The sequence below is a fragment of the Micrococcus sp. Mcc89 genome (assembly GCF_024519795.1).
Taxonomy (GTDB): Bacteria; Actinomycetota; Actinomycetes; order Actinomycetales; family Micrococcaceae; genus Micrococcus; species Micrococcus luteus.
This window is the reverse complement of the sequence record NZ_JALJRI010000029.1, coordinates 1-54,737: the sequence shown is the minus strand read 5'-3', so window position 1 is coordinate 54,737 and position 54,737 is coordinate 1. Positions and strand designations below refer to the sequence as shown.

Here is a 54,737-nt window from a genome sequence, read left to right as displayed (position 1 = left end):
GCGCGGTGTGGATCAGGCCGGGAGGATCAGGCCGGAGGCGCCGGCGCGGGCGGCCTCGAAGCGGGCCTGCACGTCGGCCCAGTTCACGATGTTCCAGATCGCCTTGACGTAGTCCGCCTTGACGTTCTGGTAGTCGAGGTAGAAGGCGTGCTCCCACATGTCCAGCTGGAACAGCGGGATGGTGGCGACCGGCACGCCGTTCTGCTGGTCGTAGAACTGCTCGATCACCAGGTTGCCGCCGATGGGCTCGTAGGCCAGCACGGCCCAGCCGGAGCCCTGGATGCCGAGGGCGGCGGCGGTGAAGTGGGCCTGGAACTGGTCGAACGAGCCGAAGTACTCGTCGATGGCGGCGGCCAGCTCGCCGGTCGGCTTGTCGCCGCCCTCCGGCGAGAGGTTCTTCCAGAAGATCGAGTGGTTCGTGTGCCCGCCCAGGTTGAAGGCGAGGTCCTTCGACAGCTGGTTCACGGAGCCGAAGTCGCCGGCCTCACGCGCGGCGGCCAGCTTCTCCAGGGCGGTGTTCGCGCCCTTGACGTACGTGGCGTGGTGCTTGGAGTGGTGCAGCTCCATGATGCGGGCCGAGATGTGCGGCTCCAGCGCGGCGTAGTCGTAGTCCAGCTCCGGAAGGGTGTATTCGGTCATGCTTCCTCCTTGGTCAGGCGAGGCTGCGGGCAGGACGCCCTCGGCCTCCACCTCGGGCAACCTCGCGTCTCGGCGGCGTATTCCGTCCGTCTCCATTGTGATCGGGGGCGGAGCGCCGGGGCCAGATCCCGTCGACGGTGATCCCGCGCTCAGCCTTCGGAGGCCGCGTCCGTCCCGGGGATGCCCCGCTCGGCGGCCCGCTTGTCCGCCATGGCCAGTAGCCGGCGGATGCGCCCGGCGACGGCGTCCTTGGTCATCGGCGGGTCCGCGAGGCGGCCGAGCTCGTCGAGGGAGGCCTGCTTGTGCTCGAGGCGCAGCCGTCCCGCGTAGCGAAGGTGGTCGGGCACCTCGTCCCCGAGGATCTCGAGGGCCCGCTCCACCTTCGCCCCGGCCGTGACAGCGGCCTGGGCGGAACGGCGCAGGTTGGCGTCGTCGAAGTTCGCCAGGCGGTTGGCGGTGGCCCGGACCTCTTTGCGCTCGCGCCGCTCGCGCCAGAGGGTCGCGGTCTGCTCCGCGCCGACGGCGGCGAGCAGCGTGGCGATCGCCTCGCCGTCGCGGACCACGACGCGGTCCGACTGACGCACCTCGCGCGCCTTCGCCGCCACGCGGAGCCGACGCGCGGCCCCCACCAGCGCGAGCGCGGCCTCCGGGCCCGGCGTGGTCACCTCGAGGGCCGCCGAGCGGCCGGGCTCGGTGAGGGAGCCGTGGGCCAGCAGGGCCCCGCGCCACACGGCGGCGGTGGCCGCCGTCGTCCCGCTGACGAGGACCGGCGCGAGGCCACGCACGGGCCGTCCCCGCTGGTCGATGAGCCCGGTCTGCCGGGCGAGGTCTTCTCCCCCGCGCACGACCCGGAGCACGTACCGCTGACCACGGCGCAGGTTGCCGCCGGAGACCACCACGATCTCCGGGGCCAGGCCGTACAGCTCGGTGATGGCGGCGCGCAGGCGGCGCGCACTGGCGCCGTGGTCCAGTTCAACCTCCACGACGACGCGGCCGGCCACGAGGTGCAACCCCCCGGCGAACCGCAGCATCGCCGCGGTCTCCGCCCGCCGCTCCGGGGTCGCGGCGACCGGCACACGGGCCAGCTCCTCCTTGAGGGTCATGGTCAGCGCCATGCTCGTGCTCCTTCTCGGCGAGGTGCGCGCGTCAGTGGGTCATCGCCTCGTCGATCGCGACGGCCAGGCGCAGCGGGTCGTGGACCTGGGGATCCTGGGCACTGCTCACTCTACTGAACGCCACGCGCGCGCCCATCCGGGCCGCCTCGGCCTCCACCGCCGCCCGGTCGGTGACCGCGTCCACGTCGGCGATCACCACGTCCAGCCGGAGGTCCGGCGCATAGGAGCGCAGCACCTTGAGGTGGTCGGCGTGGGTGAGGCCGGTGGTCTCCTGGTCTCCCGTGCGCAGGTTCAGCACCATGAGGCGCCGGGCGGTGGTGGCGGCGAGGGCCGCGCGCACGTCCGGCATCAGCAGGTGCGGCAGCACCGACGTGTACAGCGAGCCGGGTCCGAGCACCACCCAGTCGGCCAGCTCGATCGCCGAGAGCGCCTCCGGGGTGGCGGGGGCGTCGGACGGGCTCAGGCGGACGTCGGTGACGCGCCCCTCGAACGCGGCGACCGCGAGGGCCACCTGGCCCTCCACGCATCGGGTGCGCAGGCGGCCGTCCGGGCCGGCGCTGAGCACGTCCCCGCCGATGGTCAGCGGCACCCGCGAGACCGGCAGGACCTCACCGTGCGCCCGCAGCAGGGCGCCGGCCCAGCGCAGCCCGTCCACCGGGTCGCCCAGCAGCTCCCAGAGGGCGACGATCAGGAGGTTCCCGAGCGCGTGGTTGTCCAGGGTGGCCTGGTCGGCGGGCACCTCGGTGGAGCGGAAGCGGTGCTGCATGACGTGGGCCCAGGTCCGACCCCAGTCGGTGTCGTCGCACAGGGCGGCCAGCGCCATGCGGAGGTCGCCGGGCGGCAGCACCGCCATCTCCCGGCGGATGGTGCCGGAGGAGCCACCGTCGTCCGCCACCGTGACGATGGCCGTGAGGTGCCCGGCCACGTGCCGCAGGGCCGCGAGGGACGCGGAGAGGCCGTGGCCGCCGCCGAGGGCGGTGACGCGGGCCGTGGGGCGGGACATGCCCGCACCCACCCCGCGCCCTTCCGAACCCATCCCGGGCGGCAGGGGCAGTTGGCCGGTGAGCGGGGACGTCATTCGCGCCCCATGTCCCGGTGCTGGACGTGCACCGTGACGTGGGGCACCTGGGCCAGGCGCCGGGCCAGCTCCTCGGCGACGGCCACGGAGCGGTGCTTGCCGCCCGTGCAGCCGATGGCGAGCGTAGCGTAGTGCTTGTTCTCCCGCCGGTAGCCCTCGAACACCGGCCCCAGCATGGCGACGTACGTGCGCAGGAAGTCCTCGACACCGGGGCGGGAGAGCACGTAGTCCGCGACCGCGGCCTCCGTGCCCGTGTGCGGACGCAGCGCCGGCACCCAGTGGGGGTTGGGGATGAAGCGCATGTCCGCCACGAAGTTCGCGTCCGCCGGGACGCCGTACTTGAACCCGAAGCTCATGATGGTCAGGCGCAGCGTGACGGGGCCGGACTCCGAGAACAGCTCGGTGATCTCCGTGGCCAGGCCGTGCACGTTCAGCTCGGTGGTGTCCACCACGACGTCGGCACGCGCCTTGAGCGGCTCGACGACGTCCCGCTCCGCGCGGATGCCGTCCAGCAGCCGGGCGTTGCCCTGCATCGGGTGGGGGCGGCGGCCGGCCTCGAAGCGTTGCAGGAGGACGTGGTCCTCCGCATCGAGGAACACGGTGCGATACTCCACTCCGCTGTTGGCCAGGTGCTGCAGGGCGGCGTACAGCTCCTCGAAGTAGGAGCGCGAGCGCACGTCCACCACGATCGCCAGGCGCGGGAACGCCTCCGGCGAGCGGGCGATGAGCTCGGCCAGCGTGCCGAACAGGGCCGGCGGCATGTTCTCCACCACGTCCCAGCCGTGGTCCTCGAGCGCGTGCGCGGCGGTGGTCCGTCCGGCGCCGGACATCCCGGCGATCACGAGCACCTCGGATGTCGGCGGCTTCTCCGGCTGGAGGGTCTCCTCGGTCATGACTCCACTGTATCCGCGGGCGTGTCGGCCGTGAGCGCCGTGTGGACGGCCTCGGCCAGCCGCGGCCCGATGCCGGCGACCTCGGTCAGCCGGTCCACGCCGGCGGCCCGGATCTCGGCGACGGAGCCGAAGTGGTTCAGCAGCGCGGTGCGCTTGGCCGGGCCCAGGCCCGGGATCCCGTCCAGGGCGGAGACGGTCATCGCCTTGGACCGCCGGCTGCGGTGGCCCGCGATCGCGAACCGGTGCGACTCGTCACGGATGCGCTGGAGCAGGTACAGGCCCTCCGAGGTGCGCGGCAGGACCACCGGGAACTCGTCGCCCGGCAGCCACACCTCCTCGAGCCGCTTGGCCAGCCCGACCACGGGCAGGTCGTCCAGGCCCAGCTCCTCGAGGACCGCCGCGGCCGCGGCCACCTGGGGCGGGCCGCCGTCGACCACCACGAGCGAGGGCGGGTACGCGAAGCGGCGCCCCGCCTCCTGATCGTCCCCCTCGACCTGACCGGAGAGCGGGGCGCCCTCCGCGCGCTCCTTGGCCAGGCGGGCGAAACGACGCCGCAGGACGTCGCGCAGGGACGCCGTGTCGTCCCGGGCGGCCTCCCCCGTGACGTTGAAGCGGCGGTAGTCCTTCTTCTTCGGCAGCCCGTCCTCCATGACGACCATCGAGCCGACCACGTTGGTGCCCTGGGAGTGGGAGATGTCGTAGCACTCGATGCGCAGCAGGGGCTCGGTGATCTCCAGGGCCTCCTGCAGCTCCCGCAGGGCGGCGGAGCGGGTGGTGAGGTCCCCGGACCGCCGCGACTTGTGCAGCTTGAGGGCCATCTCCGCGTTCTCCCGGACGGTCTCCATGAGGTCCGCCTTCGAGCCCCGCCGGGGCACGCGCACGGCGACCCGGGACCCGCGCAGGCCCGAGAGCCACTCGGTGAGCTGTGCGGCGTCGTCGGGCTCGACCGGGACGAGGATCTCGTGCGGGATGCGCTCCGGCCCCTCGAGGTCGCCGTAGACCTGCTGGAGCAGGTGCGCGACCATCTCCGGCTCGGCGACGTCCTCCACGCGCTCCATGACCCAGCCGCGCTGGCCGCGGATGCGTCCCTGCCGGACGTGGAACACCTGCACCGCGACCTCCAGCTCGTCCGCGTGCAGGGCGAAGATGTCCGCCTCCGTGTTCTCCGGCAGCACCACGGCGTTGCGCTCGAACACGCGGCGCAGCGCGGCGATGTCGTCCCGCAGCCGGGCCGCGTCCTCGTAGCGCAGCTCCTCGACGGCACGGGCCATGGCCTTCTCCAGCTCGCGGATGAACCGGTTCGCGTCCCCGGCCATGAAGTCGCAGAAGTCCTGGGCCAGCGCGCGATGGTCCGCCGGGCTGATCCGGCCCACGCAGGGCGCCGAGCACTTGCCGATGTAGCCGAGCAGGCACGGCCGGTCCTGGGCGCGGGCCCGCTTGAACACGCCGGCCGAGCACGTGCGGACCGGGAAGACGCGCAGCATCAGGTCCACGGTCTCGCGGATCGCCTTGGCCGGGTGGAACGGGCCGAAGTACTTCACGCCGGGCTTCCGGTCGCCGCGCATCACCTGGACGCGCGGGAACTGCTCGTTCATGGTCACGGCCAGGTACGGGTACGACTTGTCGTCCCGGTACATGATGTTGAACCGGGGGCGGTACTCCTTGATCCACGTGTACTCGAGCTGGAGCGCCTCCAGCTCGGAGCCGACGACGGTCCACTCGACCGCGGCCGCCGTGAACACCATGGTCCGGGTCTTGGTGGCCAGCCGGGCGGGGTCCTGGAAATAGGAGCTCAGGCGGGCGCGCAGGTTCTTCGCCTTGCCGACGTAGACGACGCGTCCGTCCGCGTCGCGGAAGCGGTAGACGCCGGGCGACGTGGAGATCTCGCCCGGAGCCGGGCGGTAGGAGGCCGGATCAGCCACGGGCACCCGGGGCGGCGTTGTAGGCGTCCACCCGCTCCTGCCCCGAGAGCGCGCCGATGGCGTCCATGATCGCCGCCGTCGCGTCGCGGCGCTGCGGCAGGGTGTGTCGACGCCCGGGGTGGCCGAAGTCCAGGGGCGCGCCCACGCGCACGGAGAACCGGTGGGGACGGAAGCCGTTCGTGTCCGGCGGCTGGAGGTGCTGCGTGCCGACGAGGCCCACGGGCACCACGGGTGCGCCGGTGGCCAGGGCCAGCCAGGCCGCACCGGTGCGGCCGCGGTAGAGGCGGCCGTCGCGGCTGCGGGTGCCCTCCGGGTAGATGCCGACGCCCTGGCCGGACTCGAGCAGGCCCACGAGGGACTCGAGCGCGGCCACGGAGGCGGCCTGCTCGCCCCGGCGGACGGGGACGGAGCCCACGGACTCGAAGAACCGCCGCCGGACGCGGCCCCGCAGGCCCGTGCCCGTGAAGTACTCCTCCTTGGCGAAGAAGTGGACCGGGCGGGGGGCGAGGGCCTGGAGGATCACCGAGTCGACGAAGGACAGGTGGTTGGAGGCCATGACGAAGGGGCCCCGCGCAGGGACGTGCTCCATGCCGACGACCTCGGGGCGGCAGGTGAGCCGCAGGAGCGCGGCGGCGCTCCTGCGCACGGGCTCCGACGTCGCCATGGCTCTCCTTCGTCCGCGTCCTGCGTGGGCGGGGTCCATGCTACGCGAGCAGTTCCGCGAGGAACCGGCCCGTGTGGCTCTCCGCGACGTGTGCGACCTCCTCCGGCGTGCCCGCGGCCACGATCGTGCCGCCCCCGGAGCCGCCCTCGGGGCCGAGGTCGATCACGTGGTCGGCACTCTTGATCACGTCGAGGTTGTGCTCGATGGTGAGCACCGTGTTGCCCTTGTCCACGAGGGACTGGAGCACGTGCAGGAGCTTGCGGATGTCGTCGAAGTGCAGCCCCGTGGTCGGCTCGTCCAGCACGTAGATGGTGCGGCCGTTGGAGCGCTTCTGGAGCTCGGCCGCCAGCTTCACGCGCTGGGCCTCGCCGCCCGAGAGCGTGGTGGCGGGCTGGCCCAGGCGGACGTAGCCCAGACCGACGTCGACGAGCGTGTCCAGGTACCGCGAGATGCGGGTGTACGCGCTGAAGAAGTCCGCGGCCTCCTCGATCGGCATGTCGAGGACCTCGGCGATGTTCTTGCCCTTGTAGGTGACCTCGAGCGTCTCCCGGTTGTACCGGGCCCCGTGGCACACCTCGCACGGCACGTAGACGTCCGGCAGGAAGTTCATCTCGATCTTCAGCGTGCCGTCCCCCGCGCACGCCTCGCAGCGCCCGCCCTTGATGTTGAAGGAGAACCGGCCCTGCTGGTAGCCCCGGACCTTCGCCTCGGGGGTCTCTGCGAAGAGCTTGCGGATCGCGTCGAACACGCCGGTGTAGGTGGCGGGGTTGGAGCGCGGCGTGCGCCCGATGGGGCTCTGGTCCACGTGGACCACCTTGTCCAGGTGCTCGAGCCCCTCCACGGACCGGTGCCGGCCGGGCACGAGCTTGGCGCCGTTGAGCCGGTTGGCCAGGACCTTGTAGAGGATCTCGTTGATCAGCGTGGACTTGCCCGAGCCGGACACACCCGTCACGGCCGTGAGGACCCCGAGCGGGACCTCCACCGAGACGTCCTTCAGGTTGTTCTCCTGGGCGCCGCGGACCGTCAGCACGCGCCCCTTCTCCGGGACGCGACGCCGCTCCGGCACCGTGATGGAGCGGCGCCCGGAGAGGTAGTCGCCGGTGACGGACCGCGTGTTCGCCTTGAGATCCGCCAGGGAGCCCGAGTGCACGACCTCGCCCCCGTGCTCGCCCGCGCGAGGACCGATGTCCACGATCCAGTCCGCCTCGGCGATCGTGTCCTCGTCGTGCTCGACGACGATGAGGGTGTTGCCGAGGTCCCGCAGGCGCAGGAGGGTCTCGATGAGGCGGCGGTTGTCCCGCTGGTGCAGGCCGATGGACGGCTCGTCGAGCACGTAGAGGACGCCGACCAGCCCGGAGCCGATCTGCGTGGCCAGGCGGATGCGCTGGGCCTCGCCTCCAGAGAGGGTGCCGGCCGGCCGCTCCAGGTTGAGGTACTCCAGGCCGACGTCCAGCAGGAACGCCAGCCGGGCCAGGATCTCCTTGAGCACCTGGTCCGCGATCTGCCGCTCCCGGTCCGTCAGCCGCAGCCCCGAGAAGAACTCCATGGCCTCCCGCATGGGCAGGCGGGTGGCGTCCGCGATGGACAGGCCGCCCACGAGCACGTTCAGGACCGTGGGGTTGAGGCGGGCCCCGTGGCACGCCGGGCACGGGATCTCCCGCATGAACGACTCGTAGCGCTCGCGGGCGCCGTCCGACTCGGTCTCCCCGTGCTTGCGCATCACGTAGGGGATGACGCCCTCGAAGCCCGTGGTGTAGCGGCGCTCGCGGCCGAACCGGTTGCGGAACGTCACCTCCACCTTGAAGTCCTTGCCGTGCAGGACGGCGTCGCGCTCCGCCTCCGTCAGGTCCTTCCACGGGGTGTCCAGGGAGAAGCCCATCTCCTTGCCCAGCCCGCCGAGCACGCGCAGCCAGTAGTCCGAGGTGGACTTGCCGAGCGACCACGGCACGACGGCGCCCTCGCGCAGGGACAGCTCGTCGTTGGCGACGACGAGGTCCGGGTCCACCTGCAGACGGGAGCCGATGCCGGTGCACTCGGGGCACGCGCCGAACGGGTTGTTGAAGGAGAACGAGCGCGGCTCGATCTCGTCCACGGTCTGCTCGTGCCCGTTGGGGCAGGAGAGCTTCTCGGAGAACGAGCGGTACCGGGGGTTGCCCTCGGCGTCCCGCCCGCCGAACTCCGCGGTGTTCTTCCTGCCCTTCTCGGCGACCGGCTCCACGTCCACGAACTCGGCCACGACGAGGCCGTCCGCCAGCTTCAGGGCGGTCTCCACCGAGTCGGTGAGGCGCTGGCGGATGCCCTCCTTCATGGCGAGGCGGTCCACGACGACGGCGATGGTGTGCTTGACCTGCTTCTTCAGCACGGGCGGGTCCGAGAGCTGGACGGTCTCCCCGTCCACGACGGCGCGGGCGAAGCCCTGCGTGGACAGGTCCTTGAACAGGTCCACGAACTCGCCCTTGCGGCCGCGGACCACGGGCGCGAGCACCTGGAAGCGGGTGCGCTCGGGCAGCTCCTCGAGCTGGTCCACGATCTGCTGCGGGGTCTGCCGGCTCACCGGCTCGCCGCACTGCGGGCAGTGCGGCACCCCGACACGCGCCCAGAGCAGGCGCATGTAGTCGTAGATCTCGGTGATGGTCCCCACCGTGGAGCGCGGGTTGCGGTTGGTCGACTTCTGGTCGATGGACACGGCCGGGGACAGGCCCTCGATGAAGTCCACGTCCGGCTTGTCCACCCGGCCCAGGAACATGCGGGCGTAGGAGGAGAGCGACTCGACGTAGCGTCGCTGGCCCTCGGCGAAGATCGTGTCGAAGGCCAGGGAGGACTTGCCCGAGCCGGACAGACCCGTGAACACGACCATGGCGTCCCGCGGGAAGCTGACGTCCACGTCCTTCAGGTTGTGCTCGCGGGCGCCCTGGACGACGATGCGGTCCCGCTCGCCCGAGCGCGCGCCGCCGGGGCCGGAGGCGAGGCCGCCGGGGTGGGCCTCGACGGCGGAGGAGACGGTGGTGGAGGAGTTCTTGGGCACGCGGCCAGCATAGGGGCGGGTACGGACACGACACCGGGGTCTCGCCTGTGGGCGAACCCACCGCGGGCCGGGCCCGCCCTGGCGCCTCACCGCCCCGTCCGTACACTGTTGCGCATGCCCGAGACCGCCCGGAACCGCCTCCTGCACGATCTGCCCGCCGTCACGGTGCGCACCTGCTCCGTGTCGGAGATGGACAACAACGTGTACCTGCTCACCTCCAAGACCACGGGGGCGCAGGTGCTGATCGACGCCGCCGCCGAGGCCGAGGCCATCCGCGACCTCATCGCCTCGGCCGCGGACGACACCCCGTGCGAGCCGCGCCTCGAGATGATCGTCACCACGCATCGACACTGGGACCACGTGCGCGCGTTGCCGGCGCTGGCCTCCCTGACCGGGGCCCGCACGGCGGCCGGCGAGGACGACGCCGACGCGATCGCCGAGGCCACGGGGGTCGCCCCCGACGTGCGCCTGCGCCACGGGGACACCGTGGGGGCGGACGGGCTCCGGCTCGAGGTGGTGGCCCTGCGCGGCCACACGCCCGGGTCCATCGCGCTGGTGTGCCGCCCCGAGGCGGACGAGCCGGCCGTGCTCTTCACCGGCGACTCCCTCTTCCCGGGCGGGGTGGGCAACACCGAGGGCGACGACGGCCGGTTCCGTCAGCTGTTCACGGACGTGAGCGATCGGATCTTCGACGCGTTCGACGACGACGTGGTGGTCCACCCCGGCCACGGCGCCTCCACGACCCTGGGCGCCGAGCGCCCCCACCTGCCGGAGTGGGCCGAGCGCGGCTGGTGACGGTGCGCCCGGGCGGTCCCGGGCCCAGCGTCAGGCCGGCTTCTGCCCCGCCATGAACAGGCGCCGGGCCGGGAAGATCGTGACCGGGCCGGCGTCGTCGGCCGTGACACCGGGCACCGGCGGGTACGCCTCGCGCATGGCGGCGCGGTACCGGTCCACGAACGCCTCGAGCAGCCCGGCGCCCTCGGCGGCGCCCTCCTCGGCGTCCCAGCGGGCCAGGGCCTGCAGGCTCGGTCGCAGGGCCGCGCCGGAGGTCCACCGGAACACCGGGTCCTCGCCCGTCAGCACCTGCTGGTACTCCGTCTCCCAGACGACCGGGGACCACCCCGCCTCGAGGAATAGCCGCGTGTACTCCTCGGGCGGCGCCACGGTGCGGGTCGTCGCCACCCCGTGCAGCGGCTCGGAGAAGGCCGGGTCCTCCGCCAGCGCCACGATCGCCGCGTGGGAGGGCTGCTCGTAGGGCCGCGGGATCTGCGCCGCGAACCACGCCCCCGGCGTGAGGTCCCCGAGCCAGCGCCGGATCAGGCGACGGTGCGTCGGGATCCACTGGAGCATCGCGTTGGACACCACGACGTCCGTCGCCCCCGACGGGCGCCACTGCGAGGCGTCGACCGCCTCGAAGCGCAGGTTGGCGGGGGCGCCCGTGCGGGCCGCCTGCTCCCGGGCCCGCTCCAGCATGGCGGGCGAGTCGTCCAGACCGATCACCTCGGCGTCCGGCCAGCGCTCGGCCAGCGTCCGGGTCAGGGTCCCCGGGCCGCAGCCCAGGTCCACCACGACGCGCGGGGCCTCGGCGCGCACGCGCCCCACCAGGTCGTGGAAGGGGCGGGCGCGGTGTTCGGCGAAGCCCTCGTACTGCGCGGGATCCCAGGTGAACCCCCCGCCCTGTCGGCCGGTCACGTCCCCCACGACGGCGTCGGTGTCCGGGTGCGGGCTCTCGGGCGCGATCTGACTCATGGCGGCACCGTATCGCGCGGAGCGGCCGATACCCTGGGGGCGATGACTTCTGCCGCCACGAACCCGCCCTCGCTGACCGACCGCATCGACGCGCGCCCGCCGGCCCCGGACGCCGACGACGTCTTCGGGGCCTTCGCGGCCTGGACCGAGGACCGCGGGATCTCGCTCTACCCCGCCCAGGAGGAGGCCGCCCTCGAGCTGGTCCAGGGCCGGCACATGATCCTGGCGACGCCCACCGGCTCCGGCAAGTCCCTGGTGGCGCTGGCCGCGCACGCCGACGCGCTCGCCCACGACGCCGTCTCCTATTACACGGCGCCGATCAAGGCGCTCGTCTCGGAGAAGTTCTTCGCGCTGGTGGACGTGTTCGGCGCGGAGAACGTCGGCATGGTCACGGGCGACTCCACCGTCAACGGTGACGCGCCCATCATCTGCTGCACCGCCGAGATCCTCGCCAACCGCGCGCTGCGCGAGGGCTCGGGCATGGAGATCGGCACCGTGGTGATGGACGAGTTCCACTACTACGCAGACCCCTCCCGCGGCTGGGCCTGGCAGGTGCCCCTCCTCGAGCTGCCGCAGGCCCGGTTCCTGCTGATGTCGGCCACCCTCGGCGACACCGCCCGCCTCGAGGCGGACCTGACCGAGCGCACCGGGCGCGAGGTCGCCGTCGTCGCCCACGCGCAGCGCCCCATCCCGCTGACGTTCGAGTGGTCCGAGGTGCCGCTGCAGGAGAAGGTCGAGGAGCTCGTGAGCACCCACCAGGCACCGGTGTACATCGTGCACTTCTCGCAGCTGGACGCCGTGGAGACGGCCCAGGGTCTGTCCTCGATCTCGGTGACGTCCAGGGAGGAGAAGGAGGCGATCGCCGCGCGGATCGCCGGCTTCCGCTTCTCCGCGGGCTTCGGGCACACCCTGAACCGCCTTGTCCGGGCGGGCATCGGCGTGCACCACGCGGGCATGCTGCCCAAGTACCGCCGCCTCGTGGAGAAGCTGGCCCAGGACGGGCTGCTCAAGGTCATCTGCGGCACGGACACGCTCGGCGTCGGGATCAACGTGCCGATCCGCACCGTGCTGCTCACCGCGCTGTCCAAGTTCGACGGCGAGAAGACCCGTCTGCTCCAGGCCCGCGAGTTCCACCAGATCGCCGGCCGGGCGGGCCGGGCCGGCTTCGACACCTCCGGCACCGTGGTGGTCCAGGCCCCCGAGCACGTGATCGAGAACAAGGCGGCCGAGCGCAAGGCCGCGGCGAAGTTCGCGAACGTCAAGGACGAGGCCGAGCGGGCCAAGCGCATGAAGCAGTCCGTGAAGTCCGGCAAGCGCAAGACCCCGCCGGCCGGCTTCGTCTCGTGGGGGCCGGCGACGTTCGAGCGCCTCGTCTCCGCCGAGCCGGAGCCGCTGGTCTCCCGCATGCGGATCACGCACTCGATGCTGCTGAACATCCTCGACCGGCCCGGCGACCCGGTCATCGCGGTCCGGCGCCTGCTGCGCGGCACCCACGAGACCCCGGCCCGCCAGGCGGTGCTCATGCGCCGCGCGCTCGGGATCTTCCGGGAGCTGCTGGCCACGGGCGTCGTCGAGCGTCTGCCCGAGCCGGACGCCGAGGGCCGGACCGTGGACCTCACGGTGGACCTGCAGCCGGACTTCGCGCTCAACCAGCCGCTCTCCCCCTTCGCCCTCGCCGCGCTCGACCTGCTGGACCCGGCCGATCCCGACCACGCGCTCGACGTCGTCTCCGTGATCGAGGCGACCCTCGACCCGCCGCGCCAGGTGCTCTCCGCCCAGGTCAAGCACGCCAAGGGCGAGGCCGTGGCCGCCATGAAGGCCGAGGGCATGGACTACAACGACCGCATGCGGGCCCTCGACGAGGTCACCCACCCGCGGCCGCTGGCCGAGCTCCTCGAGCAGCAGTTCGAGCTCTACCGGCAGGACGCCCCGTGGCTCGCGGAGTTCGAGCTGACCCCCAAGTCCGTGGTGCGCGACATGTTCGAGCGGGCCATGGGCTTCGGCGACTACGTGCGGTTCTACGGGATCGCCCGGTCCGAGGGCGTGCTGCTGCGCTACCTCACGGACGCGGTCAAGGCGCTGCGCCACACGGTGCCCGAAGCGGCCCGCACCGAGGAGTTCCAGGTGCTGCTGGACTGGCTGGACGAGATGGTGAAGCAGACCGACTCGTCCCTCCTGGAGGAGTGGGAGGACCTGGTGGCCGGGGACATCGACGAGCTGCGCCGGGACATGGAGGCGCTCGAGCCGCCGGTGCCGCCTCGCCTGACGGACAACGAGCCCGTGTTCCGGGTGATGGTCCGCAACGCGATGTTCCAGCGGGTGCGCCTGTTCGGCGACGAGCGGGACGAGGCGCTCGCGCGCCTGTCCGGCGACCTGTCCGCCGACGACTGGGCCGACGCCCTCGACGCCTACTTCGACGACCACGAGGACATCGACGACGGCCCCGCCGCGCGTGGCCCCGAGCTGTTCCGCGTGACCGCGGCCCCCGACGTCGCCGCCCCGCTGGAGCTGGCCGGCCCGCGCTGGTGGGCGGTGCGGCAGATCCTGAAGGACCCCGACGGGGACCTGGACCACGGGATCAACGCCGTGGTCGACCTGGACGCCTCCGACGAGGCGGGCCACCCCGTGATCCGGGTGGTCTCCGTGGGCGCGCCCGAGTCCGGGTGGGGCCTGTGAGCGCCGGGGACGCCCGGGCGGCAGGACGGCCCGTGGCGGGCGACCCGCGCGGCTTCGCCCCGCTCGAGCCGGCCCGCCACCGCGTGGGCGAGCGCACCGAGCTCTACGACGGCACCGTCACGGTGGACCACTGGTTCACGGTGCCGATCGACCACGCGCTGGGCCTCGCCGAAGCCGAGGCGCAGGACGCGGCGGGCACCGGCGTCGGGCCGCACCGGCGCGGCACGTTGACCGTCTTCGCCCGGGAGATCCGGGCGAAGGACGACCCCGGGGGCGAGCGTCCCTGGGCCCTGTACCTCCAGGGCGGCCCCGGCAGTGCCGGGCCCCGCCCGGCGCGCCTGAGCGGCTGGCTCGGCGCGCTGGCCGAGAGCCACCGCGTGCTGCTGCTGGACCAGCGCGGCACGGGGCGCTCGACCCCGGCCACCGTGGCGACCCTGACCGCCCCGGGCGCCTTCGCCACGGACGAGGCCCGCGCCGAGCACCTGGTACACCTGCGGGCGCCCTCGATCGTGCGGGACGCCGAGATGCTGCGCCTCGCCCTCGGCGCCGGGCCGTGGACCACGCTGGGCCAGAGCTTCGGCGGGTTCTGCACGCTGAGCTACCTCTCCTTCCACCCCGAGGGCCTGCAGCGCAGCCTGGTGACCGGCGGCCTCGCCCCGCTCACCGGCCACGCCGACCGGGTCTACCGGGCCACCTACGCCCGGATGCGGGCCCGCGCCGAGGAGTTCTTCGACCGGCACCCGGCCGACCGCGACGCGTGGGCGGAGGCCGTGGGGCTGATCCGCGCCGCCGAGGACGCGGGCGCCCCGATCCCCCTGCCCGGCGGCGGGCCGCTCACCGTGGGACGGGCCCAGGCCCTGGGCATGCTGCTGGGCGGCAACACCCGCGTGGACCGCCTGCACTGGGTCCTCGCCGAGGCCGTGGACCGCACCGGGCCCGCGCCGCGCCTGTCCGAGACGTTCCTGGCCGCCGTCGCCGACCAGGACGACCGCCTCGTCAACCCGCTCTACACCGTGCTGCACGAGGCGATCTACGCGCAGCCGGCGGACCTGGCCGGCGGCCGGGCGGACACCGGCTGGTCGGCGTCCCGGATGCTCGCCGAGCACCCGGACTTCGACCCGGAGGCGACCACGGTCCCGCTGCCCACGGGCGAACACGTCATGCCCTGGTCCGTCGAGGTCGACCCCCGGCTGCGGCCCCTGGCCGGCACGGCGCGGCTGCTCGCCGAGCGCACGCAGTGGGGCCCGCTCTACGACGTGGCCTCCCTGGCGCAGAACACCGTCCCCGTGGCCGCCGCCGTCTACGCGGACGACGTGTACGTGGACCGGGACCTCTCGATCGAGACCGCGCGGCGCGTCCGCGGCCTGCGGGTGTGGGAGACCGGCGCCTTCCACCACGACGGCATCGCCGACGACGGGCCGGCGATCCTCGACCGGCTCCTGGCGATGACCGCGCCGGACGGCGCCGGGACGACGACGGCCCCCGACCCGGTCGACTGACCGGCCCGGGGGCCCGGGCGCCGGCGGAGGGCTCCCCCGGCGCCGTGATCGGCTCAGACGGTGGGCCCGTCCTGCCGCACGATCTGCTCGGAGACCCCGCGCGCGTCGTCGTCACGGGGATCGGCGAGCCGGGTCTCGTGGGCCGTGCGGATGATGGCCGACCACGCGTCCTTGTGCTCGAGCAGCTGGTCGCGCCAGCGCTGGTCCACGGCCTCGGCCCGGGCCGTCCAGCGATCCATCAGGGCGGCGGCGCGCTCGCGCTCGGCCGGGTCGGCGTCCTCGGGCAGCTTCGAGTACCGGTACGAGTACTTCTCGGCGTTCTGCAGCGCCCGCAGGGCCTGGCCCTTCGGCGAGGCCAGGGAGATCGCCACGGTGATCGCCAGGATCACGACGACGACCACGAGGGACAGCGTCGTGGGGATCTCGACGACGGGCACGTTCTCGCCGCCGTTGATGAACGGCAGGTTGTTCTCGTGCAGGGCGTGCAGGATCAGCTTCACGCCGATGAACGCCAGCAGCGCGGAGAGCCCGTAGGCCAGGTAGACGAGGCGGTCGAGCAGGCCGTCGATCAGGAAGTACAGCTGGCGCAGGCCCATGAGCGAGAACGCCGTGGCGGTGAAGACGATGTACGCCTCCTGGGTCACGCCGAAGATCGCGGGGATGGAGTCGAAGGCGAAGAGGATGTCCGTGGCGCCGATCGCGATCATCACGAGGAGCATCGGCGTCATGAGGCGCTTGCCGTCCACCGTCGTGAAGAGGCGGTCGCCGTCGAACTGCTCGGAGGCGGGCAGGAACCGCTTGACCAGGCGGACCATCACGTTGTCCGCCTCGTCCTGGGCGCCCTCGGCGTCGCCGGACATCTCGCCCTTGAGCTGGCCGCCGGCGATGATCAGCAGGAACAGGCCGAAGAGGTAGAACACGTCGGACCACGCGGCGATGACGGCGGCGCCCAGCAGGATGAACAGGGTGCGCGAGATCAGCGCGAAGGTGATGCCGAACAGGAGCACCTTCTGCTGGTACTCGCGCGGCACCCGAAAGCTGGCCATGATGACCAGGAAGACGAACAGGTTGTCGACGCTGAGCGCCTTCTCCAGCAGGTAGCCGGTGTAGTACTCGACCGCGTGCTGGGTGTCGCCGAAGGCGAAGAACACGAGGCCGAAGACGAGCGCGAGGCCGACGTAGACGCCGGACCAGATCGCGGCCTCCCGGATCGACGGCGTGTGCGCCTTGCGGACATGGGCGAAGTAGTCGAACGCGAGGAGCCCGACGATCAGCGCGATCGTCAGGCCCCAGGTCAGGCCGTTGATTTCCACGGGTCACCTCTCGGCGTCAGGGGTCAGGACGGTGCCGCAAGTCTCTCCGCCCGCCGCGACCGCGGCCCGGGCCCCTGTGTCCGGCCGGCGGCGCGCTCTCGGCGGCCGCGGCGTGCTGACGTCCACAGTGTTCGGGATACTCCCCTACGTCGCCGGTCAGTCTACCCGGTCGCACGACGACGCCCCGACCCGCGGCGGGCGGAGCGGGGCGTCGTCGGGCCCGCTGGCGCAGGCCCATGAGGGCGAAGATATTGGCGGTCAGGACGATGAACCAGTTCTGGGTGAGGCCGAAGATCGCCGGGATGGAGTCCACCGCGAACATCACGTCCGTCAGGCCGATCGTGATGAACACGACCACCATGGGGGTGAACATGCGCCGGCCGTCCACGGTGGTGCGCAGTCGGTTGCCGTCGTAGTCCGGCGCCACGTTGAGGCGGCGGGTCAGGCGGGCCACGACGCCCGGCTCGGACTCCTCGTCCCCGCCGTCGTCCTTGAGCTGCTGCCAGGCGGTCCAGAGCAGGAAGGCGCCGAAGATGTAGAACTCCCACGTCAGGTGCTCGATGGCGACGGCGCCGACCGCGATGAACACCGCGCGGGCGATCAGCGCGATGATGATGCCCACCATCAGCACCTCCTGCTGGTAGCGGCGGGGCACCTGGAACTTGGCCATGATGATGAGGAACACGAACAGGTTGTCCACGCTGAGGCTGTACTCGGTGACCCAGCCGGCGAGGAACTCGGTGCCGTGCTGCGCATCGCCCAGGGCGAAGAGCAGCCCCGCGAAGAGCAGCCCCGCGAAGACCAGCGCCAGCGCCACGTAGAACCCGATCCACAGGCCGGCCTCCTTCATGGAGGGCTCGTGGGGGCGGCGCGCGACGTACAGCAGGTCAAGCAGGAGGATGACGCCGAGGACCACAAGGGTCGTGGTCTCGAAGGCGGGACTGAGCACGTCCTTGGAGGGGTTCCTTTCGTGGGGGCCGCGCCAGTCTAGACGGGTGCGGTCCCGCGCGCGGACGCGGGGGGCCGGTCTCAGACTGCGCCGGGAGCGGTCAGGCCCAGGGCGAGCCAGACGACGACGGCACCGGCGGCGGCCAGGCCCCAACTGGCGAGGGAGCCGATGAGGAACTCCTCCGCGCGCGAGCCGGCGCCGCGGTCCGCCGAGATCTCCGGGAAGCGCACGATGCCCTTGGCCGCCATCAGGGCCGCGATCACCGGATAGGCCTGCGCGAGCCCCAGGACGACCATGAGCAGCCGCTCCATGGGCCCGATGTAGCGGCCGCCGCGCAGGCCGTCGGCCGCGGGGTCCCCCGCCTCCTCGTCGCCCCCGTCGGCGGACCGGCCCGCCAGGGCGAGGACCGCGCGGGTGACCCGGTTGCCGGTCTCGGTCAGCGCCACCGTCACCGCCAGCAGCGTGAGTGCCGGGGGCGCGGAGCGCAGACCCGCGGGCGCCAGGGTCGACTCGAGCACGGCCACCAGGCCGACCACGGCCACCACCGCGACCACCCCGAGCGGCCGGTCCGGGTGCAGCCACGTCCAGCCCATCAGCAGGCCGAGGGACACCAGGCCGCCGCCCACCGCGACGGCCACGCCGGTCGGCGCCAGCACGGCCACCAGCACCGCGGCGAGGACGGCGGCCACGGCCGCGCCGGCCCGGGCGAGCCACCGCCGCCGTGGGGCGGGCCAGGCGCCGGGCAGGACGGCGTCGAGCAGGTCGTGCAGCCCCAGGGCGAGCAGTGCGAGGGCGGTCACGGCGCGACCTCCGTCGCCGCGGCGGCGAGCTCGGCGTCCAGCTCGAGCAGCCGGCCGATCCCGGACCGCGCGACGGTCTGCGACACCGCGGACTGCGTGATCCGCTCCGCCCGTGCGGCCTCCGCCTGGGTCGCCCCGCCCAGCAGGGCGGCGGCGATCCGGCGTTCGCGGGCCTTGAGCCGGCCGAGGACGTGGTCGCGCAGCAGGGCGAGCCCGTCCACGGCGGCGGTGAGGGACGGGTCCGCGGCACGGAAGGCGGTCGCGGCGCCGGCGGCCCGCTCGTGCGCGTGCTCGACGGCCTCGCGGGCCCGATACCAGGCCGTGCCGTCCTCGATGCCGTCTCCGCCGGCGTCCAGGGCCCGCCGCTGCCCCAGGCCGATCCCGAAGCGCAGGTCGAGGCCCGGGGGCAGGGCGAGCGTGACGCGGACGGTCAGCCGGAGCGCGTCCGGCCAGGTGCGGTGCAGCGCCTGGAACTCGTCGCCGACGCTGGCCCAGGCGGGGCGCAGCGGCGGGACGTCCTGTTCCGCGGCCGCGAAGGCGGCCAGGATCTGCTCCTGCGCGCGCTCCCGGTCCGGGAGGGCGCGGGAGCCGACGATGTCCGCGATCACGGCCGCGACCGGGGGTGCTGCGCTCATGGCGTCACACTATCACTGATATGACGACATTCATCAGTGTTTTCATAACACCCTGGGTCGGCATCATGCCGGGTGGTCACTGCTCCCGCTTCATCTGCCGCAGCTCCTTCTTGAGCTCGCCGACCTCGTCGCGCAGGCGGGCGGCGAGCTCGAACTGCAGGTCCGCCGCCGCCTGGTGCATCTGCTTCGACATCTGCTCGATCAGATCGGCCAGGTCCTTGGCGGGCAGCGACGCCGGGTCCACCGCCGGAGCCTCGGTGCCCTCCCCTGTGGTCGCGTCCCGGTCCAGCGAGCTGAGGCCTCGGTGGCCCATGCCGAAGTCGAACCCGGACTTCACGCCGCCCATGCCCTTGAGGAAGTCGGCGGTGTCCGCGTCCTCCCGGGCCAGCTGGTCCGTGATGTCCGCGATGCGCTTGCGCAGCGGCTGGGGGTCGATCCCGTGCTCCTCGTTGTACGCGATCTGCACGGCCCGGCGCCGCTCGGTCTCGTCGATCGCCCGCCGCATGGAGTCCGTGACGTTGTCGGCGTACATGTGGACCTCGCCGGAGACGTTGCGGGCGGCGCGGCCGATGGTCTGGATGAGGGAGGTGGTGGAGCGCAGGAACCCCTCCTTGTCCGCGTCCAGGATCGCCACGAGCGAGACCTCGGGCAGGTCCAGGCCCTCGCGCAGCAGGTTGATGCCCACCAGCACGTCGAAGGTGCCCTTGCGCAGCTCCCGCAGCAGCTCCACGCGGCGCAGCGTGTCCACATCCGAGTGGAGGTACTCGACCTTCACCCCCGCCTCGAGCAGGTAGTCCGTGAGGTCCTCGGCCATGCGCTTGGTCAGCGTGGTCACCAGGACGCGCTCGTCCTTGGCCGTGCGCACGCGGATCTGCTCGAGCAGGTCGTCGATCTGCCCCTCGGTCGGCTTGACCACCACCTGCGGGTCCACCAGCCCGGTGGGCCGGATGATCTGCTCGACGTAGCCGTCCGCCTGGCCGAGCTCGTAGGCGCCCGGCGTCGCGGAGAGGTACACGGTCTGCCCGATCCGCTCGAGGAACTCGTCCCACTTCAGCGGGCGGTTGTCCATGGCCGAGGGCAGGCGGAAGCCGTGCTCCACGAGGGTGCGCTTGCGGGACATGTCCCCCTCGTACATCGCGCCGATCTGCGGGATGGTCACGTGGGACTCGTCCACCACGAGCAGGAAGTCGTCCGGGAAGTAGTCCAGCAGGCAGTGCGGGGCGGAGCCGGCGGGACGGCCGTCGATGTGGCGCGAGTAGTTCTCGATGCCGTTGCAGTAGCCCATCTGCTGCATCATCTCGAGGTCGTACGTGGTGCGCATGCGCAGCCGCTGCGCCTCGAGCAGCTTGTCCTGGGACTCCAGCTCCTGCAGCCGCTCCCGCAGCTCGTCCTCGATGGTGGTGATCGCCCGGCCCATGCGCTCGTCGCCGGCCACGTAGTGCGAGGCCGGGAAGATGTACATCTCCTCCTCCTCGCGCACCACCTGGCCGGTGAGCGGGTGCAGGGTCTGGATGGACTCGATCTCGTCCCCGAAGAACTCGATGCGCACCGCGAGCTCCTCGTACATGGGGATGATCTCCACGGTGTCCCCCCGCACCCGGAAGGTGCCGCGGTGGAAGTCGACGTCGTTGCGCACGTACTGCATCTGCACGAACCGCCGCAGGAGCACGTCCCGGTCCATCTCCGCACCGCGGCGCAGGGTGACCATCTGCTCGATGTACTCCTCGGGCGTGCCGAGGCCGTAGATGCAGGAGACGGTGGCCACCACGATCACGTCCCGCCGGGTCAGCAGCGCGTTCGTGGCCGAGTGGCGCAGCCGCTCGACCTCCTCGTTGATGGAGGAGTCCTTCTCGATGAAGGTGTCCGTCTGCGGGACGTACGCCTCGGGCTGGTAGTAGTCGTAGTAGGAGACGAAGTACTCGACCGCGTTGTTGGGCAGCAGCTCCCGGAACTCGTTGGCCAGCTGCGCCGCGAGCGTCTTGTTCTGCACCATCACCAGCGTGGGCCGCTGGAGGCGCTCGACGAGCCACGCCGTCGTCGCCGACTTGCCCGTGCCGGTGGCGCCCATCAGGACGACGTCCTTCTCCCCCGCCTCCACGCGCTCGGCGAGCTCGGCGATGGCCTTCGGCTGGTCACCGGAGGGCTGGTAGGGGGAGATGACCTCGAACGGGGCGACGACGCGGTTGATCTTCTGGGCCAGGCTCATGGCAGAACCCTACGTCGCGCCCCGGACACCCCGGCGGTCAGTCCGCCGAGGGCTCAGCCGCGCCGGGGGCGAGGAACCGGTCCCACACCTGGTTCGCCACGGACGCGAGCCGCTCGAGGTCGGCGTCGTTGACGATGACCACGTCCGCGACGGCGCGCCGCTGCTCGTCCGTGGCCTGGGCCGCGATCCGCGCCTCGGCGTCCGCGCGGCTCATGCCGCGGTCCTCCACCATCCGGCGCAGGCGCTCCTCGAGCGGGGCCTCCACCACGATCACGAGGTCGAACGCGTCCGCCTGCCCGGTCTCCACCAGCAGCGGCACGTCCTGGACCACGACGGCGTCCGGCCCGGCCTCGGCGACGATGCGCCGGGCCGCAGCCCGGATCCGGGGGTGCACGATGCGGTTCAGGCGCTGTCGGGCGCCCTCGTCCCCGAAGACGATGCGGGCCATCTCGACGCGGTCGAGCTCACCGTCCGCGGTGATGACGCGGTCCCCGAACTCGTCCTGGACGGCGGCCAGCCCGTCGGTGCCCTTCTCGAGGACCAGCCGGGCGAGGGCGTCCGAGTCCACCAGGAGCGCGCCACGCTCCTGCAGGACACGGGCCACCGCGGACTTGCCGGCGGCGATCCCGCCGGTCAGGCCCACATGGACGCGCGGCCGTTCGGCCACCGGGTCGGTCTCGGTCATACGCGCTCTCCTCGGGCGGCCTCGAGCTGAGGCTGGATCTTGGCCTCCCAGTATGCCCGGACGGCCTCCTGCAGGTCCTCGAGCGAGCCGTCGTTCTCGATCACGGTGTCCGCGATCTCGGCCCGCTCCTCGTCCGCCGCCTCCTCGTCGATGAAGGCCCAGGCCCGCTCGCGGGTCATGTCGTGGGACTCCATGAGCCGGGCGACGCGCACCTCGGCGGGAGCGGAGACGGCCAGCACCTGGTCGAAGTCCTGTCCGGAGCCGGTCTCGGCCAGCAGGGCCAGGTCGACCACCAGCACGGAGTCCTCGCCGATCTCGCGGGCCCGGCGGTTCGCCTCGTCGCGCACCGCCGGGGAGACGATCTCGTACATGCGCGTCCGGGCGGTCGAGCTCTCGGTGGTGAGCCGGTTGAGGGTGCGCGCGTCCAGGGTGCCGTCCGCGCGGACGATGTCCTCGCCGAAGACCGAGCGGAGCTCCTCGAGCACGGGGTTGCCGGGCACGAGGATCTCCCCCATCAGGTCGTCGAACTCCACGACGACGGCGCCCAGCCGCTCGAGCTCCGCGCCGACCTCGGTGCGGCCCGCGGCGATGCCGCCGGTCAGGCCGACGGTGACGAGGGCCTTGGCCGCGTCGATGCGCTGCTGGTGCCACGTCTTCGGGGTGTGCGTGTCGTTCTCCGGCTCGGTGCCGACCTCGAACTCGGGGCGGATCACGAAGTCCGAGACGTCCACGCCGTCCTCGGTGGCGCGGCGGCGGTACTCCTCGACCGGCAGCACCTGCTTCCACTGGCGGGTCCGCATGGGCCGCGCGGCACCCGCGTCCTCGCGCAGGGCCTGCAGCAGCAGTGCGGCCTGCGTGACGGTGATGAGCAGGATGGGCAGGCCGATCACGATGATGACCTCCTGCAGCGCCGCCAGGCCGTTCTCGCCCGCGGTGAGGATGATGGCCGCGCAGACCGCGCCGATGGACACGGCCCAGAACACGGACTGGCGGCGGGGCGCGGCATCCTCGTGGCCATTGGCCATCGCGTCCATCACGAGCGCGCCCGAGTCGATCGAGGTGATGAAGAACAGCGTGATGACCACGAGCGCCACGACCGCGGCCACCGTGTAGAGCGGCGTGCCCTGCAGGTGCTGGAACAGGGCGGCCTGGACGTTGCCGTCGGTGACGATCGTCTGCGTGAGGTCACCGCCCTGGCCCGGCGCCGGCGCGGTGGCGCGGTCCGACTGGAACGCGGAGTAGCCGTAGATGCCCATCCAGATGATGACGAACGCCGTGGGCAGGCCGAGGCCGGCCATGATGAAGGAGCGGATGGTGCGGCCGCGTGAGATGCGGGCGAAGAACATCCCCACGAAGGGCGCCCACGTCACGGTCCAGGCCCAGTAGAAAACGGTCCAGTCACCGGACCACTGGCCCGAGTTGTACGTGTCGTTGTAGGTGGAGAGCACGGGCAGCATGGAGGCGTACTCGCCGATCGCCTGCACGGTGCCGCGGATGACGTCCATGCTGGAGACGGCCCACATCAGGACGTACACGAGCAGGGCGATCGCCAGCAGGATGTTGGCGTAGGACAGCCGCTTGACGCCCTTGTCCATGCCGACCAGCACGGAGGCCGTGCCCACGGCGGTGACGACGGCCAGGATGAGCGCCTGGACCCAGCCGGCCACGGGGGTGCCCAGCACGTAGTTCATGCCCGCGTTGATCTGCAGGGCGCCCAGGCCCACGGACACGCCGAGGCCGAACACGGTGGAGACCACGGCGATGATGTCGATCGTCTTGCCGATGGGGCCGTGGATGCGATCGCCGAGGAGGGGCTGGAAGGCGGAGGACACGCGCGGGGGCAGCTTGCGCTTGTACGTGAAGTAGCCGAAGCACAGGCCCGGGACGAGCAGGATCGCCCACATGTGGATGCCGAAGTGGAAGTTCGCGATCGCCATGGCCTCCGAGGCCGCGCGGTCGGAGAACGGCTCCGTCCCCGCCATGGGCGGGTTGGCGTAGTGGTTCATCGGCTCCGCGATGCCCCAGAACATCAGCACCGCGCCGACGCCGGCGGCGAACATCATGCCGAACCAGGTCAGGCCGGAGTACTCCGGCACCGCGTCGTCGTCGCCGAGCTTGACCCGGCCGTACCGGGTCACGGCGAGGATGAACAGGAACGCCACCAGCAGGGTCAGGCTGAGGGTGTAGATCCAGCCGACGTCGTAGCGCAGCCAGCTCGAGACCACGCCGAAGGCCGCCTGGACCGGGCCAGGGAACAGGCCCATCGCGGCGGTGAAGAGCACGACCGCGGCGGCCGAGCCGAAGAAGATCGCCGGACTCGTGCGGAGCCCCAACGTGTCGTGCAGGCGAGTGAGCGGGGAAGTCATGAGTCTCCCGGGACAGGGTCATGGGAGGCCCGCGGCGGCACGCGTGCTCGCTCACCGGTGGGCCGGTGCCGGGTGGCACGGTCTTCCACTGTACCGAAGCTCACGTCGGGGCTCGACGGCGTGCCCGTCCTCGGCCAGCCCCTAGGGTGGGGTCATGCCCGATCCCGCCCCCGCCCCGACCGCGCGCTGCACGGTCCTGCCGGCGTCCGCCCGCGACCCCGACGGCTGGCTGGAACGGGAGGTGGAGATCCGCCGCAGCCGCTTCCTCACCTACCTCGGGCGCGTCGAGGACGAGGCGCAGGCGCGCGAGATGGTCGCCGTCCTGCGGCGCCGGCACCACGACGCGCGGCACGTGTGCAGCGCGTTCGTCCTCGGCCCCGCCCGGGACCGGATGCGCTCCAGCGACGACGGCGAGCCCGCCGGCACGGCCGGCGTCCCCATGCTCGAGGCCGTCCTCCAGCGCGAGACCGCGCCGGGCCGGACCGACCTGACGGACGTGTGCGCCGTCGTCGTGCGCTGGTTCGGGGGGATCAAGCTGGGCGCCGGGGGCCTGGTGCGCGCCTACTCGGACTCGGTGTCCGGGGCACTCGACGCCGCCCCGCTGCGCACCCGCTCCCGGCTGGCCCTGCTCGCGGTGGAGGCGCCCCACACCGACGCCGGCCGGTGGGAGAACGAGCTGCGCGCGGCGGGCGTGTCCGTGCTGGAGGCGAGCTACGGCGCCGCGGGGGTCCGCCTGACGGTCGGCGTGCCGGACACCGAGGAGGCCCGCGCGGCGTTCGCGGCGCGGCTCGCGGACGTCACGGCCGGCGCGGGGCATGCGGAGCGGATCGGAGAGGACTGGGTGGACCATGAGTGAACCGCTGCCCCGGGGGGTCACCCCCGATGTCGCCCGTGGCGGGCTGCCGGACGACCTCACCGCGGGCGTGGACTTCGCGGCGCTGGATCGGTGGCCGCTGCCGACCGAGCCCGACCGCCAGGCCCACGACGCGGCGGACCTGCTCCTGCTCGACACCCTGGCCGGGTGGATCGCGAGCGGGCACGTCCCCGGCCCGGTGGCCGTCCTGGAGGACCGGCACGGCGCGCTGACCCTGCCCCTGCTCACGGCCGGCCACGACGTGCGGATCCACCAGGACGACGCCTCCGCCGAGCGCTCGCTGGACGCGAACCTCGCCGCGTGGCGCGCCGCCGGTCGCCTCGGCGGGGAGACGGGCGAGCTCGAGCGAACGGCCACGCCTGAGGAGGCGGCCCGGGGCGCCCGGACGGTCCTGCTGCCGCTGCCCCGCTCGCTCGACGAACTCGACCGGCTGTCCCGGATCGTGTCGGCCGCCGCCGACCCCGGCGTGGTCCTGCTGGCCGGCGGCCGCGACAAGCACATGAGTCCGCGCATGAACGCGGTGCTGGGCGCGGCGTTCGAGGACGTCGTCGCCGGACGGGGACGCCGCAAGGCGCGCGTGCTCACGGCCCGGGGCCCACGTCCCGGCGTGACCGCCCGGCCGCCGGAGGAGGCCGACCGCGACGTCCCCGGCGTGGGGCGCCTGCACCTGGTGGCCCACGCCGGCACCTTCGGCGGAGCCGCCGCCGACCCGGGCTCCCGTCTGCTGCTCGCCTCGCTCGCCGACGACCCGCGCCCGCCGGGGCGCGTCGTGGACCTGGGCTGCGGCAACGGGCTGCTCTCGGTCGGGGCAGCGCGGCTGTGGCCGCACGTCACCGTGGTGGCCACCGACCAGTCCGCCGTGGCGGTGGCCTCGACGCTGGCCACGGCCCGTGCGAACCGCGTGGCGGACCGCGTCCGGGCCGTGCGCGACGACGCGCTGGCCACGTGGCCGGACGGGGAGGAGGAGTGCGTGCTCCTGAATCCCCCGTTCCACGACGGCAACGCCGTGGACCCCTCCGTGGCGCACCGGCTGGTGGCGGCCGCGGCGCGGGTGCTGGAGCCGGGCGGCCGGCTGTGGTGCGTCTGGAACTCGCACCTGCGGTACCGGTCGGTGCTGGAGGACCTCGTCGGGCCGACTCGGCAGACGGCGCGCGACCGCACGTTCACCGTGACGGTCTCCGAGCGCCGCTGAGCGCGGCCGCCGGGTCCCGTCCGCTCCCCCGCGGCCAGTCCCCCGGGACACGACGACGCCCCGCCCCTCCGGAGGGAGGGACGGGGCGTCGGGTGCTCGGCGCGGGCCGTCAGGGACGGCCACGCACGGCGGCGATCAGTTGCCGGTGAGCTTCTCGCGCAGGGCGGCGAGGGCCTCGTCGGAGGCCAGGGTGCCTCCGTCCGAGGACGGGGCCTCGGAGGAGTAGGACGAGCCGCCCAGGCCCGCACCGGCGTCGGCGCCGGCGGTGGCCTCCTCCTGGAGGGAGCGGCGCACCTGCTCCTTGTGGGCCTCCCAGCGGGCCTGAGCGTCGGCGTACTGCTGCTCCCAGGCGGCGCGCTCGGTCTCGAAGCCCTCCATCCACTCGTTGGTCTCGACGTCGAAGCCCTCGGGGTACTTGTAGTTGCCCTCCTCGTCGTACTCCGCGGCCATGCCGTAGAGCGCCGGGTCGAACTCGGTGCCCTCGGGGTCCACGCCCTCGTTGGCCTGCTTGAGGGACAGGGAGATGCGGCGACGCTCGAGGTCGATGTCGATGACCTTGACGAACAGCTCGTCGTTGACCGACACGACCTGCTCGGCGGTGTCGATGTGGCGCGAGGCCAGCTCCGAGATGTGCACGAGGCCCTCGATGCCGTCCTCCACGCGGACGAACGCACCGAACGGCACGAGCTTGGTGACCTTGCCCGGCACGACCTGGCCGAGGGCGTGGGTGCGGGCGAAGAGCTGCCACGGGTCCTCCTGGGTCGCCTTCAGCGACAGGGAGACACGCTCGCGGTCCATGTCCACCTCGAGGACCTCGACGGTGACCTCCTGGCCCACCTCGACGACCTCGGACGGGTGGTCGATGTGCTTCCAGGACAGCTCGGAGACGTGCACGAGGCCGTCCACGCCGCCCAGGTCCACGAAGGCGCCGAAGTTGACGATGGAGGACACGGTGCCGTTGCGGACCTGGCCCTTCTCCAGCTTGTGGAGGAAGTTGGAGCGGACCTCGGACTGGGTCTGCTCGAGCCAGGCGCGGCGGGACAGGACCACGTTGTTGCGGTTCTTGTCCAGCTCGATGATCTTCGCCTCGAGCTTCTGGCCGATGTAGGGGGCCAGGTCGCGCACGCGGCGCATCTCCACGAGGGAGGCCGGGAGGAAGCCGCGCAGGCCGATGTCGAGGATGAGGCCGCCCTTGACCACCTCGATGACGGTGCCCTCGACGACGCCGTCCTCCTCCTTGATCTTCTCGATGTCGCCCCAGGCGCGCTCGTACTGGGCGCGCTTCTTCGAGAGGATCAGGCGACCCTCCTTGTCCTCCTTGGTGAGGACCAGGGCCTCGACGGTGTCGCCCACGGCCACGACCTCGTCCGGGTCCACGTCGTGCTTGATGGACAGCTCGCGGGACGGGATGACGCCCTCGGTCTTGTAGCCGATGTCGAGCAGGACCTCGTCGCGGTCCACCTTGACGACGGTGCCCTCGACGAGGTCGCCATCGTTGAAGTACTTGATGGTCGCGTCGATGGCGGCGAGCAGGTCCTCGGCAGAGCCGATGTCGTTGATGGCGACCTGCGGGGCGTTGGAAGTGGTGGTCATGTAGGAGGGACTCCGTTGGGATCGGGGGTCACGTCGGGATCGATGCCGCCGGTGGGCGGCATCCGGGCACCAGAGGGGCCCCACCCGGCGTGGGTCGTGATGGACATGTATCAAACGCGCACGAATGTGCTCGTCCAGCGTATCAGAAGCCGACGAGGGTGTGCAGGGGTCGGCTGGGTCGCACAAGCCCGTCGAACGCCTCCGCCGCGCCGGCCCGCAGCTCCGCCACGACACCGGCCTCCGCCAGCACCGCGGCGCCGGCCCCGCGGGAGTGCCCGCCGAGCCAGAGCGCGGAGAACCGGGCCGCGTCGAGCCGGAGCCCCGCGCCCATGCGGACGGCGTCGGCCGCGGGGCCCAGCCGCTCGGCGGCGCCGCGCCCCTGGCGGACGGTGAGCCGCCACGTCCCGTCGATCGCGCCGAGCGCGTCCTCGACGGCGACGACGACCTCCCCGTCGCCCGCCCAGCCACGGGCCGCCATGGCGGCGGGCAGGTTCAGGACCCGCAGGTACAGGTCGTCGGAGCCGCGGTGCCGGCTCACCCGCCGCTCGTCGACGAAGAGCGCCTCGAGCCAACCGGGCTCGGGTGCGCGGCCCCACTCGATCCGCTCGACCAGGTCCAGCCGGGCCAGGTGGTGGACGAGCCCGCGCCGCGCGTCGGCGGTCGCCGCGAGGAACGCGGTGACGGTGATCGTGGGCGGCTCCTTCTCCCAGCCCTCGAACCGATACAGCGCGACGCCCTGGACCCGCCCGTCGTCGTCGCGGTGGACCGCCGCGTACAGCCCCGAGCCGCGCCCCTCGTTCCGACTCGCCTCGCGGTCCTCCCAGCGAGGCACGCTGAACGAGGTCCGCTGGACCGAGCCCGGGGTGGCCGGCAGCACCCGCCCGTACAGCTCGTCCACGAGGCCGGGGATCTCCCGCGGCTCCTCGACCGTGACCCGCCCGCCGGCCGGGGCGCCCGTGAACGCGGGGGCGCCCGAGACGTCGATCCGCACGGCGTGCCACCGGGTGGCGGCCCCGAAGCCGAAGCGGCCGTAGATGGCGGCCTCGGTCGCGGTCAGGGCGGCCGCGCACAGGCCGGCGTCGCGGGCGTCCGCGAGGGACCTGAGCATCATGGCCCGCAGCACGCCGCGCCGGCGGGCGTCCGGCGAGACGGTCACGTCGGTGATCAGCCAGGCGTCGACGGTGCGGCCGGGCCACGTGGTCAGCGGCTGCACGAAGTCCTCGAAGGTGGCGGCGGGGCGGCGGGCCGCCGGGTCGTCCCCCGGCGCGTAGACGCCGAGCCGGCGCCGTCCGTCGGCCGCGTGGGCCTCGAGCTGCTGGCGGAGCGCGGCGCCCGTGGGCACCGTCTCGTAGAAGCCCCGTTCGACCGCGGCCGCGAAGTGCGATGCGGCGGGGTCCTCGGGGCCGAGGACCCCGAGGTCGCGCAGCGCGAGGCCGTGCTCGCCGAGCCGGTCCTCGGCGGCGTCGGCCAGCCGCCGCAGCGACGGACCCTCCGGCGCGTCAGTGTGCGGCGTCATGCCAGCTCCTTCCCTGGCCGACGTGCACGTCGAGCGGCACGGAGAGCTCGGCGGCCCGGCCCATCCGCTCCTTCAGGAGCGCCGTGGCCTTGTCGAGCTCGGCGGCCGGGACCTCGAGGATGAGCTCGTCGTGGACCTGCAGCAGCAGGCGCGAGGCCAGCCCGTGCTCCTCGAGGCCGGCCTGCACGTCGAGCATCGCGCGCTTGATGATGTCCGCGGCCGAGCCCTGGATGGGGGCGTTGAGCGCGGCGCGCTCGGCCATGTCCCGCAGCTGACGGTTGTCCGAGCTGAGGTCCGGGAGGTAGCGGCGGCGCCCCTCGATCGTCGAGGTGTACCCGTCCTGTCGGGCCTGCGCGACGACGTCGCGCAGGTAGTCGCGCACGCCGCCGAAGCGGTCGAAGTAGCCCTTCATGAGGCCGCGCGCCTCGTCCACCGAGATCTTCAGCTGCTTGGACAGCCCGAAGGAGGACAGCCCGTAGGCCAGGCCGTAGCTCATCGCCTTCACCTTGGCGCGCTGCTCGGCGGTGACGTCGTCCGGGTCCACGCCGAACACCTGCGAGCCGACGAACGAGTGCAGGTCCTCGCCCTCGCGGAAGGCCTGGATCAGCCCCTCGTCCTCGGACAGGTGCGCCATGATGCGCATCTCGATCTGGGAGTAGTCGGCCGAGAGCAGCACGGCCTGCTCGCCGGCCACCTCGTCCGCCACGAACACCTCACGGATGCGGCGGCCCGCCTCGGTGCGCACCGGGATGTTCTGGAGGTTCGGGTGCAGCGAAGACAGCCGGCCCGTGGCGGCGGCGGTCTGCGAGTAGGTGGTGTGGATGCGGCCGTCCGGGGCGACGGTCTCGAGCAGCCCCTCCACGGTCTGCCGGAGCTTCGTGGCGTCACGGTGGGCCATCAGGTTCTCGAGGAACGGGTGCCGGGTCTGCTCGAGCAGGTCCTGCAGCGAGTCCACGTCCGTGGAGTAGCCGGTCTTCGTCTTGCGCGTGCGCGGCATGTTGAGCCGCTCGAACAGCACCTCCTGCAGCTGCTTGGGCGAGCCGAGGTTGACCTGCATCCCGCCGGTCTCCTCCGCGACGGACGCCCACGCGGACTCCTTGGCGGCGTCGGCGGCGTCGGTGAAGTCCTCGCGCAGGCCGGTCAGGGCGTCGACGTCGACGGCGATGCCGGTCAGCTCCATCCGGGCGAGCAGCCGCGAGAGCGGGATCTCGAGCTCTTGCAGCAGCCGCTGGGCCCCGCGGTCGAGCACCTGGGGCGTGAACTGGGTGGAGAGACGGCGCACCACCCAGGCGGCCCGCACGGCGTCCGCGGCGCGGTCCGCGCGTTCGGCGGCGGCCTGACCCCCGTCGAGGTCGAACGTCCCCTGCGCCCGCTGCTGCGCGGGCTCGCGCGGGGCGGTGAGGGGGGTGTGCAGATGCGCCTCCGCCAGCGCCTCGAGCGAGGTGTCCCGCCGGTCCGGCTGGATCAGGTAGGCCGAAAGCAGCACGTCGTCCACCACGCCGTCCAGGGCCGCGTCCCGGCCGAGCCCGTCCCCCTCGGTGGGCGCGGCCAGCGCCTTGAGCGTGCGCTTGAGGTCGTGCACGGCCTTGGCCAGTCCGCCCTCGCCCAGGGCCTCGCGCATGGCGGCCACCAGCGCCGGGTCCGGGGCGTCGCCGTCGAGGGTGACGTGCAGGCCCGCGTGCTCGCCCACCAGCGCGACGCCGACGGGCGTGCCGAACGTGCCGGGCACGGGCACCTTGCGGCGGGGCAGCAGGGCCGGGCCCTCGACGTCCACGTGGACGCCGAGCAGGTTGCCGGCCTCGGCGGCGAGGAAGGATCGCACGTCCTCGGCCGTCGTCGCCTCGGTGAACTCCGGGGCGGCCTCGACCTCGGGGGGCGGCGCGTCCTCGCCCACCCGCTCGCCGAACACCTCGAACACGCGCTCCCGGATGCGGTTGAACTGCAGCGCGTCGAACAGCTCCTCCACGGGCTCGCGCTCGGGCATCTCGAGCCGCATCGCCTCGAGCCCGATCGGCAGGTCGAGGTCGCGCACGAGGGCGTTGAGGCGGCGGTTGCGGCGCACGTCCTCGAGATGCTCGCGCAGCGCCTCCCCCTTCTTGCCCGTGATCTCGTGCGCGTGTGCGAGCACGCCGTCGAGGTCCCCGTACTGCTTCAGCCATTTCGCGGCGAACCCGGGACCGACGCCGGGGACGCCGGGCAGGTTGTCCGCGGCCTCGCCGACGAGGGCCGCGAGCTCGGGGTACTGGGCGGGGGCGACCCCGTACTTGGCCTTGACGGCGTCCGCGTCCATCGGCGGGATGTCGGAGACGCCCTTCTTGGGGTAGAGCACGGTGGTGCGCTCGGAGATGAGCTGGAACGCGTCCCTGTCACCGGAGACGACGACGGCCTCCCACCCCGCCTCCTCGGCGCGCGCGGACAGCGTGGCCACGATGTCGTCGGCCTCGTAGCCCTCCAGCGTGAGCGTGGGGATGCCCAGGGCCTCCATGACCTTCACGGTCAGCTCGATCTGGCCCGCGAACTCCGCGGGCGTCTCGGAGCGGCCCGCCTTGTACTCCCCGTACTCCTCGGAGCGGAACGTGGGCCCGGAGAGGTCGAACGCCACGGCCACGTGCGTGGGCCGCTGCTGCCGGATCATGGTCAGGAGCATGGCGGTGAAGCCGTACACGGCGTTCGTGTGCTGGCCCGTGTCCGTGGCGAAGTTCTCGGCGGGCAGCGCGTAGAACGCGCGGAACGCCATCGAGTGCCCGTCCAGGACCAGCAGCCGCTGCGGGGCCTCTGGGGTCGGATCTGCCGCCATGGGTGCTCACGTCTCCTCTCGGCGCGCGGCGCGGGGCGCACCGGTCGCGTGTGCCAGCCTAGTGCTCATGAGTGAGCACACCGAGACCACCCCCGCCGCCTCCGACCGCGTGTACCGCCCCGGCGTCACCCCCGAGCTGAGCCCCGCCGAGCTGGCGGCGGCCTGCGCCGAGGCCGGTCTGACGCCCGAGCTTGTCACCGCCCTCGGCGGCGCGGCGATCAGCCCCCTCGCCCAGAAGATGGGCCTGCGCTTCCTCGAGCTCACGGCCGAGCGCGCCGTCGCCACCCTGCCCGTGGCAGGCAACGAGCAGCCCGTCGGGCTGCTGCACGGCGGCGCCCACCTCGTCCTCGCCGAGTCCCTGGGCTCGATGGCCGCGAAGATCCACGCCGGGCCGGACCGCAACGTCGTCGGGGTCGAGATCAGCGCCACGCACCACCGGGCCGTCCGCTCGGGCCTCGTGACCGGCACCGCGACCGCCGTCCACCTGGGCGGCACCCTCGTCACCCATGAGGTGGTGATGATGGACGAGCAGGGCCGGCGGCTCTCGACCGTGCGCATGACGAACATGCTCCTCGACGCGCGCTGAGGCACGCCGCCCGGGCGGGCCGGCCCGTGCCTCAGTCCATGTCCGGAAGGCGCGGGGCCGCTCGGCCACCCTCGCGGCCGGGGGTATCCTCGGCGAGCTCGTCGTAGTGCCCGGGGTTCATGGGCACCCCGGTGAGGTAGGCCGAGCGGCCCAGGGCCATGGTGGCCACCGAGGCCGAGCCCAGCTGCAGCACCACGATCAGGGCCACCTTCACGAACGCGGCCACCCCCGGGGCCAGTAGCAGGGCGCCCACCACGATCAGGATCATCCCGACGCCGCCGGCGGTGCCCACGGCGGAGACGCGGGTGTAGGGGTCGGGGAACCGGATCAGACCGAGTCCCGCGGTGACGAACGCAAGGGCTCCGATCACCACGAGCACGGAGCCGGCGGCGGTCAGGACGACGTCCACGGGTGCGACCTCCTCAACGCTTGCCGCGCGTGAGCGCGCGGGCCAGGGACATGCCGGACAGGAAGGCCACGACCGCGGCGATCAGGACCAAGTCGAACGTCCACGGGTTGTCCGCCCGGACGCCGAACAGCACGAGCATCCCGAGCACGCTGAACGTGAGCAGGTCGCCCGAGACCGCGCGGTCCGCGTCGAGCGGGCCCACCACGATCCGGTACGCGGACACGAGCGCCGACACGGTCAGCAGCGCGATGGCCAGGTCGATCCCCACCAGGGACCAGTCGTAGGCGAAGGGCATCATGCCACCCCCGTCTTCCGCATCGCGTGGAGCATGCGCGCCTCCATGTCGTGGATCTCCGCGCGCAGGGCGTCGGCGTCGTCAGCGTACAGGCCGTGCACGTAGAGCAGGCGCCGCGCGTCCGGGTCACCGTCCTCGTCACCGACGGCGCCGGCACGCCGGGTGCCCAGCGTCAACGTGCCGGGCGTCAGGGTGATCAGCGCCGAGAGCAGGGTGACCTCGGCGTCCGTGCGGCAGTTGCTGCGCACGCGGGCGATGCCCGAGCGCGCCTGGACGCCGGGGGTGACGAGGTCCTTGATGACCGCCTTCGAAGAGGTCACCAGGGCCCACGCGTACCAGCACCAGAACACGAGCCACCGCCAAGGCCAGGACACGGCGGAGGCCGTGCCGGGCGCCAGGTCGACGGTCCCGTCGGCGGGGGCGACGGTGTGCATGGGGGCGTCTCCTTCCGGAGGCTGCGGGAGTGCGGTGCTCATGGGTTGAGCACCGCCTCGATGTACCTGCTGGGGTCCATCAGGCCCTGAGCCGCGAGGTCGGTGACGGTCCACAGGGCCTGACCGCCGAGCCCGAGGGCGAGGGTGGCCATAGCTAGGACGACGGCGGGGGCGGCCAGCCGGCCTGGGATGCGGGAGCGCGTGACGTCCTCGTCCGGATCCACGGTCACCGGCAGCACGCCCGTGGGCGGATCGAGGGTTTCCTGCGAGGCCCACGACTCGGTGCGCTCGTGGTCGGTGCTCGAGCCGCGGCCGGAGGGCGACGGCACGGAGCCCGCCCGGCCCACGATGGGCATGGCCGCGGTGGCCAGGCGCTCGCGGTGCCCGTGTGGGGCCGTCGGAGCGCCCCAGAACCAGGCGTCCCACACCCGCAGCAGAGCCCACAGGCTCACCAGGGAGGCGCCCAGCACCAGCGCAGCGGTAACACCGCGGCCGGCGTCCAGGCCGGCGCTGACGAGCATGAGCTTGCCCACGAACCCGGAGAAGGGCGGGATGCCGACCAGGGAGAGCAGGCCCACGAAGAAGGCGACGGCGATCAGCGGCTCGCGCCGGGCCAGGCCCTGCAGGTCCGCGAGACGGCCGGTGCCGTAGCGCACCTCGATCGCGCCGGCCGCCATCAGGAGGCAGCCCATCGCCACCATGTGGTGCACGAGGTAGAACAGGCCCGCCGCGAGACCCAGGCGCGTGGAGAGCCCGAGTCCGACGAGGATGCCGCCGATGCCGCTCACCATCTGCCACGACAACACGGCGCGCACACCGTGCTCACCGACCGAGGCGAGCGCACCCACCACGAGGGTGGCGAGGGACAGGACCAGGATGAGCGGCAGCAGACGCGCATCGCCGTCGTACATGACGGAGTAGATCCGGTAGAGCCCGTACACGGCGACCTTGGTGTGCAGGGCGGCGAAGAGGGCCGTCACCGCCGGGGAGGTCGAGGAGTACGCCCAGGCCAGCCAGCCGTGCAGCGGGGCCACCGAGGCCTTGATGGACAGTGCGAACAGCACCATGCCCGCGGCGATCGCGATGCGTGGGTCCGCCGCGGCGGACCCGGCGAGCATCGCGAGGTTCACCGAGCCGGTCAGCCCGTAGACGAAGCCGACGCCGACCAGGAGGATCGTGGAGGTTAGCAGGTTGAGGGTGACGTACAGCCGCGCCCCGTCCACTCGGCGCAGGGGCTCACGGCGGTTGGCGGAGAGGACGTAGAGGCCGTAGCTGGGCACCAACATGACCTCGATGAACACGAACAGGTTGAACAGGTCCGCCGTCAGCAGGGCGCCGTTGACTCCGCCGATGAGGATCAGGAGCAGCGGGGCGAAGAACTGGGAGTTAGCGACGCGGGAGCCGTAGGCGAACGCCGCGCCCACGATCGTGAGGGCGCTCGTGAGCACGAGCATCAGGGCGGACAGCATGTCCGCTGCGAAGCCGATCCCGATGCCCCCGGGCCAGCCGCCCAGCGAGGTGGCGAGCACGGACCCGTCGAGGGCGTGGACGCCCAGGGCCAGCCCGCCGGTGGTGACGAGTCCGAGCACCGCGAACAGGACTGCCCGGTGGAGGCGGGGACGCTCCCCCGCCAGCACGAGCAGACCGGCGGACAGCAGCGGGACGGCGGCGAAGAGGGGCAGCAGCTGGCCCAGCGGGACGGCGCTCATCGACGCACCTCCGGGCCCTGGCCGGCGTAGTGCTGCGCGATCCGGCCGGCCGCGGCGTGCCGCTCCTCGCGCGGGAAGCGTGCGTCGGCGGCGGCCTGCTCCAGGGAGTCGCGGGTCTCCCCCGGCGAGGCCACCGCGTCGTCCGCGCGCCCGGTGACGGCCAGCGCGAGCAGCAGCACGGTGATCGCGAAGGCGATCACGATAGCGGTCAGGACGAAGGCCTGCGGCAGGGCATCGGCCTGCACCTCGACGTCTGAGGTCCCCGCCAAGGGCAGCCCGCGGCGGTCGGTGCCGCCCGCGGCGATGATGGCCAGGTTGGCGGCGTGGCCCAGCAGGACCATGCCGAGGATCACGCGCAGCAGCTCGCGCTTGGAGAACAGGTAGAACGCGCCGAAGGTCAGAAGTCCCACGGTAAGGGCGACGGTCATCGGGTGACCTCCTCTCGTGCAGTCGTGGTGGTCGGGGCCGAGGGATCGGAGGACGGGGCCGCCGGCGCGACGCCGGGGTCACGGCTCGAGGCGCGGAGCGGGTCCTCACCCGGCCGCTCGGGGCCGAGCAGGGAGAACGCGGCCACGATCAGGCCGATCACGGCCAGGTACACGCCCATGTCGAACGCGAGCGTGGTGGAGAGCCCGTAGTCCAGGACCTTCACTCCCGCGGCTCCGAGGAAGCCCTTGCCGGTGAGGTAACCGACGATCCCCGTCGCGGTGCCGACGGCGATGCCCGAGCCGATGAAGGCCAGGTACGGCCACCGCAACTCCGGGGCCGTGTCCGAGTCGGCGGCCAGGTAGAGCAGGGCGTAGCCGGCACCGGCGACCAGTGCGGCGATGAAGCCGCCGCCGGGCTCGTAGTGCCCGCGCAGCAGCAGGAACGCGGACAGCAGGATGATTAGCACGCCGAAGACACGGCCGAACACCCGGATGTGGACGAGGTTCTCGCGCACGTGGGCGAGTGGGGAGCGCATGTCCACGGCGGAGGGCTGTGGAGGCGTCGGCCGACGGTTGAGCAACAGGGCCGCGATGGTCAGCGCCGTCGCCCCGAGCACGGTCATCTCGCCCCACGTGTCCACGGCGCGGAAGTCCACGAGGATCACGTTCACCACGTTGGTCCCCCCAGCCTGGGCATAGCTCTGGGTCAGGTAGAAGTGGGCGATCTCCGACATGCTGGAGCGGCCGGTGAACGCGAGCACGCCCAGGGTCGCGGCGACGCCGGCGACGGAGGCGGCGAGGACCGCCTGCATCCTGCGCGGGGTCGGCTCGTCGCTGAAGCGGGCGGGCAGGCGGCGCAGCAGCAGCACCATGACGCACACCGTGAGCACCTCGACCATCAGCTGGGTCAGGGCCACGTCCACGGCGCCGAGGGTGAGGAACCACAGGGTCATGCCGAACCCTACGACGCCGACCACCACCATGGCGGCGATGCGCGTCTTGGCGCGGATGGTGGCGATCACGCCGGCACCCACCAGGACGACCAGCACCCAGTCGTGCCAGCGCGAGGGCTGGCCGACGACGGCGGGCAAATCCTCGATCGTGGCGACACCGGCCACGGCGAGGAGCCCCAGGACCAGGGCGGGGATGAGGAGGTGGGGGCGGGGAGCCAGGGTGCCGGAGGCGCGCGAGACGACCGCGCCGACGCCGATCAGCCGGTGCCGAACCTCGTCCACCGCATCCAGGGCGGAGAACGGCAGGGCGGCGTGGGAGGCCACGCGCTCCACCGGGCGGCGCAAGGCCACCAGCAGCAGACCGAGCACGATGATGGCGGCGGAGACGAGCAGGGCCGTGTTCACGCCGTGCCACAGCGCCAGGTGCGCGTGCACCTCCGCGCCGGAGGCGGCCTCGGCCGCGTAGGAGACGGGGGTGTCCAGCACACCGGGCAGCAGGCCCAGGGCCACGCCCGCGGCCGCGGCCAGCACGGGCACGCCCCAGAAGGTGGCAGGAGCCTCGTGGACCTCGTCCTCCCGGCCGGTCGGCCACGAATGGGCGGCCCCGTCCGGGCTTGGACCCCAGAGGCCCAGGGCGCCGAGCACGAGACGGCCGGAGTAGGCCACGGTGAACACGGAGGTCAGGGCGATGCCGGCGGTGACGAGGACGGGGAGCCATGCGGGACCGGGGGTCCCGAGAGCGGCCTCGACCAGGCCCTCCTTGGAGATGAAGCCGAACAGCGGCGGGATGCCCGCCATCGACAGGGCGGCGACGGCGATCGCCGTGCCGGTGACCGGCATGCGCACGTGGCGGGCCGCGAGCTCTCGCAGGTCGCGGGTGCCGGCCTCGTGGTCGACCACGCCGATCAGCATGAACAGCGCCGACTTGAACAGCGCGTGCGCCACGGTGTGCACGATCGCCGCGGTAAGCGCGACGGGGGTGCCGATGCCGATGGCGGTCACCAGCAGGCCCAACTGGCTCATCGTGGAGTAGGCCAGCAGACCCTTGAGGTCGTGGCGACGGATCGCGGAGACGGCGCCCAGCAGGGCCGTAATGAGGCCCGAGCCGATCAACAGCGCGGACCACACCGGGTTCCCGGCCAGGACCGGGCTGAACACCAGCAGCAGGAAGATGCCGGCCTTGACCATCGCCGCGGCGTGCAGGTAGGCGGAGACCGGGGAGATGGCCACCATGGAGTCCGGCAGCCACGCCTGGAACGGGAACTGGGCGGACTTGGTGAACGCGGCCACCGCCAGCAGGACGGCGACCGTGGTGGTGAAGCCCGCCTCGGACCACACGTCCGAGGCCAACACCCCGGACAGCGAGGCAGTGCCGGTCCGCACGGCCATGAGGGCGACGGCGGCCAGCAGCGCGAGGCCGCCGCCCACGGTCACGAGCAGGGTCCGGATCGCGGGGTCGCGGGCGTGGTCCCCCGAGCGCCCGATGAGGAAGAAGGAGGTGAAGGAGGTGAACTCCCACGCGACGAAGAGGACCACGATGTTGTCGGCGAGCACCAGCAGCAGCATCGACGCCGCGAACGCGGTCATCAGCAGGTAGAAGGAGCCGGGGCGGCTCTCCGCGCGGTCCCGGCTGAGGTACCGGCTGGAGTAGGCGAGGATCGCCGCGCCGATGACGAGGACGATCATGGCGAACACGAGGGCCAGGCCGTTCAGCCGGAGGTCGAGGTCCACCCCGACCGCGGGGATCCACGGATGGTGCTCCGTCCGGACGCCGCCCGTCCACGCCGCGACCAGCACGCCGGCGGCGGCGAGCAGGGGTGCGGCCAGGACCCAGCCCGCGTCCCTGCCCAGCGCGCGGGAGGCCGGGACGGCCGCCACCACCGAGAGGAGGGTCAGCAGGAGGCTGGTCAGGAGCACAGGACACCACTCAGCTCGGGTCGATCGGTCACGGACACGGCGCCCACGGCGGGTGGCCGCGCGCCGACGGTGCCCGAAGTGGGACTCGAACCCACACGCCTCTCGGCACCGCATTTTGAGTGCGGCGTGTCTACCGATTCCACCATTCGGGCAGTGCCGCCCGGAGGCGGGACTCGATCACCCTATCAGCGCCCCGACCCGGCGTCCTCGGCCTTCCGGCGAGGGTCCCCGCCGCCGCGCCCGCGCCGCACTCATCGCGCACGGTAGCCTGGTGGACCACCAGCGGCGCCGCACCGACGCCGTCCCGGCCCGCACGAAGGAGCTGCCGTGTCCACGCTGACGCCTCCCGAGGAGACCGGCCTGCGGGCCGTCGTCGCCGAGGACGAGACCCTGATCCGCCTCGACCTGGTGGAGGTGCTCACCGGGGCGGGCTACCGGGTGGTCGCCGAGGCCGGCGACGGCCGGGCCGCCGTCGAGGCCGTGCGCGAGCACCGGCCGGACATCGTGGTGATGGACGTGAAGATGCCCGTGATGGACGGCATCGCGGCCGCCGGCGAGATCGCCGGGGAACGGCTCGCCCCCGTGGTCATGCTGACCGCCTTCAGCCAGCGCGAGCTGGTGGAGCGCGCCCGGACGGCCGGGGCCATGGCCTACGTGGTCAAGCCCTTCACCGAGGCCGACCTGGTCCCCGCCATCGAACTGGCCGTGGCCCGCTTCGACGAGCTGCGCAGCCTCGAGGCCGAGGTGCGGGACCTGGGCGACCGCCTGGAGACCCGCAAGATCGTGGACCGGGCCAAGGCGCTGCTCCAGGAGCGGATGCGCCTGACCGAGGCCGAGTCCTTCCGCTGGATCCAGAAGACCTCCATGGACCGGCGCCTGACCATGCGGGAGGTCGCGCAGGCCGTCATCGACCAGGTCGGCTGAGCGGCGCCCGCGCGCTCGTCAGAGCGGGGAGCGGGCCGGCCAGAAGCCGACGGGCTCGCGCGTCTGCGGCGACGCCGCGGACGAGCCGCCCGCGGCGTCGTCGCCCACGCGGTGCACACGCAGCGTGTTCGTGGAGCCCACGGCCCCGGGAGGGGACCCGGCGGCGATCACCACGAGGTCGCCGTGCTCGGCGATGCCCTCCGACGTGAGCGACTGCTCGACCTGGAGGGTCATCTTGTCCGTGGAGTCCTGGAACGGGACCATCTTCGGGTAGACGCCCCACGTCAGGCACAGGATGTTGTGCGTGTGCTCGTGGTGGGTGAACGCGTAGATCGGCTGACGCGGCCGCAGGCGGCTGAGCCGACGGGCCGAGTCGCCGGACTCGGTGAACGTGGCGAGGAACGGGATCTCGAGCTGGTTCGCGACCTCGACGGCGGCCCGGGTGATCGCGCCGCCGCGCGTGCGGGGACGCGAGCCGAGCGGGTGGATGAGTTCGAGGCCGTGGGTCTCGGTGGACTCGATGATCCGGGCCATCGTCTGGACCGTCTCGACTGGATACGCGCCCACTGAGGTCTCGCCCGAGAGCATGACGGCGTCCGCGCCGTCGAGCACGGCGTTGGCGCAGTCCGAGGCCTCGGCGCGCGTCGGGCGCGGGCTGTCGATCATCGACTCGAGCACCTGGGTGGCCACGATGACCGGCTTCGCCCACCGGCGGGCGAGGTCCACCGCACGCTTCTGCACCACGGGCACGTCCTCGAGCGGCAGCTCCACACCGAGGTCGCCGCGGGCCACCATGATGGCGTCGAACGCGTCCACGATGGCCTCGAGGTTCTCCACCGCCTGGGGCTTCTCGATCTTGGCGATGACCGGGACCCGGCGCTCCTCCTCGTCCATGATCTCGTGCACCCGGTCCACGTCCGCGGCGTCCCGCACGAAGGACAGCGCCACCATGTCCACGCCGGTGCGCAGCGCCCAGCGCAGGTCCCGCTCGTCCTTCTCGGACAGGGCGGGCACGTTCACCGCCACGCCGGGCAGGTTGATCCCCTTGTTGTCCGAGACCATGCCCGGCACCTCGACCTCGGCCAGCACGTCCGTGTCCGTGACCTCGACGGCGCGCAGGCGCACCTTGCCGTCGTCCACCAGGAGCACGTCACCGGGGGCGACGTCCCCGGGCAGCCCCTTGTGGGTGGTGCCGACCAGCTCGCGGGTCCCGGGCACGTCCCGGGTGGTGATGGTGATCCGATCGCCCCTCTCGAGCAGATGCGGGCCGTCGGTGAAGCGGCCGAGGCGGATCTTGGGGCCCTGGAGGTCCGCGAAGATCGCGACCGGGCGCCGCTCCTCCACGCTGAGCCGGCGCACCCGCTCGAAGGAGGCCGCGTGCACCTCGTGGTCCCCGTGGCTCATGTTGAGGCGGACCACGTCCGCCCCCGCCCGGATGATCGAGCGGGTGGTCTCGTCGGAGTCGGTGGCGGGCCCAAAGGTGGCGATGATCTTCGCGTGTCGCATGCGACCCACGATAGGGGGCGGGCCCGCCCTCGGTGGAGGGCGGGCCCGCGTGGCGTCGGAAGATGAGACGGAGGACTCAGCCGAGGACGAGGCCGCGGTCGTGCGGGTCCACGGGGTGCGGCAGTCGGGACCAGCGCTCGAGCGACTCGTCGACCTCCTGCGCGCACGCACGCCCCTCGGCGATGGCCCAGACCACCAGGGAGGCGCCGCGCCCGGCGTCGCCGCACGCGAACACGCCCGGCTCGTCGGTCTCGTACCCGTCCTTCCGGGCCACGAGCCCGCGTGTCACGTGCACGCCGAGCTGCTGCGTGAGCAGCCCCTCCTCGATGCCGGTGAAGCCCAGCGCCAGCAGCACCAGGTCCGCCTGGACCTCGCGCTCGGTGCCCGCCTTGGGCCCGCGCGTGCCGTCCTCGCGGTACTCGGTCTCCGCCACGCGCAGGGCGCGCACGCGGCCGTGCTCGTCGCCGAGGAACTCGACCGTGGAGGCAAGGTGCGCGCGGGCGCCGCCCTCGGCGTCGGCCGTGGTCTGCTGGTGGACCTTGGGGATCGTGGGCCACGGCTGGTGGACGGGGCGCTCGACCGGCAGCTGCTGGCCGATCGCCAGCGTCGTCACGGACGCCGCCCCCTGGCGGTGCGCGGTGCCGATGCAGTCCGCGCCAGTGTCGCCGCCGCCGAGGATCACCACGTGGCGCCCCTCGGCGGAGATCTGGTCCGGGACCTCGTCGCCGGCGACCGCGCGGTTGGACTGCACGAGGTAGTCCATGGCGAGGTGGATCCCGTCGAGGCCGCGGCCGGGGACGGGCAGCTCGCGGGCCACGGGGGCGCCGGTCGCCACGATCACGGCGTCGAAGCGGGCCTTGAGCTGGTCCCAGGGCAGGTCGACGCCGATCTCCACGCCGGTGCGGAACCGGGTGCCCTCGGCCTCCATCTGCGCCAGGCGCCGGTCCAGGACGTCCTTCTCCAGCTTGAAGTCCGGGATGCCCAGCCGCAGCAGGCCGCCGAGGCGCTCGTCGCGCTCGTAGACCACCACGGTGAAGCCGGCGCGGGTGAGCTGCTGCGCCGCGGCCAGTCCCGCCGGGCCCGAGCCGACGACGGCCACGGTGTGGCCGTTCAGGCGGGCCGGCACGACCGGCTCGAGCCAGTCGTTGTCGAAGATCTGCTCCGCGATCGCCACCTCGGTCTGCTTGATGGTGACCGCGGGCTGGTTGATGCCCAGGGTGCAGGAGTCCTCGCACGGGGCGGGGCAGATCCGCCCGGTGACCTCGGGGAAGTTGTTGGTCGAGTGCAGTCGCGCGGCGGCCTCGTCCCAGCGTCCCCGCCGGACCAGGTCGTTCCACTCCGGGATGAGGTTGCCCAGCGGGCACCCGGAGTGGCAGAACGGGATGCCGCAGTCCATGCACCGGCCGGCCTGGGTGCGCACGATCGCCTCGTCCTGGCGGACGTACACGTCCTTGAAGTCCATGATGCGCACCGGCACCGGACGCGTGGGGCGCTCGACGCGCTCCCGGTTCTTCAGGAATCCGCGCGGATCAGCCACGGGTCACCTCCAGCAGTCGGTCCCAGACGGCCTCCCCGTCCGGGTCGAGTCCCTCGGCCGTCGCGGCCTGACGGGTGCGCAGCACGAGGTCGTACTGCCGGGGCAGGACGGTCGTGAAGCGGTCCCACGCGGCGTCGGCGGCGTCCCCGCCGGCCCGCAGGTCGGCGAGCAGCGCGGCGGCGACGGCGGAGCCCGTCTCCGCGCGGTGCAGCTCCAGCAGCTCGGCGATCCGCAGCCGGTCCTGCGCGGACGGCGCCTCGAGGATCAGGGCGTCCTCGCGGACGGCGAGTGGGTTCAGGTCCTCCCGGTCCAGGTCCAGCACCCAGGCCCGCCCGCCGGACATGCCGGCGGCGAGGTTGCGGCCGGTCTCGCCGAGGATCAGCGCCTCACCGCCGGTCATGTACTCCAGGCCGTGGTCGCCGATGCCCTCGGCCACCGCGGTGGCGCCGGAGTTGCGCACGAGGAACCGCTCCCCCACGCGGCCGCGCAGGAACAGCTGGCCCGAGGTGGCGCCGTAGCCGATCACGTTGCCGGCCACGGTGTTCTCCTCGGCCACGAACGGGGCCTCGGCGTCGGGGCGGACGATCACGCGTCCCCCCGACAGGCCCTTGCCGACGTAGTCGTTGGCGTCGCCCGAGAGCCGCAGGGTGACGCCGGCGGGCAGGAAGGCGCCGAGGGACTGGCCGGCCTCGCCCGTCAGGCGCACGGTGATCGTGTCGTCGTCCAGCTCGTCGGCGAGCCGCGTGCTCGTGACGTGGTAGCCCAGCAGCGTGCCCACGGACCGGTCCGTGTTCACGACGGCCTCGTCCATCACGACGGGCGTGCCCGTCGTGAGCGTGTCCCCCAGCCGGGCGATGAACCGGTGGTCGATGTGGGAGGCGAGGTCGTGGTCCTGCTCGGTGGTGCGGCGCATGGGCGCGTCCTCGTGGCCCGGACGCCGGCCGACGGAGGGGTCCGCGAGGATGCCCGAGAGGTCCAGGCCCTCGGACTTCCAGTGGTGCAGGGCCGCGTCCACGTCGAGCAGCTCGCGGTGGCCGATCGCCTCGTCGAGCGTGCGGAAGCCCAGCTGCGAGAGCATCTCGCGGACCTCCTGCGCGATGAACTCGAAGAAGTTGATGACGAACTCGGGCTTGCCCGTGAAGCGCGCGCGCAGCTCGGGGTTCTGGGTGGCCACGCCCACGGGGCACGTGTCCAGGTGGCACACGCGCATCATGATGCAGCCGGAGACCACGAGCGGGGCGGTCGCGAAGCCGAACTCCTCGGCCCCGAGCAGTGCGGCGATCACGACGTCCCGGCCGGTCTTGAGCTGCCCGTCCACCTGGACGGTGACGCGCTCGCGCAGGCCGTTGAGCATGAGCGTCTGCTGCGCCTCGGCCAGGCCGATCTCCCACGGGGTGCCCGCGTGCTTGAGGGAGTTCAGCGGGGAGGCGCCCGTTCCGCCGTCGTGGCCGGAGATGAGCACGACGTCGGCGCGCGCCTTGGCGACGCCCGCGGCCACCGTGCCCACGCCGGACTCGGAGACGAGCTTGACGTGGACCCGCGCGGTCGGGTTGGCCCGCTTGAGGTCGTGGATCAGCTGCGCCAGGTCCTCGATCGAGTAGATGTCGTGGTGCGGCGGCGGCGACACCAGGGAGACGCCCGGGGTCGAGTGCCGCGTGCGGGCGACCCACGGGTACACCTTGGTCCCCATCAGCTGGCCGCCCTCGCCGGGTTTGGCGCCCTGGGCCATCTTGATCTGCAGGTCGGTCGCGGTGGCCAGGTACAGGCTGGTGACGCCGAACCGGCCCGAGGCGATCTGCTTGATCTTCGAGCGGCGCTCCGGGTCCAGCAGGCGCTCGGGGTCCTCGCCGCCCTCGCCCGAGTTCGAGCGGGCGCCGAGGCGGTTCATGGCGATCGCGAGGGTCTCGTGCGCCTCCTGCGAGATGGAGCCGTAGGACATCGCGCCGGTGGAGAAGCGGCGCACGATCGACTCGACGGGCTCCACCTCGGAGACGGGCACCGGCGGCCGCTCGCCCGTACGCAGGCGCATGAGCCCGCGCAGGGTCATGAGCTCCTCCGCCTGGTCGTCCACGCGACGCGTGTAGTCCTTGAAGACGTCGTAGCGCCGCTCCCGCGTGGAGTGCTGGAGGCGGAACACGGTCTCGGGGTTGAACAGGTGCGGCGCGCCCTCGCGCCGCCACTGGTACTCGCCGCCCACCTCGAGCTCGCGGTACGGGTTGATGTCGTTGCCGTCCGGCGGATACGCGAACTCGTGGCGCGCCTGGATCTCGGCGGCGACGACGTCGATGCCCACGCCGTCGAGCGGGCTCGTGGTGCCCACGAAGTAGCGGTCCACGAAGCGCCGGGACAGGCCGAGCGCCTCGAACGTCTGGGCGCCGGTGTAGGAGGCGACCGTGGAGATGCCCATTTTGGACATGATCTTCTGGACGCCCTTGCCGAGCGCCTTGATCAGGTTCGCCACGGCCTGCTCGGCGGTGACGCCCGAGACCTCCCCCGTGCGCACGAGCTCCTCGGCGGACTCCATGGCCAGGTACGGGTTGACCGCGGAGGCCCCGTAGCCGAGCAGGACGGCCACATGGTGGACCTCGCGCACGTCGCCCGCCTCGACGATCAGCGAGCTCTTGGTGCGGTTGGCCGAGGCCAGCAGGTGGTGGTGCACGGCGGAGGTCAGCAGCAGGGACGGGATCGGCGCCCACTGGGCGGTGGCGCCGCGGTCGGACAGCACCACGTACTCCACGCCGCGGTTGACGGCGGCCGAGACCTGCTCGCAGATCGCCTTCAGCTGGGCGCGGAGCTCCTCGACGCCTCCGGCCACCCGGTACACGCCGTTCACCTTGAGGGTCAGGCGGGTGCCGTCGGCGTCGCGCAGGTGCTGGATGCGGGCCAGCTGGTCGTTGTCGATCACGGGGAACGGGACGTCGACCTGGCGGGTGCGCACCTGCTCGAGGGAGAGCACGTTGCCCTGCGGGCCGATCGCGGTGCGCATCGAGGTCACCTGCTCCTCGCGGATCGCGTCGAGCGGCGGGTTCGTCACCTGGGCGAAGGACTGCACGAAGTAGTCGAAGAGCAGCCGGGGCCGCTTGGCGAGGACGGCGATGGGCGTGTCCGTGCCCATCGCACCGAGCGGCTCGGCGCCCGTCTGGGCCATCGGCCCGACGAGGATGCGCAGCTCCTCCGAGGTGTACCCGAAGATGCGCTGACGCTGCAGGATCGACTCGGAGGTGTGGCGGACGTGCTCGCGCTCGGGGAGCGACTCCAGGTCCAGGAGGTTCTGGCGCACCCAGTCCTCCCACGGCTGGGCGGAGGCGACCTCGGCCTTGATCTCGTCGTCGCCGATGATCCGGCCCTGCTCGGTGTCCACGAGGAACATGCGCCCCGGGGCCACGCGCCCCTTGCGCACCACCGCCGAGGGCTCGATCGGCACGACGCCGACCTCGGAGGCCAGGACGACGAGGCCGTCGTCGGTGACCCACCAGCGGGCGGGGCGCAGGCCGTTGCGGTCCAGCACGGCGCCCACCTGGGTGCCGTCGGAGAAGGCGACGGCGGCCGGTCCGTCCCAGGGCTCCATGAGCATGGAGTGGTACTGGTAGAAGGCGCGGCGGGCCGGGTCCATGGTCGCGTGGTTCTCCCACGCCTCCGGGATCATCATCATGATCGCCTGGGTGAGCGGGCGCCCGGAGAGCATGAGCAGCTCCGCGACCTCGTCGAAGGAGGCCGAGTCCGAGCCGATGGGGCTGATCAGCGGGAACAGGTCCTCGGGGACCTCGCCGAGCATCGGGTGCTTGAGCTGGCCCTGACGGGCGCGCATCCAGTTGCGGTTGCCCTTGACCGTGTTGATCTCGCCGTTGTGCGCGATGGTGCGGAACGGCTGGGCCAGCGGCCACGAGGGGAACGTGTTGGTGGAGAACCGCGAGTGGACCACGCCCAGCCGGGTGGTGAACCGCTCGTCGGAGAGGTCCGGGTAGAACGGCTCCAGCTGGGCCGTCGTCAGCATGCCCTTGTAGACGATCGTCTGGGACGAGAGCGAGGGGAAGTAGACGCCGGCGCGGGACTGGGCGCGGCGGCGCACCCGCCACGCCCGCACGTCCAGCGACTGCCCCGGCTCGGTGCCGTCCTGACCGTCCGCCAGGGACAGGAACAGCTGCTCGAACGCGGGCATGGCCGCCCGGGAGCCGACGCCCAGGGCCGAGGGGTCGGTGGGCACCTCGCGCCACGCCAGGACCTGCAGCCCCTCCTCCTCGGCCAGCCGCTCGACGGCCTCCTTCGCCTCGGCGCGCTCGCCGTCGACGGGCGGCAGGAAGGCGGTGCCGGCGACGTACTCGCCCACGGGGGGCAGCTCGGCGTCGACGACGGCACGGAACAGCTCGTCGGGGATCTGGGTCAGCAGGCCGGCGCCGTCGCCGGTGCCCTCGTCGGCGCCCACCGCCCCGCGGTGCTCGAGCGCGCGCAGGGCGGTCAGCGCGTGCTGGACGATGTCGTGGCCCGGGGTGCCCCGCAGGGTGGCGATGACGGCGAGGCCGCAGTTCTCGGTCTCCCGGGACGGGTCGTAGAGGCCCTGGGCGGCGGGGATGTCCGCATAGCGGACGAAGGGATCCACCGGTCCCCCCGCGCGGGGGGCCGAGGCGGGCGAGGATGCCACGGGCATGGTGCCGTCCTTTCCGGAGAGCAGGGGCTCGGACGGGGACGGCGCTGGCCCCGACGCACGGGGCCGACGGCCCCGAGGTGGAAGACACACTACCGGGCGCGACGTCCCACTGTGCGGAACCGGACGTTACTGTGACACGCCGAATGTCCACCATGTGGGACACCGGGGCCCCGGGCGCCCCTCGCGGGCGCGCCGGGGAGCGGGTCAGCGCCGGACGGCGTCGTCCTCCGCCGCGCCCACGGCGTGGGACCCGGAGCGGCCCGCGGCGACGGCGGCGCCGTCGTCGCCCTCGGGGGCGTGCCCGGCGCGCCACACGCTCTGGTGGGCGTGGGGGCCGGCGGCCGCGCCGCGATGGCGCAGCAGGATCCCGACGATGAACGCGAGGGCGATGACGAACACCAGCAGGGACGTCCACACGTTGAGCCGCTGGGTGACGCCGAAGAGCGTGACCATCTCGGCGTCGTCGATGCGCAGCATCTCGATCCACGTGCGGCCCGCGGTGTACCAGGCGACGTAGGACCACAGCATGAGGCCGTGGCGCAGGTGCAGCGCGCGGTCCACGAGGAGCAGCAGCGCGACCCCGGCCAGGTTCCACAGGCACTCGTAGAGGAACGTGGGGTGGAACAGCGTGTCCGGGGCGTAGCCGGCCGGGAAGTTCGGGCTGGCCGGGTCGACCTCGAGCCCCCAGGGCAGGGTCGTCGGGCCGCCGAAGAGCTCCTGGTTGAACCAGTTGCCCCACCGGCCGATGGCCTGGGCCAGCAGGATGCCCGGCGCGACGACGTCGCCGAAGGCCGTCAGCCGCAGCCCGTAGCGGCGGCACGCGATCCACGCGCCCACGGCGCCGAGGGCGATCGCGCCCCAGATGCCCAGTCCACCGTTCCACACGTACAGGATCTGGATCGGGTCGCCCGTGCCGTCGAAGCCGGGCCCGAAGTACCGGTCCGGTGAGGAGAACACGTGGTAGAGCCGACCGCCCACGAAGCCGAACGGGATGGCCCACAGGGCGATGTCGAGCACACGGTCCTCGGGGCCGCCGCGGGCGCGCCACCGACGCTCGGCGAGCCACAGCGCCAGGACGATGCCCAGGATGATGCACAGCGCGTACGCGTGGATCTTCACCGGGCCCAGCTGGAACCCGTCCCACCCGGGGGCGGGGAAGGCGGCGAGCGGGGCCAGGGCGGCGGTCACCCTCAGCCCTCTCGGACCGTGCCGGCGGCGAGCTCGCGGGTCAGCGTGCCCACGGCCTGCGGCCCGCCGTCGGTCAGCGCGCGCACCAGGGCCGTGCCGACGATCGCGCCGTCGGCGTAGGCGCCGATCTCGCGGACGTGCGCGGCCTGGGAGACGCCGAGGCCGACGTACACGTGCTCCGCCCCGGCATCCTGGGCCCGGCGGACCACGGTCTCGGCGACGGTGGACACCGCGTCGCGGGTGCCGGTGACGCCCATGACCGACACCGCGTACACGAAGCCGCGGGAGGAGTCGACGGTGAGGCGCACCCGCTCGTCCGTGGACGAGGGCGCGGTGAGGAACACGCGGTCCAGGCCGTGACGGTCCGAGGCCTCCATCCAGGCGCCGGCCTCCTCGGGCACGAGGTCAGGGGTGACGAGACCGGCGCCCCCGGCCTCGGCGAGGCGGCGCGCGAACTCGTCGACGCCCATGCGGTCCACGAGGTTCCAGTACGTCATCACCAGCACCGCGGCGTCAGTGCGCTGGGTCACCCGTCGGATGATGTCGAAGACGTCGGCCACGCGGAAACCGGCCTGCAGCGCCGCCTGGGTCGCGGCCTGGATCACGGGGCCGTCCATCACGGGGTCCGTGTAGGGCAGGCCCAGCTCGATGACGTCGGCGCCGTTGTCCGCGGCGGCGACGACGGCCTCGACGCACTCGTCCACGGACGGGTAGCCGGCCGGCAGGAAGGCGACGAGGCCGGTGCGGCCGGCCGCCTTCGCGGCATCCAGGGCCGCGGCGGTCTTGGAGTGCACGGTCATGCCGGTCACTGCTCCTCTCCGGGGGTCATCTCCTCGAGCGGGTCCTTCTCCTCCGTGGCCGTGCCGAGGCCGAACCAGGCCGCCGCGGTGGCGACGTCCTTGTCCCCGCGGCCGGAGAGGTTCACGATGATGATCCGCTCCTGACCCTCCGGGGCGTCCGGCCCCACGAGGCCCTCGTCCGCCCAGCGGCGGGCCAGGCGCAGCGCGCCGGCCAGGGCGTGGGCCGACTCGATGGCGGGCGTGATGCCCTCGGTGCGCGTGAGCCGGAGGAAGGCGTCCATGCACTCGGTGTCCGAGACCGGCTCGTAGACGGCGCGGCCCGTGTCGTGCAGGAAGGCGTGCTCCGGGCCGACGGCCGGGTAGTCCAGGCCCGCGGAGATCGAGTGGGAGTCGATCGTCTGCCCGTCCTCGTCCTGCATCAGGTACGTGCGGGCGCCGTGCAGCACGCCGGTGCGTCCGAGCGTGATGGACGCGGCGTGGCGGCCGGTCTCGAGGCCCTCGCCGCCGGCCTCGAAGCCGTAGAGCTCCACCCCAGGGTCGTCGAGGAAGCCGTGGAACAGGCCCATCGCGTTGGACCCGCCGCCCACGCACGCCGCGACGGCATCCGGCAGGCGGCCGGCCTGCGCCAGGATCTGCTCGCGGGCCTCTTCGCCGATCACGGAGTGGAAGTAGCGCACCATGGCGGGGAACGGGTGCGGGCCCGTGACCGTGCCCATCAGGTAATGCGTGGTGTCCACGGAGGCGACCCAGTCCCGCAGGGCCTCGTTGATCGCGTCCTTGAGGGTGCGGGCGCCGATCGCCACGGGGATCACCTCAGCGCCGAGCATCTGCATGCGGGCCACGTTCAGGGCCTGGCGGCGGGTGTCCTCCTCCCCCATGTACACGGTGCACTCCATGCCGAACAGCGCGGCCGCCGTCGCCGTGGCCACGCCGTGCTGGCCGGCGCCGGTCTCCGCGATCAGACGCGTCTTGCCCATGCGGCGGGCGAGCAGCGCCTGGCCGATCACGTTGTTGATCTTGTGCGAGCCGGTGTGGTTGAGGTCCTCGCGCTTGAGGAAGATGCGCACGCCGGGGGTGTCCGCGGCGAACCGCGGCACCTCGCTCAGCAGGGAGGGCCGGTTCACGTAGTCCCGGAACAGGGTCCGCAGCTCGGCCTCGAAGGCGGGGTCCTGCCGCGCCTCCTCGTAGGTGCGGGTGAGCTCCTGCAGCGCGGCCATGAGGGACTCGGGCATCCACTGCCCCCCGTAGTCGCCGAAGTAGGGCCCGGCCTGACCCTGATACGGCCCCTCGAACTCGATCGCGGGCTCGGTGCTCGGACGGTCGGCGCTCATGGCGACCACGCTCCTCGGGTCTGGTTCGGTCAGCGGACGGTGAGGGACGCGGCGCGGAACGCGCGCAGCGCCTCCTCGGGGGCGCCGTGGCGCACGAGGGCCTCGCCCACGAGCACGACGTCGGCGCCCGCGGCGGCGTAGGCCTTGATCTGCTCCTCGGACTCGACGCCCGACTCGGCGACCCGGACGACGTCCTCGGGCAGCCCGTCGGCCAGCGCGGCGTAGCGGGCCGGGTCGACGTCGAGGGTCTTGAGGTTGCGCACATTGACGCCGAGGATGCGGGCGCCGGCGGCGACGCCGCGCTCGATCTCCTCGGGCGTGTGGGCCTCCACGAGGGCGTGCATGCCCAGGGACTCGGTGAGCTGCAGGAAGCCGGCCAGCTCGGCGTCGTCGAGGGCGGCCACGATCAGCAGGACCAGGTCGGCCCCGTGGGCGCGGGCCTCGTGGATCTGGTACTCGGTGACGGTGAAGTCCTTGCGCAGGACCGGCAGATCGACGGCGGCACGCACGGCGTCCAGGTCGGCCAGGCTGCCGCCGAAGCGGCGGGCCTCGGTGAGCACGGAGACGGCGCTGGCGCCGCCGCGCTCGTACGCGCGGGCCAGGGTGGCCGGCTCGGGGATCTCGGCGAGCGCCCCCTTGGAGGGGCTCGCCCGCTTCACCTCGGAGATCACCCGGATCCCCGCGGGGTCGGTGCGTCCGCCGTGCAGGGCCGCGTGGGCGTCGCGCGGCGCAGGGGTGGCGGCCACCAGCTCGGACAGGCGCGCCTCGGGCAGGGCACGGCGGCGAGGCTCGAGGTCCTCACGGACGCCGTCGATGATCTCCTGGAGGACGGACACGCGGATCAGTGACCGTGCTGGCCGCGACCCGCGCCGGCCTTGCCGGCGACGATGCCCACGACGACGCCCACGGCGATCAGGGCCACGCCGATCCAGACGACGACGCTCCAGTCGGCGAGCAGGCCGACGCAGCCGGCGACGAAGCCGACGAGCACGAGCGCCACCATGGCCCACGCGCCGGGCGAGTTGCCGTGGCCGGGCAGCTCGAGGTGGGTCGGGTCGTTGAGCACCAGGCCGTCCTCGGTGACGACGACGTCCTCGACGGCGCCGCGGCGGGCGGCGCGACGGGTGGTGGGCTCGGTGTGCGCGGTGTTCGCGGTGTGGCTCATGGCTGTCCCTCACTGGTGCGTGGTGTACATGACGACTGTCCCTCATTGTGCCATGCGGGCACGGGGCCGGGCCCGCGTGACCCGGGACGACCCGGGCGGTGCGGGGCGGTCCGAGAGACGGGCACTCACGTGGGGTCGTTGCCGCGGGACAGCTCGTCCCACGCGTCCATCTGGTCCACGCGCCGGCGCTGGGCCGCCTCGCGGGCGGACTGCGCGGGCTGCTCCCCGGCGGCGGCCGGGCCGGGCTCGGAGGCCGCAGGCGCCTTCTCGTAGCGCCGGGACGAACGCCAGCCACGGCCCGCCAGTGCCGCCACGACGCCGCACAGCGCCGCGAGGACGCCGCCGGCCGCCGCGACCCACGGCCACGCCGTCACGGCGTAGTCCTGCGCGAGCGCAGTGGTCCCGGTCGCGTCGGCGACCGCGGCGGCCGCCGTCGTCGCCGGATCCAGGGCGGCGGTGACCGAGGTCGAGGCGATCACGACCCCGGCCAGCGCCATGAGCACGCCGACGATCACGGCGCCGAGGCGCCGGGCGGTGGTCAGGGCGAGGGCACCGGCCATCACGACCAGGGCCATGGCGGTGGCGACGGGCGCGGCGGCGCCGCCCGACGTCGTCGCCTCGGAGGCGATCCCGCCGGACAGGCCCGTGGCGGTCACCCAGGTGCGGCCCGCCGTGAGCAGCACGAGCGCGCCGGCGGCCAGCGCGGCGAGGACCACGGTGCGGCGGCGCATCACGCCTGCCCCAGCTCGCCCGCGGTCAGCACGGACCGCAGCGGCGCCGTCGCCTTGGTGACGGTCTCGGCGGTCTCGGCGTCGGGATCGGAGTCGGCGACGATGCCGGCGCCGGCCTGCACATGTGCCTGGCCGCGGTGCAGCGTGGCCGAGCGGATGTTGATCGCCATGTCCATGTTGCCCGCCAGGTCGAAGTAGCCGACGACGCCGCCGTAGGGCCCGCGCTCGGTCGGCTCCCACTCGTCCAGCAGCTGCAGGGCGCGGGGCTTCGGGGCGCCGGACAGCGTGCCGGCGGGGAAGGCGGCGCGGAGGACGTCGAGCGCGTCGACGTCGTCGCGCATGCGGCCCTCCACGTGCGAGACCAGGTGGAGGATGTGGCTGAACGCCTCGAGCTCCATGAACTGGGTGACCTCGACGGTGCCGGGGCGGCACACGCGCGAGAGGTCGTTGCGGGAGAGGTCCACGAGCATGAGGTGTTCGGCCCGCTCCTTCTCGTCCTCCAGCAGGTCCTTGCCGAGGAGGCGGTCGTCCTCCTCGGTGGCCCCGCGCCGCCGTGAGCCGGCGATCGGATGGGTGACCACGCGGCGGTCCCGCACGGTGACGAGCGCCTCGGGCGAGGAGCCCACGATCTCGTACGGCTCCCCGTCCGGGGTCTCGAAGGAGAAGAGGTACATGTAGGGGCTCGGGTTCACCGTGCGCAGGACGCGGTACACGTCCAGACCGGTGGCGTCCGTGGTGACCGAGAGGCGGCGGGAGACGACGGCCTGGAACACCTCGCCGTCGCGGATCGCCCGCTGGGCCTTCGCGACGGCCTCGCGGAAGCCTTCGGCACCCCACCGGTCCTCGGCCTGGGCGGCGACCCCGTCCGCGTCCGCCTCGAGCCAGCGGCGCGGGACGTCGCTGACCGGGTCCGCGGCCGGGGCGGCCAGGCGCTCGACCATGGCATCCAGGCGGGCGAGCGCGTCGTCGTAGGCGCGGTCCGCGCCGGTGGCCAGGCCGTTGCCGTTCACCGCGTTGGCGATCAGCGTCACGGTGCCGTCCAGGGCATCGTGCACGGCCAGGTCGGTGACGAGGTTCATCGCGAGGTCGGGCAGGCCGAGGTGGTCCTCGGGCGGGTGCGGCAGGCGCTCCCACGCGCGGACCGTGCTCCAGCCCAGGAAGCCGGCCATGCCGGAGACGAGGTGCGGCAGAACGCCTCCGACCTCGGCGCGCACGTCCGTGCGCAGCAGGCGCAGGCACGCGGCGAGCACGTCCAGGGCGCGGCCCTGCGTGGGCAGCCCCTCGGGCGGGGTGCCCTGCCAGTGCGCCTCGCCGTCCCGCGAGGTCAGGGTGACGGATGAGCCGGCCCCGATGAAGCTGTACCGGGACCACGCCGCGCCCGGCGTGGCGGACTCCATCAGGAAGGTGCCGGGGCGGGAGCCGGCCAGGCGCCGGTGGATCGCCAGCGGCGTGAGGCCGTCCGCCAGCACCGTGCGGACCACGGGGATCACGCGGGCGGTGTCCGCCAGACGCAGGAACTCCGCACGGGAGGGAGTGGTGGCGGCGGTCATCGGGCGGCCTCCTCGGGGTCGACGGCGGCCGGCGGCATGACGAGCTTGCGGCCGGTGAAGCAGGTGCGGGTGCCCGTGTGGCAGGCGGGGCCGGTCTGGTCCACGGTGAGCAGCAGGGTGTCGCCGTCGCAGTCCGCGTGGACCGCGCGCACCCGCTGCAGGTGGCCCGAGGTCTCCCCCTTGCGCCACAGCTCGCCGCGCGAGCGGGACCAGTAGGTGGCCCAGCCGGTCTCGAGCGTCGCGCGCAGGGACTCCTCGTTCATCCACGCCATCATGAGCACCTCGCCGGTGCCCTCCTGCTGGGCGATGGCGGGCACCAGGCCCCGGTCGTCGAAGGTCACGGTGGCCACGAGGTCGTCGGGCGGGGAGATGCTCATGGAGGTCCAGTCTAGGTGTAGGAGGGCATGACGTTGTTGACACGCACCGGGGCCAACGAGGCCGGA

The 54,737-nt window shown here is 73.0% G+C and carries 42 protein-coding genes and 1 tRNA gene; 7 read left to right on the top strand and 36 right to left on the bottom strand.

The genetic code is table 11. The features are described from left to right. Positions 1-12: 12 nt before the first annotated feature. The 7 genes from NR072_RS03990 to uvrA all read right to left on the bottom strand — a co-directional run bounded on the left by NR072_RS03990 (position 13) and on the right by uvrA (position 9,336). Positions 13-639 (bottom strand): superoxide dismutase, encoded by a 627-nt coding sequence (locus NR072_RS03990; RefSeq protein ID WP_036315296.1) that lies wholly within the window; start codon positions 637-639, stop codon positions 13-15. A gap of 149 nt (positions 640-788) precedes the next feature. Then, complete coding sequence (gene whiA, locus NR072_RS03985; protein WP_036315298.1) at positions 789-1,754, bottom strand: DNA-binding protein WhiA; 966 nt, start codon at positions 1,752-1,754, stop codon at positions 789-791. Between the two features lie 31 nt (positions 1,755-1,785). Further along, positions 1,786-2,832: a uridine diphosphate-N-acetylglucosamine-binding protein YvcK gene (yvcK, locus tag NR072_RS03980; protein WP_036315301.1), complete on the bottom strand. Its 1,047-nt coding sequence runs from the start codon at positions 2,830-2,832 to the stop codon at positions 1,786-1,788. Continuing rightward, a complete protein-coding gene (gene rapZ / locus NR072_RS03975) occupies positions 2,829-3,725 on the bottom strand; it encodes an RNase adapter RapZ (RefSeq protein ID WP_036315303.1) in 897 nt (298 codons plus the stop codon). Before rapZ ends, yvcK begins: the two co-directional genes overlap by 4 nt. Continuing rightward, on the bottom strand, positions 3,722-5,647 hold the full coding sequence (gene uvrC, locus NR072_RS03970) for an excinuclease ABC subunit UvrC (RefSeq protein ID WP_036315391.1): 1,926 nt from the start codon (positions 5,645-5,647) through the stop codon (positions 3,722-3,724). Before uvrC ends, rapZ begins: the two co-directional genes overlap by 4 nt. Continuing rightward, positions 5,640-6,311: a 1-acyl-sn-glycerol-3-phosphate acyltransferase gene (locus NR072_RS03965; RefSeq protein ID WP_036315306.1), complete on the bottom strand. Its 672-nt coding sequence runs from the start codon at positions 6,309-6,311 to the stop codon at positions 5,640-5,642. Before NR072_RS03965 ends, uvrC begins: the two co-directional genes overlap by 8 nt. A gap of 40 nt (positions 6,312-6,351) precedes the next feature. Continuing rightward, on the bottom strand, positions 6,352-9,336 hold the full coding sequence (uvrA, locus tag NR072_RS03960; RefSeq protein ID WP_256836234.1) for an excinuclease ABC subunit UvrA: 2,985 nt from the start codon (positions 9,334-9,336) through the stop codon (positions 6,352-6,354). Positions 9,337-9,450: 114 nt separating this feature from the next. Here uvrA and NR072_RS03955 point away from each other — a divergent pair, with 114 nt between their 5' ends. After that, positions 9,451-10,131: an MBL fold metallo-hydrolase gene (locus NR072_RS03955; RefSeq protein WP_036315309.1), complete on the top strand. Its 681-nt coding sequence runs from the start codon at positions 9,451-9,453 to the stop codon at positions 10,129-10,131. 30 nt (positions 10,132-10,161) lie between these two features. Here the strand turns inward: NR072_RS03955 and NR072_RS03950 are convergent, their stop codons facing one another. Then, positions 10,162-11,085 carry a methyltransferase domain-containing protein gene (locus tag NR072_RS03950; RefSeq protein ID WP_256836232.1) on the bottom strand — a complete coding sequence of 308 codons (924 nt, stop codon included), beginning with the start codon at positions 11,083-11,085 and terminating at the stop codon, positions 10,162-10,164. Positions 11,086-11,127: 42 nt separating this feature from the next. On the opposite strand from NR072_RS03950, the gene NR072_RS03945 reads away from it, so the two are divergent. Further along, positions 11,128-13,761, top strand: coding sequence for an RNA helicase (locus NR072_RS03945; RefSeq protein ID WP_256836230.1), 2,634 nt, complete (start codon positions 11,128-11,130; stop codon positions 13,759-13,761). A 32-nt stretch (positions 13,762-13,793) separates the two neighbouring features. After that, positions 13,794-15,260 (top strand): alpha/beta fold hydrolase, encoded by a 1,467-nt coding sequence (locus tag NR072_RS03940; RefSeq protein ID WP_049147869.1) that lies wholly within the window; start codon positions 13,794-13,796, stop codon positions 15,258-15,260. Positions 15,261-15,313: 53 nt separating this feature from the next. On the opposite strand, the gene NR072_RS03935 is transcribed toward NR072_RS03940, so the two are convergent. From NR072_RS03935 to coaE (NR072_RS03905), 7 genes are all read right to left on the bottom strand, one after another. Further along, the gene (locus NR072_RS03935) at positions 15,314-16,573 is read right to left on the bottom strand and encodes a TerC family protein (protein ID WP_049147868.1); all 1,260 of its coding nucleotides are present in this window, start codon (positions 16,571-16,573) and stop codon (positions 15,314-15,316) included. Positions 16,574-16,589: 16 nt separating this feature from the next. Next, a complete protein-coding gene (locus NR072_RS03930; protein WP_256836228.1) occupies positions 16,590-17,522 on the bottom strand; it encodes a TerC/Alx family metal homeostasis membrane protein in 933 nt (310 codons plus the stop codon). Between the two features lie 80 nt (positions 17,523-17,602). Then, positions 17,603-18,322, bottom strand: coding sequence for a hypothetical protein (locus NR072_RS03925; RefSeq protein WP_256836220.1), 720 nt, complete (start codon positions 18,320-18,322; stop codon positions 17,603-17,605). Next, a complete protein-coding gene (locus tag NR072_RS03920) occupies positions 18,319-18,957 on the bottom strand; it encodes a SatD family protein (protein ID WP_044658956.1) in 639 nt (212 codons plus the stop codon). Before NR072_RS03920 ends, NR072_RS03925 begins: the two co-directional genes overlap by 4 nt. Before the next feature lie 76 nt (positions 18,958-19,033). Beyond that, positions 19,034-21,163, bottom strand: coding sequence for an excinuclease ABC subunit UvrB (gene uvrB / locus NR072_RS03915; protein ID WP_100058001.1), 2,130 nt, complete (start codon positions 21,161-21,163; stop codon positions 19,034-19,036). A 37-nt stretch (positions 21,164-21,200) separates the two neighbouring features. Continuing rightward, entirely contained in the window at positions 21,201-21,848 is a 648-nt protein-coding gene (gene coaE / locus NR072_RS03910; RefSeq protein WP_036315330.1) for a dephospho-CoA kinase, read from the bottom strand. Next, positions 21,845-24,214, bottom strand: coding sequence for a dephospho-CoA kinase (gene coaE / locus NR072_RS03905; protein WP_041102705.1), 2,370 nt, complete (start codon positions 24,212-24,214; stop codon positions 21,845-21,847). The genes coaE (NR072_RS03910) and coaE (NR072_RS03905) overlap by 4 nt, the downstream gene beginning before the upstream one ends. 154 nt (positions 24,215-24,368) lie before the next feature. Here coaE (NR072_RS03905) and NR072_RS03900 point away from each other — a divergent pair, with 154 nt between their 5' ends. Together NR072_RS03900 and NR072_RS03895 are read left to right on the top strand one after the other, a co-directional pair. After that, the gene (locus NR072_RS03900; RefSeq protein WP_036315334.1) at positions 24,369-25,070 is read left to right on the top strand and encodes a YigZ family protein; all 702 of its coding nucleotides are present in this window, start codon (positions 24,369-24,371) and stop codon (positions 25,068-25,070) included. After that, on the top strand, positions 25,063-26,280 hold the full coding sequence (locus tag NR072_RS03895; protein ID WP_233437074.1) for a class I SAM-dependent methyltransferase: 1,218 nt from the start codon (positions 25,063-25,065) through the stop codon (positions 26,278-26,280). The genes NR072_RS03900 and NR072_RS03895 overlap by 8 nt, the downstream gene beginning before the upstream one ends. Positions 26,281-26,415: 135 nt before the next feature. Here the strand turns inward: NR072_RS03895 and rpsA are convergent, their stop codons facing one another. The 3 genes from rpsA to polA form a co-directional block, all read right to left on the bottom strand. Further along, a complete protein-coding gene (gene rpsA, locus NR072_RS03890; protein ID WP_036315338.1) occupies positions 26,416-27,873 on the bottom strand; it encodes a 30S ribosomal protein S1 in 1,458 nt (485 codons plus the stop codon). A gap of 142 nt (positions 27,874-28,015) precedes the next feature. Further along, complete coding sequence (locus tag NR072_RS03885; RefSeq protein ID WP_134377160.1) at positions 28,016-29,389, bottom strand: GNAT family N-acetyltransferase; 1,374 nt, start codon at positions 29,387-29,389, stop codon at positions 28,016-28,018. Continuing rightward, positions 29,373-32,186, bottom strand: coding sequence for a DNA polymerase I (polA, locus tag NR072_RS03880; RefSeq protein WP_256836213.1), 2,814 nt, complete (start codon positions 32,184-32,186; stop codon positions 29,373-29,375). The genes NR072_RS03885 and polA overlap by 17 nt, the downstream gene beginning before the upstream one ends. Positions 32,187-32,253: 67 nt before the next feature. Between polA and NR072_RS03875 the strand changes: the two genes are divergently transcribed. Continuing rightward, entirely contained in the window at positions 32,254-32,772 is a 519-nt protein-coding gene (locus NR072_RS03875; RefSeq protein ID WP_256836211.1) for a hotdog fold thioesterase, read from the top strand. Between the two features lie 31 nt (positions 32,773-32,803). Here NR072_RS03875 and NR072_RS03870 read toward each other — a convergent pair whose 3' ends face one another. The 7 genes from NR072_RS03870 to NR072_RS03840 all read right to left on the bottom strand — a co-directional run bounded on the left by NR072_RS03870 (position 32,804) and on the right by NR072_RS03840 (position 39,069). Next, positions 32,804-33,181, bottom strand: coding sequence for a monovalent cation/H(+) antiporter subunit G (locus tag NR072_RS03870; RefSeq protein ID WP_010078746.1), 378 nt, complete (start codon positions 33,179-33,181; stop codon positions 32,804-32,806). Between the two features lie 13 nt (positions 33,182-33,194). After that, positions 33,195-33,479: a monovalent cation/H+ antiporter complex subunit F gene (locus tag NR072_RS03865; RefSeq protein WP_010078747.1), complete on the bottom strand. Its 285-nt coding sequence runs from the start codon at positions 33,477-33,479 to the stop codon at positions 33,195-33,197. Then, positions 33,476-33,910 (bottom strand): Na+/H+ antiporter subunit E, encoded by a 435-nt coding sequence (locus tag NR072_RS03860; protein WP_010078748.1) that lies wholly within the window; start codon positions 33,908-33,910, stop codon positions 33,476-33,478. Before NR072_RS03860 ends, NR072_RS03865 begins: the two co-directional genes overlap by 4 nt. Positions 33,911-33,948: 38 nt before the next feature. Next, on the bottom strand, positions 33,949-35,619 hold the full coding sequence (locus NR072_RS03855) for a monovalent cation/H+ antiporter subunit D family protein (RefSeq protein ID WP_010078749.1): 1,671 nt from the start codon (positions 35,617-35,619) through the stop codon (positions 33,949-33,951). Next, positions 35,616-36,047, bottom strand: coding sequence for a cation:proton antiporter subunit C (locus NR072_RS03850; protein WP_256836207.1), 432 nt, complete (start codon positions 36,045-36,047; stop codon positions 35,616-35,618). Before NR072_RS03850 ends, NR072_RS03855 begins: the two co-directional genes overlap by 4 nt. Then, positions 36,044-38,917 carry a DUF4040 family protein gene (locus NR072_RS03845; protein WP_256836206.1) on the bottom strand — a complete coding sequence of 958 codons (2,874 nt, stop codon included), beginning with the start codon at positions 38,915-38,917 and terminating at the stop codon, positions 36,044-36,046. Before NR072_RS03845 ends, NR072_RS03850 begins: the two co-directional genes overlap by 4 nt. Positions 38,918-38,987: 70 nt before the next feature. Beyond that, a tRNA-Leu gene (locus NR072_RS03840) sits at positions 38,988-39,069 on the bottom strand. Positions 39,070-39,244: 175 nt separating this feature from the next. Between NR072_RS03840 and NR072_RS03835 the strand changes: the two genes are divergently transcribed. Then, positions 39,245-39,841: an ANTAR domain-containing response regulator gene (locus tag NR072_RS03835; RefSeq protein WP_010078752.1), complete on the top strand. Its 597-nt coding sequence runs from the start codon at positions 39,245-39,247 to the stop codon at positions 39,839-39,841. Positions 39,842-39,859: 18 nt separating this feature from the next. On the opposite strand, the gene pyk is transcribed toward NR072_RS03835, so the two are convergent. From pyk to hisI, 11 genes are all read right to left on the bottom strand, one after another. Continuing rightward, positions 39,860-41,347 carry a pyruvate kinase gene (gene pyk / locus NR072_RS03830; RefSeq protein WP_036338629.1) on the bottom strand — a complete coding sequence of 496 codons (1,488 nt, stop codon included), beginning with the start codon at positions 41,345-41,347 and terminating at the stop codon, positions 39,860-39,862. 76 nt (positions 41,348-41,423) lie between these two features. After that, positions 41,424-42,884 (bottom strand): glutamate synthase subunit beta, encoded by a 1,461-nt coding sequence (locus NR072_RS03825; protein ID WP_256836204.1) that lies wholly within the window; start codon positions 42,882-42,884, stop codon positions 41,424-41,426. Continuing rightward, complete coding sequence (gltB, locus tag NR072_RS03820) at positions 42,877-47,529, bottom strand: glutamate synthase large subunit (RefSeq protein ID WP_256836202.1); 4,653 nt, start codon at positions 47,527-47,529, stop codon at positions 42,877-42,879. The genes NR072_RS03825 and gltB overlap by 8 nt, the downstream gene beginning before the upstream one ends. Before the next feature lie 204 nt (positions 47,530-47,733). After that, a complete protein-coding gene (gene lgt / locus NR072_RS03815; protein ID WP_010078757.1) occupies positions 47,734-48,717 on the bottom strand; it encodes a prolipoprotein diacylglyceryl transferase in 984 nt (327 codons plus the stop codon). Positions 48,718-48,719: 2 nt separating this feature from the next. Next, a complete protein-coding gene (gene trpA / locus NR072_RS03810; protein ID WP_256836200.1) occupies positions 48,720-49,526 on the bottom strand; it encodes a tryptophan synthase subunit alpha in 807 nt (268 codons plus the stop codon). Next, positions 49,523-50,848, bottom strand: coding sequence for a tryptophan synthase subunit beta (gene trpB / locus NR072_RS03805; protein ID WP_070709870.1), 1,326 nt, complete (start codon positions 50,846-50,848; stop codon positions 49,523-49,525). Before trpB ends, trpA begins: the two co-directional genes overlap by 4 nt. A 29-nt stretch (positions 50,849-50,877) precedes the next feature. Continuing rightward, the gene (gene trpC, locus NR072_RS03800) at positions 50,878-51,684 is read right to left on the bottom strand and encodes an indole-3-glycerol phosphate synthase TrpC (protein ID WP_063189271.1); all 807 of its coding nucleotides are present in this window, start codon (positions 51,682-51,684) and stop codon (positions 50,878-50,880) included. Positions 51,685-51,689: 5 nt separating this feature from the next. Continuing rightward, the gene (locus NR072_RS03795; RefSeq protein WP_256836199.1) at positions 51,690-52,013 is read right to left on the bottom strand and encodes an HGxxPAAW family protein; all 324 of its coding nucleotides are present in this window, start codon (positions 52,011-52,013) and stop codon (positions 51,690-51,692) included. 125 nt (positions 52,014-52,138) lie between these two features. After that, entirely contained in the window at positions 52,139-52,744 is a 606-nt protein-coding gene (locus tag NR072_RS03790; RefSeq protein ID WP_036338648.1) for a Trp biosynthesis-associated membrane protein, read from the bottom strand. Further along, positions 52,744-54,294: an anthranilate synthase component I gene (locus NR072_RS03785; RefSeq protein ID WP_256836198.1), complete on the bottom strand. Its 1,551-nt coding sequence runs from the start codon at positions 54,292-54,294 to the stop codon at positions 52,744-52,746. The genes NR072_RS03790 and NR072_RS03785 overlap by 1 nt, the downstream gene beginning before the upstream one ends. Further along, positions 54,291-54,671 carry a phosphoribosyl-AMP cyclohydrolase gene (gene hisI / locus NR072_RS03780; RefSeq protein ID WP_135019602.1) on the bottom strand — a complete coding sequence of 127 codons (381 nt, stop codon included), beginning with the start codon at positions 54,669-54,671 and terminating at the stop codon, positions 54,291-54,293. The genes NR072_RS03785 and hisI overlap by 4 nt, the downstream gene beginning before the upstream one ends. Positions 54,672-54,737: the final 66 nt, after the last annotated feature.

What these genes read in the sequence shown, in the direction of transcription:
- NR072_RS03990 (WP_036315296.1), bottom strand. Translation starts at nt 639, where the DNA reads ATGACCGAATACACCCTTCCGGAGCTGGACTACGACTACGCCGCGCTG.
- whiA (WP_036315298.1), bottom strand. Translation starts at nt 1,754, where the DNA reads ATGGCGCTGACCATGACCCTCAAGGAGGAGCTGGCCCGTGTGCCGGTC.
- yvcK (WP_036315301.1), bottom strand. Translation starts at nt 2,832, where the DNA reads ATGACGTCCCCGCTCACCGGCCAACTGCCCCTGCCGCCCGGGATGGGT.
- rapZ (WP_036315303.1), bottom strand. Translation starts at nt 3,725, where the DNA reads ATGACCGAGGAGACCCTCCAGCCGGAGAAGCCGCCGACATCCGAGGTG.
- NR072_RS03965 (WP_036315306.1), bottom strand. Translation starts at nt 6,311, where the DNA reads ATGGCGACGTCGGAGCCCGTGCGCAGGAGCGCCGCCGCGCTCCTGCGG.
- NR072_RS03955 (WP_036315309.1), top strand. Translation starts at nt 9,451, where the DNA reads ATGCCCGAGACCGCCCGGAACCGCCTCCTGCACGATCTGCCCGCCGTC.
- NR072_RS03950 (WP_256836232.1), bottom strand. Translation starts at nt 11,085, where the DNA reads ATGAGTCAGATCGCGCCCGAGAGCCCGCACCCGGACACCGACGCCGTC.
- NR072_RS03945 (WP_256836230.1), top strand. Translation starts at nt 11,128, where the DNA reads ATGACTTCTGCCGCCACGAACCCGCCCTCGCTGACCGACCGCATCGAC.
- NR072_RS03920 (WP_044658956.1), bottom strand. Translation starts at nt 18,957, where the DNA reads ATGAGCGCAGCACCCCCGGTCGCGGCCGTGATCGCGGACATCGTCGGC.
- uvrB (WP_100058001.1), bottom strand. Translation starts at nt 21,163, where the DNA reads ATGAGCCTGGCCCAGAAGATCAACCGCGTCGTCGCCCCGTTCGAGGTC.
- coaE (WP_036315330.1), bottom strand. Translation starts at nt 21,848, where the DNA reads ATGACCGAGACCGACCCGGTGGCCGAACGGCCGCGCGTCCATGTGGGC.
- coaE (WP_041102705.1), bottom strand. Translation starts at nt 24,214, where the DNA reads ATGACTTCCCCGCTCACTCGCCTGCACGACACGTTGGGGCTCCGCACG.
- NR072_RS03900 (WP_036315334.1), top strand. Translation starts at nt 24,369, where the DNA reads ATGCCCGATCCCGCCCCCGCCCCGACCGCGCGCTGCACGGTCCTGCCG.
- NR072_RS03895 (WP_233437074.1), top strand. Translation starts at nt 25,063, where the DNA reads ATGAGTGAACCGCTGCCCCGGGGGGTCACCCCCGATGTCGCCCGTGGC.
- rpsA (WP_036315338.1), bottom strand. Translation starts at nt 27,873, where the DNA reads ATGACCACCACTTCCAACGCCCCGCAGGTCGCCATCAACGACATCGGC.
- NR072_RS03885 (WP_134377160.1), bottom strand. Translation starts at nt 29,389, where the DNA reads ATGACGCCGCACACTGACGCGCCGGAGGGTCCGTCGCTGCGGCGGCTG.
- polA (WP_256836213.1), bottom strand. Translation starts at nt 32,186, where the DNA reads ATGGCGGCAGATCCGACCCCAGAGGCCCCGCAGCGGCTGCTGGTCCTG.
- NR072_RS03875 (WP_256836211.1), top strand. Translation starts at nt 32,254, where the DNA reads ATGAGTGAGCACACCGAGACCACCCCCGCCGCCTCCGACCGCGTGTAC.
- NR072_RS03865 (WP_010078747.1), bottom strand. Translation starts at nt 33,479, where the DNA reads ATGATGCCCTTCGCCTACGACTGGTCCCTGGTGGGGATCGACCTGGCC.
- NR072_RS03860 (WP_010078748.1), bottom strand. Translation starts at nt 33,910, where the DNA reads ATGCACACCGTCGCCCCCGCCGACGGGACCGTCGACCTGGCGCCCGGC.
- NR072_RS03855 (WP_010078749.1), bottom strand. Translation starts at nt 35,619, where the DNA reads ATGAGCGCCGTCCCGCTGGGCCAGCTGCTGCCCCTCTTCGCCGCCGTC.
- NR072_RS03850 (WP_256836207.1), bottom strand. Translation starts at nt 36,047, where the DNA reads ATGACCGTCGCCCTTACCGTGGGACTTCTGACCTTCGGCGCGTTCTAC.
- pyk (WP_036338629.1), bottom strand. Translation starts at nt 41,347, where the DNA reads ATGCGACACGCGAAGATCATCGCCACCTTTGGGCCCGCCACCGACTCC.
- gltB (WP_256836202.1), bottom strand. Translation starts at nt 47,529, where the DNA reads ATGCCCGTGGCATCCTCGCCCGCCTCGGCCCCCCGCGCGGGGGGACCG.
- trpB (WP_070709870.1), bottom strand. Translation starts at nt 50,848, where the DNA reads ATGAGCGCCGACCGTCCGAGCACCGAGCCCGCGATCGAGTTCGAGGGG.
- NR072_RS03795 (WP_256836199.1), bottom strand. Translation starts at nt 52,013, where the DNA reads ATGAGCCACACCGCGAACACCGCGCACACCGAGCCCACCACCCGTCGC.
- NR072_RS03790 (WP_036338648.1), bottom strand. Translation starts at nt 52,744, where the DNA reads ATGCGCCGCCGCACCGTGGTCCTCGCCGCGCTGGCCGCCGGCGCGCTC.
- NR072_RS03785 (WP_256836198.1), bottom strand. Translation starts at nt 54,294, where the DNA reads ATGACCGCCGCCACCACTCCCTCCCGTGCGGAGTTCCTGCGTCTGGCG.
- hisI (WP_135019602.1), bottom strand. Translation starts at nt 54,671, where the DNA reads ATGAGCATCTCCCCGCCCGACGACCTCGTGGCCACCGTGACCTTCGAC.